A 57,671-nucleotide genomic window follows, 5' to 3' on the forward strand; every position below is an offset into this window, starting at 1 on the left:
ACCGACCACGGAGAAGTCACATGATCAAGCTCGATGACATTCGCCGGCACGCGGCCAACGGAGCGACGCGGGACGCGCTGGTCGACGGACAGGTGCGGCTGACGTGGAGCCAGTTCGCGGACAGCGTGGAACGGGCCGTCGCCGGCCTGGCCGAGCAGCTGCCGGTCCAGGGACCGGCCCGCGCGGTGTTCCTCGCCGGCAACACCTGGCAGCTCGCCGTCGCCATGAGCGCCTGCGCGACCCTCGGGGTGTCCTGCACCGGCGTCGACCGCGCCCTCGGCCCGCAGGCCCTCGGCCAGGTCCTCGACCAGCTCGAGCCCTTCGCCGTCTTCACCGCCTCCGACCGCCGGGCGGCCCTGGAGGAGGCCCGGCCCACGGCTGCCGGGACCACCCTGCGCGTCCTGCTCGACGGACCGGCCACCGCCCCGTACGTCGCCTTCGACCGCCTGACCTCCGCCGAGCCGCTGCGCGAGCTGCCGGCCCCGCTGCCGTACGAGTCCTTCACGGTCGCCGCCGACGGCACCGGCGGGGTGCGCATCGCCGTGCGCCGGACCCCGTCCGAGGGCCGCCACCTGGTGGACCTCGTCGACGAGTTCGGCCTGGCCCGCACCGACGTGCACCTGGCCTCCGCCCCGCCCGCCCAGCACGTCTCCCTCGCGCTGACCCGCACCATGCTGGGCATCGGGGCCACGGTCGTGCTCGCGGACGGCGCCGACGCCCCGGCCCTGACCGCGCTGCTGGCCGCCGAGCGCGTCACCACCGGCGTGGTCACGCCCACCACCCTGCAGGCGCTGCTCGAGCAGCCCGCCGCGGCCGGCCCGCTGCGCTTCCTGCTCGCCCCCGGCGCGCACCTGGGCCGCTGGGCCGTCGACGAGGCCTGGGAGCGCCTGGGCCCCGTCCTGCACACCGCGCTCGGCAGCCCCGAGACCGGCCTGACCGCCGTCCTCGGCCCCGAGGAACTGCTCGTCTCGCCGCCGCGCTCGGGCCACGCCACCCTGGGCACCACCGTCGCCGTCCTCGGCGAGGACGGCCGCCCGCTGCCGCGGGGCGAGGCCGGCCGCATCGCGGTCGCCGGCCACCAGGTGATGGACGGTTACCTGCACGGCGAGGCCGAGTTCACCACCCTCGACCTGGGTGCGGGGGAGCAGCGCTTCCTGGTCACCGGCGAGCGCGGGCTCATCGACGAGACCGGCCGGACGCGGCTCACCGGACGCACCACCCCGGTGCCCGTGGAGGTGCGCGACTCGGCGGTGGACACCGAGCTGTTCCGCCTGGAGTCGGACCTGCTCAACCTGCCCTGCCTGCGCGACACCGCCGTCATGCGGGTCGGCGGCGGGGTGCTGGGGGACGCTCTGGTCGTGCCGTTCATCGCGGTCGCCGTCGGTCGCGAGGCCACCGGCTACGAGGCGCTCAGCGCCGCGTGCGCCCGCCGGGTGCCCTCGTTGCCCGCCCACGTCATCGCCGTGGACACCATCCCGTACAGCCCGACGGGCCGCATCCGCACCGCGGACCTGCTCGACGCGGTGCTCCCCATCATCAGCCTGAACCTGCAGCTCGAGCAGTCGATGCACCAGGAGATGTCCGCATGAACCTGCCCACCCTCGACGACGACCGGATCGACGGCGACATGCCCGCCGAGGAGTTCGAACCGGCCTTCTTCGCGCTCGAACTCGAGCTGTTGAGCCTGCCCTGCGTCAAGGACATCGCCCTGCTGCGCACCCGGCTCCCCGAGGTCGGCGAGACGCTCGTGGTCGCCTTCGTGCCGCTCGCCGCCGACCAGGAGATAGGCGGCCGGCGCGCGGCGCTGGCCGCCTGTGAGCGGCGGCTGCCGTGGGTGCTCTCGCACGCCGTGGCGGTCGACGCCATCCCGCGCACCGCCGACGGGCACCCGCGCACCGGCCTGCTGATCGACCGTCTGCTCCCGCAGATCGCCCGTGACCTGCTGTCCCCGATGGAGATGTCCGACTGACGTCCGACCCTTCGCACCAGCGTGTGGCCGTGCCCCCTCGGGGGGCACGGCCACAAGCGGTTTTCGGCCCTGTCGGCGCGACATTTATACGTGCACCGTGGTATGTTTCTATCTCCGGGGCCGACCTGGCCCCGCAGAAGGGAGCCTTCGCCGTGCAGTTCCAGCAGCTGCGCACGTTTCGCGAGGTGGCCGCGGAGATGAGCTTCACCCGCGCCGCGCGGAACCTCCACTACTCGCAGCCCAGCGTCACCGCGCACATCAAGAACCTCGAAGAGTTCATCGGAGCCCCGCTGTTCCATCGCACCGGTGGCCGGATCGCGCTCACCGAGGCGGGGGCGCGGCTGCTGCCCCACGCCGAGCAGATCATCCTGATCGCCGAGGCGGCCTGCCGGGAGGCGGCGGCCGCCCGACCGGCCCGGCCGGCCGCCTGAAGAGAATTCGAAAAAACCGCCCGACGGTGAATCGCGACGTGGTCGTGCCCACCGTCGGGCCGATGTTTTTCGGGACCCCCGGAATTCATCAATCCACCAGTAAATCGACTTCCCGGAAGTGTGTTCCTGCGACAGTCAACTGCGCTGATGACAGGGGCGGTTGGCGTAGATGCGCAATTCTCCGTGCGCGCACCAGCAAAGCCGTAGCCAAGGCCCCGCATAGTCTCGGATTCATCGAACTGTGCGCCCTAACCGGTTCGCCTGCTTTAACCCCCGGAGAGGATCATCAAATGGGTCAGGTCCCGATAACGGATCAGTCGGCCGCGGAGGCCCCGAACGACCTTATGACGGGTGACACGTACCTGGAGAGCCTGCGCGACGGCCGCCAGGTCTACCTGGACGGCGAACTCGTCAAGGACGTGACCACGCACCCGGCCTTCGCCAATGCCGCGAAGTCGACCGCGCACCTCTACGACGCGCTCCACCACCCGGACACCAAGGACCTGATGACGACGGTCGACCGGTACACGGGTGCCCGCGTCCACCGCTTCTTCACGCCCGCGCACTCGCCCGAGGAGCTCCTCAAGGCCCGCGACGCCATCGAGCACTGGGCGCGGCTGAGCTACGGCTTCATGAACCGCACGCCCGACTACAAGGCGTCGTTCATGGCCGGCCTCGCGGTCACCCACGACTTCTACGAGCCGTTCGGCGACAACGCCCGCGCCTGGTACGAGAAGTACGCGCGCCAGGGCCTGTCCATCAGCCACGCGATCGTCAACCCGCCGGTCGACCGCAACAAGCCGGCCCACGCCATCCGCGACGTCTACCTCAAGGTGGTCGAGGAGCGCGGTGACGGCATCGTCGTCGAGGGCGCCAAGCTCATGGCGACCGCCTCGGCCCTGACCAACGTCGCCTTCGTCGGCCAGATCCACCTGGCCAACCTGGAGGCCGGCAAGGCCGACGACATGGCGCTGGCCTTCCTCGCCCCGCTGAACACCCCGGGCATGAAGGTCGTCTGCCGCCCGTCCTACGAGCGCAAGGCCACCAGCCCGTTCGACAACCCGCTCTCCAGCCGGTTCGACGAGAACGACGCGGTCCTGGTCTTCGACAAGGCGTTCATCCCGTGGGAGAACGTCCTGATCTACCGGGACACCGAGAAGATCCACCAGTACTTCCCGCGCTCGGGCCTGCTCAGCCGCGGCTTCTTCCAGGGCGCCATCCGCATGGCCGTCAAGCTGGAGTTCATGGCGGGCATCCTCGACCGCGGCACGCGCCTGAACGGCACGGACCAGTTCCGCGGCGTCCAGGCCGGCCTCGGCGAGCTGCTGGCCTGGCGCCACATGACCTGGGCCACCACCACCGCCATGGCGATGGACCCCGAGTCGGGCCCGGCCGGCACCGTCCTGCCGCGCATGGACTACTCGGCCGGCTACCGGGCGCTGGCGCCCATCAGCTGGGAGCGCACCCACCGCTTCTTCGAGGAGCACCTGGCGGGTGCCCTGCTGATGACCCCCTCCAGCAACAAGGACCTGCAGAACCCGGAGCTGCGTCCGCTGCTGGACCGCTACTACCGCGGTTCCGGCGCCTCGGCCGAGGAGCGCGCCAAGCTCTTCAAGCTGGCCTGGGACGCGCTGGGCACCGAGTTCGGCGCCCGCCACGAGCTCTACGAGCTCAACTACGCCGGCGGCCCGGACCAGGTGCGCCTGGACACCCTGAACTGGTCCCGCGGCGCCGGGCTGCTCGACAGCTACGGCGACCTCGTCCAGCAGGCCATGGACGACTACGACCTCGACGGGTGGCGCCGCGGCCGCTGGGCCGACGAGAGCTGACCCGAGTTCCGCGTCCGGACGGGTGCCCGCGGCCAACCGGGCCCCGCGCACCCGTCCGCGCCCAGCAGAGAGGCTGGTCATGAAGAACGACCTGCGTGACGTGATGCGTACCTTCGCCACCGGGGTCTGCGTCGTCAGCACCTACACCGAGCAGGGCGGCGAGCGGCGTCACAACGCCATCACCGTCAACTCGCTCACCTCCGTCTCCCTGGACCCGCCCCTGGTGTCCCTGAGCTTCCGTCAGGACTCGGAGTTCTTCGCCGAGCTGATGAAGTCCCGCGTGGTCGGCATCTCCATCCTCGGCGCCGAGGGCGAGGGCACCGCCCGCGCCTTCGCCCGCCGCCGGCCCGAGCGCGACCAGAGCCTGGACGAGCTGCCCAGCGAGCCGGGCGAGGCCACCGGGACGCTGCTGTTCGAGGCCGCCGCCTGGATGGAGTGCCGCTACCGCGACCACATCGTGGCCGGCGACCACGTGATGGTGATCGGCGAAGTCGTCGGGCTGGGAGCCCGTGAGTCCCAGACCCCCCTGATCTTCCTCCAGGGCGGGTTCCACAGATTCGAACTGGAACAGGTGTGACGTGCGAGCCAAGAAGTTCCTGACCTGGCGCGGCATCCTGGCCGCGGCCCTGGCCATCGCGGGCATCACGGTCCTGCTCTGGCCGAACATCCCGGCCGAGGCCACGACCGTGGACCGGGCCGCCGCCTCGTCGGGCCCGGTGGCGATCTGCCTGGTCACCGCCAACGCCCCCGACCGCGAGCGCCCGGTCAAGGTCGCCCCCTGGGCGGCCCAGATCCTGCTGAAGCAGACCCGCTCGTACGAGGGCCCCTGCGCCTCCTACGGCGCGCCCAGCGCGCTGGGCGACGGCGCCGTCCGTACGTACGCCCAGATCGCCGACGGCAAGCCGCAGACGGTCGGCATCACCTTCCCCAAGACCACGTTCAGCAACCTGCCCACCGCCATGACCGACGGCAACCACTGCTTCGACATGGACGGCAACGGCACGGTCGACCCGCACACCGAGTGCGTCGGCGGCCACGAGCGCCCGCTGGAGCTCCCGGCCCAGCTGACCTCGCTGCCGAACATGCCCCTGAAGTGGGCGCTGGTGAACTTCAACCCGATGGGCCACGGCCCGCACGGGATCTACGACACCCCGCACTTCGACTTCCACTTCTACACGCAGTCGAAGGCCGAACGCGACGCGATCCGTACCGGCCCGTGCGGCCTGGCGATCAACTGCGAGGACTTCGCCACGGCCACCAAGCCGCTCGCGCCCCAGCACATGCCGAAGGACTACAAGGACAACGGCGTGGCCGAGGCGGCCATGGGCAACCACCTGGTCGACATGACCTCGCCGGAGTGGGGCACCGACAAGTTCACCCAGACCTTCATCTACGGCTCCTACGACGCCAAGATCAGCTTCCTCGAGCCGATGATCACCAAGGCCTGGATGGAAGGCATCGCGGCCGGCACCAACCCCAACCGCTGCTGGCCCATCAAGCAGCCGCAGCAGTGGCAGGTCGCCGGCTGGTACCCGCAGGAGTACTGCATCAAGTACCGGCCCAACCGCGGCGACTACACCGTCTCGATGCAGAACTTCACGAACAGCGCCGGCTGAACCGACTTGATTGGTGACTGACACATGTCCCGAGGATTCTCGATCGGCGTCGTCGGAGGAGGCGCGGCTGCAGTCTGCCTGATCGACGCGTTGTCCCGGACACACAGCGAACCAGGCAGCCTCACGGTCTTCGAGCCTTCGCCGCACCTGTGGCGCGGCCGCGCCTACCAGGTCGACACCGAGACGCTCAAGGTCAACGCCACCCCGGACGACATGTCCGTCCGGGCCGGCGACCTCCAGCACTTCGAGCGGTGGCTGGAGACCCGGGACAAGGTCATCGGTGTCCCGGTCGGCATCGACCGCTGGTCCGGCAGCCGGTTCGCCCCGCGCACCGTCTACGGCGAGTACCTGGAGCAGACCGCGTACGCCGCCCTGGGCGAGCTGCGCCGGCAGGGCTGGCGGGTGGACCTCGTGGGCGAAGGGGTCACCTCCGCCAGCCGCGCCGCCAACCGGGTGCTGCTGCGCACCGGCAACGGCCGGGCCCGCGCCTTCGACTACGCGGTCCTGTGCGTCGGCGGCGACAGCCCCAAGGACGTCTACGGCCTGACCGGCACCCCCGGCTTCGTCGCCGACCCGTACCCCATCGTCAGCAAGCTCGCCGACGTCGGCGAGCAGGACCACGTCGCGGTCATCGGCAGCGGCCTGACGGCCATCGACATCATCCTGTCGCTGGCCGCCCAGGGCCACCAGGGCCGCATCACGCTCCTGTCCCGGCGCGGGGTGCTGCCCGGCGTACGCCAGAAGCACGTCCCCTTCGAACTGCGCCACTTCACCCCGCACCGGATGGAGGCCCTCGCGGTCGGCCGGACCGAGGTGACGCTGGAGGACATCGCCGCCATCATGCGGGCCGAGTTCCGCGACGCCGGCGCCGACCTCGACGCGGTCGTCTCGGAGATCATCCGGGTCGACCTGGAGGACCCGGTGGAGCGGCTGCGCCGGCAGATCGAGGAGGTCGACTCGCCGCACATGGGCCTGCGGATCCTGCAGCGCGCCGTGCCCGAGACCGGCCCCGACGTCTGGCCGATGCTGCGCGAACAGGACAAGGTCCAGCTGCTGCGCGCGCACTACCGCACGATCATGAGCCTGTGCTGCCCGATGCCGCCGGGCAGCGCGGGCGTCCTGCTCGAACTCGTCGAGGCCGGCCGGCTCGACATCGCCGCCGGCCTGCAGAACATCACGCCCCACCCCGAGGCCGGTTTCGACATCGTCACCGCCGAGGGCACCGACTTCACGGCCGACCGGGTCGTCAGCGCCGTCAACGCGTCCGAAGGACGCATCCCCACCAGCGCCGCCCCCCTGGTCACGTCCCTGATGCGCAGCCGCGTCGCCAGCCGCCACCCCCACGGCGGTCTGCACATCGCCCGCCCCACCAGCCAGCTGACGACGAACGGACGGCCCGACCCGCGCCTGTACGGGCTCGGCAACATCGCCGCCGGCTCGCTCTTCTTCACCTTCGGCATCCCGTCCCTGGTCGACCGCAGCCAGGACATCGTCAGCACGATCCTCCAGCACGCCGAGACCGTCCGGGCCGCGAACACCGAGGACGTCCTGCTCACCGTCTAGCCGCCCCGCCCAGATTGAGGACTGCCCGCGCATGACCATCACCGAGACCGAGACCGCCACCGCTCCCGACACCACGGCCGGGGCCGACCGCCCCGCGTACCTCGCCGACACGCACACCGGTCTGCCCATTCCCGGCGAGCCGGTGTTCGCCACCCACGAGGAGACCCGCAGGCACCGCAAGCAGCGCCTGGCCGCGGCCCTGCGCCTGTTCGGCAAGTACGGCTTCGGAGAGGGCATATCCGGCCACATCTCCGTCCGCGACCCCGAGTACCCCGACCGGTTCTGGGTCAACCCGTTCGGCGTCTCCTTCAACCTCGTCAAGGTCGCCGACCTGATCTGCGTCAACGCGCAGGGCGAGGTCGTCGAGGGCAGGCACCGCGTCAACCCGAGCGCCTTCGTCATCCACTCGGCCATCCACGAGCTGAGCCCGGGAGCCACCGCGGCCGCCCACGGCCACACCGCCCACTCCCGCGCGCTCGGCTCGCTCGGCCGGCTGCTGGAGCCCATCGACCAGGAGTCCGCCGCCTTCTACGGACGCCAGGTCCTCTACGGCGAGTACGAGGGCCCCTCGGTCTCCGCCGAACTGGGCCGCGACATCGCCGAGAAGCTCGGCGACAACCGCGCCATCCTGCTCCAGCACCACGGCCTGATCACCGTCGGCGGCTCCCTCGACGAGGCCGTGCACTGGTTCTTCACCTACGACAGCTGCGCCCAGGTGCAGCTGCTCGCGCAGGCGGCCGGCACGCCCAAGACGTTCACGCACGAGCAGGCCGTCGCCGCGGGGGACGGCTTCGGCAACGAGCAGCTGGGCTGGTTCAGCTTCCAGCTGCTCTGGGACGAGATCACGCGCGAACAGCCCGACCTCCTCGACGAGGAGTAGTCCGGCCCCGTACCACCCACCCCCGAGTTCCACCGAGATGAAGAAGGAAACCATGAAGATCCTGCTCTTCGGCGCCAGCGGCAACATCGGCAGCGCCATCGCGGACGAGCTGCTCTCCCGCGGCCACCAGGTCACCGGCGTGACCCGCTCCGGCCGTATCGAGGGCTCCGCCGACCGCGAGGGCCTCACCGTCGTCGCGGGCGACGCCACCGACGCCGACACCGTGGCCGAGCTCTCCGGCCAGGGCTACGACCTGATCGCCTCCGCCGTCGGCCCCCGGGTCGGCACCGAGGACGACCGCAAGATCATCGTCGGCGCGGCCAAGGCGCTCATCGAGGGCCTCGGCCGCAGCGGCGCCCGCCGCCTGGTCGTCCTCGGCGGCGCCGGCAGCCTGGAGACCGCCCCCGGCGTGCGCGTCATCGACAGCCCGCACTTCCCGGAGATGTGGCGCAACAACGCCCTCGCGCAGATCGAGGCCCTCGGCCTCTACCGCGCCACCGAGAACCTGGACTGGACGTTCATCTCCCCGGCCAAGCTCATCGAGCCCGGCGAGCGCACCGGCACCTACCGCAAGGGCGGCGAGCAGCTCGTCGTCGACGCCGAGGGCACCAGCCGCATCAGCTACGCGGACTACGCCGTCGCCTTCGCCGACGAGCTGGAACAGGGCAACGCCATCAAGTCCCGCATCAACGTCGCCTACTGACCGCGATCCCCCCGGAGGGACTCGACCCCATGTCTTCACCCGAGACCACACGGAGCGGAGGCGGGCGCGCCCGCCTCGTCATCATCCTCGGCGCCCTCACGGCCCTGGGCCCCCTGGCCAACGACGCCTACCTGCCCGGCATGCCGCAGATCGCCGAGGACCTCACCGCGAGCGCGTCGGCGACCCAGCTGACCCTGACCGCCTGCCTGCTCGGCCTCGGCATCGGCCAGATGATCGCCGGACCGCTCAGCGACGCCCTCGGCCGGCGCCGCCCGCTCATCGCCGGCCTGGTGCTGTTCGCCGTCACCGCCGCCCTGTGCGCGGTCGCGCCGAACATCTGGACGCTCGTCATCCTGCGCGCCCTCCAGGGCCTGGGCGGCGCCACCGGCATCGTCATCGCGTCCGCGGTCGTGCGCGACCGGCACTCCGGTGCCGCCGCCGCCCGCTTCTTCGCGATGCTGATGCTCATCACCGGACTCGCGCCCGTTCTCGCCCCGGTCCTGGGCGGCCAGCTGCTCCTGGTCACCTCGTGGAGCGGCATCTTCGTCGCCCTCGCGGTGGTCGGCGCGCTCATGCTGCTCGGCGTCGCCGTCGGCCTGCCCGAGACGCACCCCGCCGAGAAGCGCATCAGCGGCGGCCTGAAGGCCACCGGGCCGGTGTTCCGCCGGCTGCTGACCGACCGCGTCTTCGTCGGCTACCTGCTCGCCTGCGGCCTGGGCTTCGCCGCGATGTTCGCGTACATCTCCGGCTCCACCTTCGTGCTGCAGTCGCTGCACGGGATGTCGCCGCAGATGTTCAGCCTGGTCTTCGCGGTCAACGCGCTCGGCCTGGTGATCGCCGCGCAGGTCAGCGGCCGCATCGTGCACCGGACCGGACCGCGCACCCTGCTGGCCACCGGCCTGGTGATCTCCGCCGTCGGCGGCCTCGGCCTGCTGGCCGTCACGCTCACCGACGCCGGCCTGGCGCCGCTGCTGGTGGCCCTGTTCCTGGTGGTCTCCAGCGTCGGCCTGATCATGCCCAACTCGTTCGCCCTGGCCCTGCAGGACCACGGTGACGTCGCGGGTTCGGCGGCCGCGCTGCTGGGCCTGGCCCAGCACCTCATCGGCGCCGCCGTGGTGCCGCTGGTCGGCCTCGCCGGCGAGGACACCGCCGTACCGATGGGCATCGTCATCGCCGTCCTCGGCGTCGGCGGCCTGCTCTCGTACGCGGTGCTGACCCGCTCGCACCAGGCGGCCGCACCGGACGCCCAGGACGCCCCGGCCCCGGCCGCCGCCCCGGAGGCCGCGGCACCGGTCCGCGGCTGACAGCACACCACCGCCGCCGGCCCGGGTGCGTACGCGTATCCCGTACGCACCCGGGCCGGCCACCCGGACGACAGGCACCCCGCACCCCTGCCCCTTTTCCGACCGAAACCGATTGAGGCACAGCCACCATGACACTCGCCCAGCACGTCACGGCAGCCGACTCCTGGCGGTTCCGGCCCGCGGCCCAGCAGCCTGCCTGGCCCGACCCGCACCGGCTGCGCGCCGCCGTGGACGACCTGTCCTCCTACCCGCCCCTGGTCTTCGCCGGAGAGTGCGACCGGCTGCGCGACCGGCTCGCCGCCGTCGCCCGCGGCGAGGCGTTCGTCCTCCAGGGCGGCGACTGCGCCGAGACCTTCGACGCCGTCACCGCCGGCCAGGTCCGCGACAAGGTCCGCACCCTGCTGCAGATGGCCGCCGTCCTCACGTACGCGAGCTCCGTGCCCGTGGTGAAGATCGGCCGGATCGCCGGCCAGTACTCCAAGCCCCGCTCCAAGCCCACCGAGACCCGCGCCGGCGTCGAACTGCCCGTCTACCGCGGCGACGCGGTCAACGGCCTCGCCTTCACCCCCGAGGCCCGCACCCCGGACCCCGAGCGGCTCAAGCGGATGTACCACGCCTCCGCCACCACCCTGAACCTCATCCGGGCCTTCACCACCGGCGGTTACGCCGACCTGCGCCAGGTCCACGAGTGGAACCGCGACTTCGTCGCCGGCTCTCCCGTCGGCGAGCGCTACGAGCGCCTGGCCCGCGACATCGACGACGCGCTGACCTTCCTGGAGGCCTGCGGCGCCGACCCGTCCGCCTTCCACTCCTCCGAGATCTTCGCCAGCCACGAGGCGCTGCTGCTCGACTACGAGGCCGCCCTGACCCGCAACGACGCGCGCACCGGACAGCCGTACGACGTCTCCGCGCACATGATCTGGATCGGTGAGCGCACCCGCCAGCTGGACGGCGCCCACGTCGAGTTCGCCTCCCAGGTGCGCAACCCCATCGGCGTCAAGCTCGGCCCGACCACCACCGCCGACGACGCGCTCGCCCTCATCGACAAGATCGACCCGCAGCGCGAGCCCGGCCGGCTCACCTTCATCACCCGCATGGGCGCCGGTGCCATCCGCGACATCCTGCCGGAGCTGGTGGCCAAGGTCACCGCCGAGGGCGCGCAGCCCGCGTGGATCTGCGACCCGATGCACGGCAACACCTTCGAGGCCCCCAGCGGCCACAAGACGCGCAGCTTCGACGACGTGCTCGACGAGGTCCGCGGCTTCTTCGAGGTCCACCACGCGCTGGGCACCCACCCCGGCGGCATCCACATCGAACTGACGGGCGACGACGTCACCGAGTGCGTCGGCGGCGGCGCCCCCGTCACCCTGACCGACCTGGAACAGCGCTACGAGTCGGCCTGCGACCCGCGGCTGAACCGCAAGCAGTCCCTCGACCTCGCCTTCCAGGTCGCCGAGCTCTACCGGGAACGCGAGCGCACGCTCGCGCCGGCCCGCGCCACGGCCGGCCGCGCGCCCGCCGCCGCCGTCCCCGCGGCGGCCTGACGCCCGGCCCCCGGGCCGCCGCCGCGGCCGGGGGGCCGCCCCCGGTCCCGGCCCGGGCCGCCCGCCCACCGACCGACGTACGCCAAGGAGAAGACCATGACGGTGCGCGCCCTGCGCGGTGCCATCCAGCTGGAGCGCGACGAGCGGCTCCACCTGCTCGACGGGGTCCGGACGCTGTTCCAGGAGATGCTGGACGCCAACGGGCTCGGCCACGACGACCTGGTCAGCGTGATCTTCACGGCCACGCCGGACCTGGTCAGCGAGTTCCCGGCGCTCGCCGCCCGCGAACTGGGCGTGGCCGACGTCCCCCTGATGTGCGCCCAGGAACTGGACATCGCCGGCTCCCTGCCGCGCGTCGTACGGATCCTCGCGCACGCCGAGACCGACCGGCCCAAGCCCGAGATCAAGCACGTCTACCTGGGGGGTGCGGCCGCCCTGCGCCGCGACCTCGCCCCGGGCGGGACCGCGACATGATCCGCTCCGCCGCGGTCGTCGGAACGGGCCTGATCGGCACGTCCGTCGCGCTGGCCCTCGGCCGGCGCGGCGTCGCCGTCCACCTGCTCGACGAGAACGAGTCCGCGGCCCGCACCGCCGCCGCGCTCGGCGCCGGCGTCGTCGGCGCCCCCGACCACCCCGTGGACCTGGCGGTCCTGGCGGTGCCGCCCGCCCACGTCGGTGCGGTCCTCGCCGCCCAGCAGGCCCGCGGGCTTGCCCGCGCGTACACCGACGTCGCCAGCGTCAAGACCGAACCGGAGCTGTCCGTCGCCGCCACCGGCGCCGACGCCAGCACCTTCATCGGCGGCCACCCGATGGCCGGGCGCGAGCGCTCCGGCCCGCTGGCCGCCTGCGCCACCCTCTTCGAGGGCCGCTCCTGGGTGCTCACGCCGACCGCCGCCACCACCCGCGAGACCCTCAACATGGCACTGATGCTGGTGGCGCTGTGCGGGGCGGTCCCGGTGGTGATGGACAGCGGCACCCACGACCGGGCCGTCGCCCGGGTCTCGCACACCCCGCACGTGGTCTCCTCGCTGCTGGCCGCGCGCCTCCAGGACGTCCCCGAGGACGCCTCCCGGCTGGCCGGGCAGGGGCTGCGCGACATGACCCGGATCGCCGGGGGAGACCCCCGGCTGTGGAGCGACATCCTGGAGTCCAACGCCACCGCCGTCGCCGACGTCCTCACCGAACTCGCCGAGGACCTCGAGGTCACGGTCGCCGCGCTGCGCGGCCTGGCCACCGGTGACGCCGACGAACGCGCCCTGGGCACCACGCTCCTGGCCGACCTCCTCGACCGCGGGGTCACCGGCCGCGACCGGATCCCCGGCAAGCACGGCCACCCGGCGCCGGCCTGCACGCCGGTCCGGGTCCTGATCGGGGACCAGCCCGGGGAGCTGGCCCGCCTGCTGGCGAGCGCCGCCGATCTGGGCGTCAACATCGAGGACATGGCCATCGACCACTCGCCGGGCGAGGAGAGCGGCCTGGTCGAGCTGATGGTCTCGCGCGCCAGTGCCCACTCCATGGCCGGCCGGCTGCGCGAGGCGGGCTGGCGGGTCCAGCGCCTCCACGACCCGGCCGGCCCCGCGGCCCCCTCCGAACCCCCGGCCCCGGTCCCGGTCTGAGACCGGTCCGTCCCCGGTCCGTCGCCGGGCGGGGCGGGACGGGGCCGGCAGATGCGGCCGCCGGGGCCCGGGCCGGTCCGGGCCGGTCCGGGCCCCGGCGGCCGCATCACCGTGACCGGCCCCCGGACGGCTCCCGCCGGCCCGGGGCGCCGGTCCGTCACCGGTCCCGTCCGGCACGGGCCGGGGACGGGGAGGGGACGGGGAGGGGCTGGGCCGGCGGTTGCGGCCGCCGGGGCGTGGGTCGGTCCGGGCCGGCCCGCGTCCCGGCGGCCACATCCGCCGGACCCGGAATCCCCGCCTCCGGAAGGCCCCGCCCGGGGGACCCCGCACGGCCCACCCACCGCACGCAGGACACGGAACGGACAGGACAGAGGCCCCCCTTGACCACTTTGCGACGGCTCACCGCCCGTGCACCGCACGGCCCCGCGAGGACCGCCCGCGGCCACCGCACCCACCCGGCGGTCCGGTGAACACCGCGACGGCGACCCTCGACGCCCCCGCCCCCGCCTCCGCACCCACGGCCCCGGCCCGGATCCCGGTCGGCGGGCAGCGCCCGTACGACGTGTTCCTCGGCACCGGGCTGCTGGGCGGCGCCGGACGGCTGCTCGGCCCCGGTCCGCTGCGGGTGGCCGTCGTGTACGGCCGCGCCGTACGGACGGCAGCGCGCCGCGTGGCGGCCGGGCTCGTCGACGAAGGCCGGATCGTGGTGTCCCTGGAGGTCCCCGACGGTGAGCCCGCCAAGGACCCGGCGGTCCTGCTGAACCTGTGGCGGGCCTTCGCCGACGCCGAACTGACCGGCGGCGACGCGGTCGTGGCGGTCGGCGGCGGGGCGACGACCGACCTCGCCGGGTTCGCCGCAGCCGGCTGGCAGGGCGGCGTACGGCTGGTGCTCGTGCCGACGACCCTGCTGGGCATGGCGGTCGCGGCCGACGCCCGGCCGGCCGCCGTCAACCTGCCCCCGGGCAAGAACCTCCTCGGTGCCCACCACCCGCCGGCCGGCGTCCTGTGCGACCTGGACCTGCTGGACACCCTGCCGCCCGCCGGCCACGCCGCCGGGCTCGCCGCGATCCTCAGGACCGCCTTCGTCGCCGACCCGCCGCTGCTGGACGAGGCCGCCTCCCGCACCGACACCCGCCTCCTCCTCGACCGGGCCCTGCGGGCCGCCGCCCGCCTCACGGCGGGTCCGGCGGACCGGCGCGCGCACCTCGACTACGGGCTCACCTTCGGCCACGCGCTGGAGCGGGCCACGGGCCACCGGGTCCCGCACGGGCACGCCCTCGCCGTCGGGATGGTCTACGCCGCCGAACTCGCCCGCCTCGCGGGGCGGCTGACCGGCGCCGAGGCCGACCGCCACCGCGAGCTGCTCGCCGCCGCCGGCCTGCCCACCGCCTGCGACGCCGGCTGGCTGCCCCTGCGCACCGCCATGAACCTCGACGCCCACACCCGCGGTACCCGGCCGCGTCTGGTCGTCCTCGACGCCATCGGCCGCCCCGCCCTGCTGACCGGCCCGCCCGAGGACCTGCTCACGGCCGCCTGGCGAAAGGTCCACCGATGACCCACCCCACCCCTCTCCCGCCGCGGGTGCGCCCATGAGCGCACTCGCCACCGCCCCTACCGCCGACGACGCCGTCGGCGAGCTCTGCCGCGCCGTCTTCGCCGGGCTGCCCCGGCGGGACCAGCGGGCCACCGCCGAGAGTTACGTGCGGGCGCTGCTCGCCGTGCCCGGGCGCAAGAGCCTGCGGCACATCGCGCGCTGTGCCGGCCACGGTGACGACGGGCAGCGGCTCCAGCACCTGATCAGCTCCGCGCCCTGGGACTGGCGGCCCGTGCGCGCCGCGCTCGCCGAGTCCGTGGCCGAGCTGGCCCGGCCCGTCGCCTCCGCCGTCCGGCCCGCCACCGTCGTGCGGCGCGGCCGCCAGTGCGTCGGCGTCGACCACTACGTCGACTACCGCAGCGGCCGCTCCGTCCGCGCCCAGCGCTGCGTCGGCCGCTGGCTCGTCACCGACCGCGGTGACATCCCCGTCGACTGGCGGCTCGTCCTCTCACCGGCCTGGCTCGACGACCCCGTCCACCGCACCCGCTCCGCCGTCCCCGAACGCGTTGCGCCCGCCGACACCGCCCGCACCGCCCTGGACTGCGTCCTCGACGGCGAGCCGGACGGCCTCGCCCACCCCGTCGTCCTCGACGCCCGGCAGGCCGACGTCCCCACCGTCGTCGCCGAGTTCGGCGCGCGCGGGATCCCGTACCTGCTGCGCGTCGGCGGGTCCGAGCCGCTCTCCGTCGCCGGGGACACCGCCCCCGTCCCGGCCCGCCGCCTCGGCGCGCTGTCCGCCGCCGGGCTGCCGCCCCGCCGGCCCGGCACCGCCGCGCTGACGCTGGCCGGCCGGGACGGCGGCCGCCGTGACATCGTCCGGGTGGCCTGCCGGCCCGCCGACGGCCCGCCGGCCGGCCGTCCGCACGTCCTGCTCGCCGAGCGGGTCGACCGCGCCGACCGCGCCGACCCGAGCGAACGGTCCGAACGGTCCGACCGCATCGGCCCGGCGCCCTCCGCCACCGCCTTCTGGCTCACCGACCTCACCGACCACACCACCTTCGACCTGCTGAGCCTGCTGCGTGCGGCCCGGCGCGGCGGCCCGCAGCCCGACACCGGGCTGTACGCGTACACCGGCCGCTCCTTCCCCGCCTGGCACCGCCACATCACCCTCGCCTCCGTCGCCCACGCGGCCGCCGTCCTGCTGCCCGTCCGTTCCACCTGGCAGCCCCGGCCGCTCGCCGCCGCCTCCTGACACCGAACCGAACACGAAGGGCTCCGCCATGACAGCCGCCGCCCCAGCCGACCTGCTCTGGAGCGACCTCGACCGCCGCGCGGTCGACGTCGCCCGCGGCCTGACCGTCGACGCCGTCGAGGCCGCCGGACACGGCCACCCGGGCACCGCGATGAGCCTGGCCCCGGCCGCCTACCTGCTGTTCCAGAACCTGGTCCGGCACGACCCGGCCGACCCCGACTGGCCCGGCCGCGACCGCTTCGTGCTGTCCTGCGGCCATGCCAGCCTCACCCTCTACACCCAGCTCTACCTGTCCGGCTACGGGCTCGGCCTCGACGACCTCAAGGCCCTGCGCACCGAGGGCAGCCTGACCCCCGCCCACCCCGAGTACGGGCACACCCCCGGCGTCGAGACCACCACCGGCCCGCTCGGCCAGGGCGTCGCCAACGCCGTCGGCATGGCCATGGCGGCCCGCCGCGAGCGCGGGCTCTTCGACCCCGACGCCGCCCCGGGCACCTCGCCCTTCGACCACACCGTCTGGGTCGTCGCCTCCGAGGGCGACCTCGAGGAGGGCGTCGCCCACGAGGCCAGCTCGCTGGCCGGCCACCAGAAGCTCGGCAACCTCGTCGTCCTCTACGACGACAACCGCATCTCCATCGAGGACGACCGCACCATCGCCCACTCCGAGGACACCCTGGCCCGCTACCGGGCCTACGGCTGGCACGTCCAGCACGTCGACTGGACCGCGGGGGAGGCCGGAAGCTACTCCGAGGACGTCGACGCGCTGTACCGCGCCCTGGCCGAGGCCCGCGCCACCACCGACCGCCCCTCGCTCGTCAGCCTCCGCACGATCATCGGCTGGCCCGCGCCCCGCAAGCAGGGCACCGGCGCCGTCCACGGCTCCGCCCTGGGCGCCGAGGAGGCCGCCGCCGCCAAGCGGGCCATGGGACTCGACGCCGACCTCGCCTTCCAGGTCCCCGGCGACGTCCTCGCCCACGCCCGCCGGGTCGCCGACCGGGGCCGCGCCGCGCACGAGGCCTGGCAGAAGACGTACGCCGACTGGCGCGCCCTGAACCCCGAGCGCGCGGCCCTCTTCGACCGGCTCGCCGAGCGCCGGCTGCCCGAGGGCTGGCAGGACCGGCTGCCCGTGTTCGACGCCCCCGGCCAGATGGCCACCCGCAAGGCCTCCGGCGAGGTGCTGAACGCGCTCGCCGCCGTCCTGCCCGAGCTGTGGGGCGGCTCCGCCGACCTGGCCGAGTCCAACCTCACCACCATGAAGGGCGAACCCTCCTTCGTCCCCGAGGAGTTCGCCACCGGCGCCTTCCCCGGCCACCGCTACGGCCGCACCCTGCACTTCGGCATCCGCGAGCACGCCATGGGCGCCGTCCTCAACGGCATCGCCCTGCACGGCGGCACCCGCCCGTACGGCGGCACCTTCCTGGTCTTCTCCGACTACATGCGGCCCGCCGTCCGCCTCGCCGCCATGATGCGGCTGCCCGTCACCTACGTGTGGACCCACGACTCCATCGGCCTCGGCGAGGACGGCCCCACCCACCAGCCCGTCGAGCACCTGTGGTCGCTGCGCGGCATCCCCGGCCTGGACGTCGTGCGGCCCGCCGACGCCAACGAGACCGTGGTCGCCTGGCGCACCATCCTGGAGCACCACGACCGCCCCGCCGGCCTGTGCCTGTCCCGGCAGAACCTGCCCGTCCTGGAGCGCACCGCCGGCAGCGGCCTGGCCCCGGCGGACGGCGCCGCCCGCGGCGGCTACGTCCTCGCCGAGGCCGACGGCGGCCGGCCCGAGATCGTCCTCATGGCCACCGGCAGCGAGGTCGCCGTCGCCCTCGACGCCCGCCGCATCCTCCAGGACGAGGGCCTGCCCACGCGGGTCGTGTCGATGCCCTGCCTGGAGTGGTTCCACGCCCAGGACCAGGACTACCGCGAGCAGGTGCTGCCGCCCGAGGTCACCGCCCGGGTCTCCGTCGAGGCGGGCTCCGTCCTCGGCTGGTACGCCCTGCTCGGGCAGGCCGGCGTGCCCGTCGGGATCGACTCGTTCGGCGCCAGCGCCCCCTACCAGGCGCTGTACGAGGCCCACGGCCTGACGGCGCCCAAGGTCGCCGCGGCCGCCCGCGCCAGCCACGCCCGCTCCCGCCGTACGTCCGCCGCCCGATGAGCGCCGCCTCCGGCGCGACGACCGCCGCCCCGGGCGCGACGACCGCCGCCCCGCGCGCGACGGCCGCCGGCCCGGTGCTCCACGCGCGGGTCCCGGGGTCCAAGAGCATCACCAACCGGGCGCTGCTGCTCGCCGCGGCGGCGCCCGGCCGCAGCCGCCTGTCCGCCCCGCTCGTCAGCGACGACACCCTCGCCTTCCGGGCCGCGCTCACGGCCCTGGGCGGTGAGGTCACCGACGACGGCGGTGACGGGGGAGCCGAGGCCTGGACGGTCACCGGTACCGGCGCCGGCCCCGCCCGCCCCGCCGACGTGTGGTGCGCCGACGCGGGCACCGCCGCCCGGTTCCTGCCGCCGTTCGCCGCCACCGGCCACGCCCCCGTCCGCTTCGACGGCTCGGACCAGCTGCGGGCCCGCCCGCTGGGGCCGCTGCTGGCCGCCCTCACGGGCCTGGGGGCCGACGTACGCGGTGCGGGCCTGCCGTTCACGGTCGCCGGCCGGGGCCTGGCCGGCGGCCGCATCCGGCTCGACTCGGGGCTGAGCAGCCAGTACCTCAGCGGGCTGCTGATGGCCGCCCCGCTGATGGCCGGCCCCCTCACGGTGGACGTGCCGCGGCTGGTCAGCCGCCCCTACCTGGACATGACCCTGGCCCTGATGCGCCGCTTCGGGGCCGACGTCGAGGAACGGGGCAGCGCCGTCGCCGTGCGCCCCGGCGGCTACACCGCGACCGACCTGGCCGTCGAACCGGACGCCTCCACCGCCAGTTACGTCTTCGCGGCGGCCGCCGTGACCGGCCGTACCGTCCGCGTCGCGGGCCTGGGCACGGGCAGCCTCCAGGGCGACACCGCCTTCGTGGAGGTCCTGCGGCGGGCCGGCGCCGAGGTGACCGTGACCCCCGAGTGGACCCAGGTCACCGGTACCGGAGCGCTCCGCGGCGGGTTCAGCGTCGACATGGGGGACATCTCCGACACCTTCATGACCTTCGCGGCGATCGCCCCGCTCGCCGACGCGCCGGTCACCATCACCGGCATCGGCCACGCCCGGCTCAAGGAGTCCGACCGCATCGCGGCGGTCGCCGAGAACCTGGCCCTGCTCGGCATCCGCACCGAGGCGGGCCCGGACCGCATCACCGTGCACCCGGGCACCCCGGTCGCGGGCGCGGTCCTCGGCTGCCGCCGCGACCACCGCATCGCGATGTCCTTCTCGGTGCTGGGGCTGCGCGTTCCCGGCATCGTCCTCGACGACCCGGCCTGCGTCGGCAAGACCTTCCCGGGCTTCCACGAGGAGCTCGGCCGGCTCTTCGCCCCGGGTACGGCGCTGCCGGCGGGCCGGCCGTGACCGCGCCGGCCGCTCACCCGGCCGGCGCCGACGGCGGCGGTACCGGCGCCCCGTACGGGGAGGCGCCGGTCCCGCTGGCCGTCATCGTGGGCCGCGTGCTGCGGCGGGCGTGCACCGCGGCCCGCCCGGCCCGCGGCCGCGCCCGGTCCCGCGCCGGAGCCGGGACCGGGACCGGGGACCGGGCGCGCGGCGTCAGCGCAGCCAGTCCGCCGCGGTCTTGAGCAGCCGGTCGTTGGCGTCCGGCGCGCCGATGGACACGCGCACGCCCTCCTCGCCGTACGGGCGGACCATCAGCCGGGCGGCCTCGCAGGCGTCGGTGAAGTCCGCGGTCCGTGCGCCCAGCCGCAGCCACACGAAGTTGGCCAGGCTCTCCGGCACCGTGTAACCCGCCTCCCGCAGCCCCTGCGTCACCCGCGCCCGCTCGGCCACCAGGTCCGCGACCCGCTCGGCCAGTTCGTCCCCGGCGCGCAGCGAGGCGACCGCCGCCGCCTGCGCCGGCCCGCTCACCCCGAACGGGACGGCGCAGGCGCGCAGCGCCGCGGCCACCCGGGGGTGCGCCACCGCGAAGCCGACGCGCAGGGTGGCCAGCCCGTACGCCTTGGAGAAGGTGCGCAGCACCGCCACGTTGGGCCGGTCGCGGTACAGCTCGACGCCGTCGGGCACCTCCGGGTCGTCGACGAACTCCCGGTACGCCTCGTCGAGGACGACCAGCACCTCGCGCGGCACCCGGTCCAGGAACCGCTCCAGCTCGGCGCGCCGTACCGCGGTGCCGGTGGGGTTGTTGGGGTTGCAGATGAAGATCAGCCGGGTCCGGTCGGTGACTGCGGCGGCCAGCGCGTCCAGATCGTGCCGCTCCTCGCGCAGCGGCACCTGCACCGAGGTGGCCCCGGCGGCCCAGGTGATCAGCGGGTACGCCTCGAACGACCGCCAGGCGAAGAGGACTTCGTCGCCCGGGCCCGCGGCGGCGGCCACCAGGTGCTGGGTGATGCCCACGGACCCGGTGCCCAGCACCAGGTGCTCGGCGGGCACGCCGAGGAAGGCGGCCAGCTCGGCGGTGAGCTCGCGGGCGGCCGGGTCCGGGTAGCGGTTGAGCCGGCCCAGCTCCTCCTCGATCGCGCGGATCACCGACGGCAGCGGCGGATAGGGGTTCTCGTTCGAGGAGAGCTTGTCGACGAGTGCGTCGGGGGCGGGACGGCCCGGGACGTAGCGGGGGAGCGTGGAGACGTCGGCGCGCAGCCGCGGGAAGGCCGGATCGGACATGGCAGCGGTGCATCCCATCGTGAGGTCGGTGGAGTCGGTGGATTCGGGCGGGAGAGGCGCTCCTCGGCGGTGCGGAGCGCGCACGCGAAACGCCGTCCGGCCGCGCCGACGGGGGAGACGGCACGGCCGGACGGGGCCCCGGTCGGACCGGGGCGTCCCAGGGGGTGAGCGGGGGTGGTCAGCCCTGGGAAGCGGGCGGGTTGAAGGGCGAGGGCGCGCCGTAGTCCCAGCGCAGCCGGGTCGCCCCGTCGATCTGGACCACCTGCTCGATGTCGAACTCGCACATCCGCAGGGCGCCGGGCACGTGGGCGCGGTGCTGCTCGTCCCAGTCGATCCGGGCCTTGCCCGAGAGCTGGAGCGTGCCGCCGGTCTCCCAGTCCAGGAAGAGCAGTCCGCAGCCGGCGTCCAGCTGCAGGTTGCCCAGGGTCATGTAGAAGGAGTTGCCGAAGTAGTCGGGCCACACGAGCTTGCGCGGCCCGGCCACGGTGACGAAGCCGGGATCACCGCCGCGGTGCGAGGAGTCGGCCCCGTAGCCCTCGGCGTGGCTGGCGATGAAGAAGGTGTCCGCGCCGCGGATCCACTTCTCCTGCTCGGCCGTGAGCTCGGTGCCGGCCCGTGACGGACCGGGCGGGTCCGCGGGCCCGTCGGGGGCCGGCACCCGTACCTGGAGGTACTTGGGGCAGTTGCCCAGGACCTGCTCGGTGCGCACGCGCAGCGTCTCGCCGTCCCGCCGGGCCACGCCGTTGATCCGGATCCGGCTGGTCGTGTGCGGCTCGAGGGCGAGCAGCCCGATGTCGGCGGTCGACTCGAACGCGTCCGCGAGCGGATCGCCGGGCACCGGCAGCGCGTTCAGGACGATCGTGCGGGTGTCGGGCGTCGTCGCGAAGCCCGTCTCGCCGGTGACCAGCGAGGACCAGACGGCCCCCGCGGTGTCCCGGCCGCCGAGGAAGAGCATGCGCTGGCGGTGCAGGTACTGGTCGAAGCCCGGCAGGATCTCGTCCTCGAACATCGGTGAGCCCCAGCCGGGCCCGCGGCCCTCGCGGGCCCGCCGCTGCACGGCCTGCTCCCCCTCGTGGTAGGGCGTCTTGATCACGGTGACCTCCGGTCAGCCACGGGCGCCGATCAGCAGGGCGGTGTCCACCACACGGTTGGAGAAGCCCCACTCGTTGTCGTACCAGCCGACGACCTTGACCTGGCGGCCGTCGCCGATGACCTTGGTCAGGCCCGAGTCGAAGATGCAGGACGCCGGGTCGGTGACGATGTCGCTGGAGACGATCGGCTCGTCGGTGTAGGTGAGGATCCCCGACAGGGCGCCCTCGGCGGCCTTGGCGAAGATCTCGTTGACCTCCTCGGCGGTGGTCTGCCGGCCGACCCGTACGGTCAGGTCGGTCGCCGAACCCGTCGGGATCGGCACGCGCAGCGCGTAGCCGTCGAGCTTGCCGTTCAGCTGGGGCAGCACCAGGCCGATGGCCTTGGCGGCGCCGGTGGTGGTCGGCACGGTGTTCGTGGCCGCCGAGCGGGCGCGGCGCAGGTCGGCGTGCGGGCCGTCCTGGAGGTTCTGGTCCTGGGTGTAGGCGTGGACCGTGGTCATCAGGCCGTGCTCGATGCCGAGGGCGTCGTCGAGGACCTTCGCCAGCGGGGCCAGGCAGTTGGTGGTGCACGAGGCGTTGGAGACGATGTCGTGCGCCTGCGGGTCGTAGAGGTGGTCGTTGATGCCGAAGGCGATCGTCAGGTCCTCGTTCTTCGAGGGCGCGCTGATGATGACCTTGCGGGCGCCGGCGTCGAGGTGGGCGCGGGCCTTGTGCGCGTCGGTGAAGACACCCGTGGACTCGATGACGACATCGACCCCGAGCTCGCCCCAGGGCAGGTTCGCGGGGTCACGCTCGGCGGTCACCTTGATGGTGCGGCCGTCGACGACGAGCGCGCCCTCGGCGGCCCGCACCTCGTGGCCGAGGCGGCCGAGCGTGCTGTCGTACTTGAGCAGGTGCGCGAGCGTGGCGGCGTCGGTCAGGTCGTTGATCGCGACCACCTCCAGCCCGGCGTCCCGCTGGAGGGCGGCGCGGAAGAAGCTGCGGCCGATACGGCCGAATCCGTTGATGCCGACCTTGATCGTCACGTGATACCCCTCTTCGAAATTACATCCGCCACCGTACGGAAAATCGCCGGTGCGGGCCGATCCGGGGCTTCGACGGTACCTCGGGATCCACCCCCGCGGTTGCCGAAATGCGCCTGATGATCAGCGGTTTGCGCAGGAAACCCGAGATGGGCGGCGGTGGATTGAAACCTCTGATGAGGCTCGGATACGTGCACGAGGGTATGTTTTTATGGCATCGCCTGCCCGGTTGCACGGCAGGGCACGCCACGGCACGACGCTTCGCGGAGCGAGGAGGACGATGGACATGCCGGACGCGCGCACCGCCGTTCCCGGAGCGGGACCGCGGGAATCCCGGCCCGGTCACGAGCCCGCCCATGTCCTGCGCGGCCACGACGACTGCGTCCGCGGCTCCGCCGTACGCAAGCAGTTCGGCGACGTACAGATCGTCGTCGCGGCCGGCGGCCCCCACGAGGCCATCCGCCCCGCCCGCGCCATCCGCCCCGGCCCCGGCGCCTACCTGCACCTCTTCCGGCCGCTCAGCGGCGGGATCGGCGTCCACCAGGACGGCCGCGAGGGCCACGCGGTCGCCCCGCAGATCGTCTGCTGCGACAGCACCCGCCCCTACCAGCTGTTCCTGCCGCGCCCCTTCCGCCTGGTCGAGGTCCTGCTGCCGCACCGTCAGATCGGCATGCCGCCGGCCGACACCGCCAAGCTCACCGCCACCGCCTGGTGCGGCCGTATGGGCGCCGGCGCCCTGCTCTCCCAGCTGCTGGCCGGCCTCGACGAGCACGGCACCGAGATCCACTCCGCCCTCGACCGCGTCGGCGGCACCATCGCGGGCCTCGCCGCCGCCGTCCTCGCCGACCGGCTGCGCAACCTCGCGGCCGAGGACGAGGTGGCCCGGCACGACCTCATGCTCCACATCCAGGCCTACATCCGCGAGCGCCTCTCCGACCCCGCGCTCACCCCGCACGCGGTCGCCGAGCGCCACCACATCTCCCTGCGCTACCTGCAACGGATCTTCCAGGAGAACGGGACCAGTCCCGCCCGCTGGATCCGCGAGGAGCGCCTGGCGCGCTGCCGGTCCGAGCTGCTCGACGCACGGCTCGACCACCTGCCCGTCGGTGTGATCGGCGAACGGGCCGGCCTCCACCAGGCCTCCCACTTCAGCCGGCTCTTCCGCGACCGGTACGGCGTGACGCCCCGCGGCTACCGCACCATGCGCGAGCCCGCCGCGGCCAACTGACGAGCACTGACATCCGAGGAGGATGACGGATTTGACCGGCACCAGCTTCGAATTCCCCGGCGAGTACTACGAGATCATGCGGAAGGACTTCCGCAGCGTCGACGCCGAGACCGAATTCCTCAGCTCCCTGCTCCCCGACGGCGGCACCGCCCTCGACCTGGGCTGCGGCACCGGCACCAACCTGCGCGCGCTGGCCGCGCGCGGCTACCGCGGCACCGGCGTCGACCAGAGCGCCGCCTTCGTCGACTACGCCCGCGCCGCCGGCGGCGCGGGGCTCACCTACGTCCACGGCCGCGCCGAGACGTACCGCACCGACGAGCGCTACGACCTCGTCTACAGCCTGTTCATGACGCTCAACTACCTGCCGCGCGCCGAACTGGGCGCCACCCTGCGCGGCATCCGCGAGCTCCTGCGCCCCGGCGGTCACGTCGTCCTCGAGTTCGGCCACCTGCTGAACTTCGTCGACACCTTCCAGCCGCACACCGTCGCCCACCACCGCGGCCCCGACGGCGTCCTGATCACCCGCCTCGCCCGGCAGGCCGTCAACGCGCACGCCGCGAACTGGCGCAACGAGGAGACCCTCCTGGTCCGCGCCGCCGACGGCACCGTCTCGATGTACGACAACTTCTTCGACCAGGCGGTCCTCACCGGCCCCGAGATGCGCGACCTGCTGGCCGCCGCGGGCCTGACCGTCACCGCCGAGTACGGCGGCTTCCGCAAGGAGCCCGCCCCCTTCCACGGCCGCGGCCCGCTCGTCATCGTCGCCACCGCGGGGGCACCCACCGCCCAGCAAGAGGAGAACCACGCGTGACCACCACCGGCATATCGCTGCTCGACGGCGGGCCCGCCCCCGACCCCGGCGTCCCCGACCTCGGAGCCGCCCTCGTCCGCGCCGCCGGCACCGACCACGGCGTGACGTACATCCAGCCCGACGGCACGGAGGTGCGCCAGAGCTACGCCGGCCTGCTCTCCGACGCCTCCCGGATCCTGGCCGGGCTGCGCGCCGCCGGCGTCCGCCCCGGCGAGAAGGTCGTCCTCCAGGCCGGCTACGACCCCGAGCTCGTCGCCGCCTTCTGGGCCTGCGTGCTGGGCGGCTACCTGCCGCTGCCCGTCAGCGCCGACCCGGAGACCGGCCCCGCCCTGCTGGAGCGCGTCTGGACCGGCTACGGCCGCCCCCGCGTCCTGACCGGCGCCGGCCAGGAGATCGCGGCCGCCGTCACCGCCGACACCGGCTGGGCCGCCGCCCACCTCGGCGACATCGCCGCCCTGCGCGACGCCCACGAGCCCGCCGCCGGCCACCACCGGCCCGCCGCCGGCGACCCGGTGGTCCTGCTGCTCACCTCGGGCAGCACCGGCGTGCCCAAGGCGGTCACCCTCACCCACCGCAACGTGCTCGTGCGCAGCGCGGCCACCGCCCGCGTCAACCGGCTCGACCAGGACACGCGCACCTTCAACTGGATGCCGCTGGACCACGTCGGCGGCCTGATCATGTTCCACGCGCGCGACGTCTTCCTCGCCTGTGAGCAGGTCCACGCCAAGATCGGCTGGGTCCTCCAGGACCCGCTGCGCTGGCTCGACGCCGTCTCCGCGCACCGGGCCGACACCACGTGGGCGCCGAACTTCGCGTACGTCCTGGTCAACGACCGCGCCGACCAGCTGGCCGGGCGCGGCCTGGACCTCCACCGGCTGCGCTACATCATGAACGGCGGCGAGGCCGTCCGCTCCGGAGTCGTGCGCCGCTTCCTGGAGATCCTCGCCCCCTACGGCCTGCCCGAGACCGCCATGTTCCCCGGCTGGGGCATGTCCGAGACCACCGCGGGCGTCGCCGACTGCCAGTTCACCGAGGCCGCCGCCGGCGACGACCGCTACGTGCCGGTCGGCCGCCCGCAGCCCGGGACGAAGGTCCGGGTCGTCGACGAGCACGGCGCGCTGGTCCCCTGGGGCACCACCGGCCGGCTCCAGGTCCACGGCGCCACCGTGACCTGCGGCTACTACGACAACCCGGCGCAGAACCAGCAGTCGTTCACCGAGGACGGCTGGTTCAAGACCGGCGACCTCGCCTACGTCGAGGACGGCATCCTGACCGTCACCGGCCGCACCGACGACGTCATCCAGCTCGGCGACGTCGTCTACCACGGCCACGAGATCGAGGCGGCCGTCGAGGAACTCCCCTTCGTCGAGCCCTCGTACACCGTGGCCTCCCTCGTGGCCCCCGCGCCGGGCGCCGCCGAGGAACTCGCGGTCTTCTTCCACCCCCGGGCCGGCCACGTCACCGAGGCCGAGACCGGCGAGATCCGCGCCCGCGTGGCCGCCCGCCTCGGCGTCGACGTCACGCACGTCCTGCCCGTCGAACGCTCCGAGGTCCCCAAGACCGGCATCGGCAAACTCCGCCGCGCCCAGCTCCGCAAGAGCTTCGAGGACCGCCGGGCGACCGCCGCCAACGTGGCCTAGCGCCATGTCCGGACGGGTGGCCGCGGGGACCCCGCGGCCACCCGTCCGGCACGCCCGTTTCCCCCCACGCACACGCACACCACCGTGCGGCCGCCACCCCCCATCCAGGAGAGCCCACCCATGACCCAGCAGGAGAGAGCAGTCCGGACGCGCCGCGCACTGCTCGACGCGGCCGCCGAAGCCATCGACCGGCACGGCTACGCCGCCGCGTCGCTCGCCGCCGTGAGCACGGCCGCCGGGGTGACCAAAGGGGCCCTGACCTACCACTTCACCTCCAAGGCCGACCTCGCCGACGCCGTACGGACCGAGTCCCGGCGCCGCACGGGCCGGGTCCTGGCGCCCGTCCTGCGCTCCGGCGGCGAGCCGTTGCAGACGGCCATCGACGCCACCCAGGCCGTCGCCGGACTGCTGGGCCACGACCCGGTGATCCGCGCCGGCGCCCGGCTCGCCCGCGACGCCACCCGCACGGGCCTGGGCACCGGCCGCACCGTGCACTGGCACGCCTCCTGGATCGTGCCCGTCCACGACCTGCTCAGCGCCGCCCGCTTCGGCGGCCGGCTGCACCCGCGCGCCGACCCCGGCGAGGTCTGCGGCCAGCTCGGCTCCGCCCTGCTCGGTCTGGACGCGCTCACGCCCGGACCGGGCCGCGGCGCCACGGGGGACTGCGGTCCGCTCCGGCACCACCTGACGAGCCTGTGGCAACTGCTGCTGCCGGGCCTGGTACCGGGTCCGTGGGCCGCCGAGTTCATCCCGGAGGGCTCGTCCGGGGCCTGCCCGGCGGGCTGCGCCACCGAGCCGCAGGCCACCTTCCCCACCCCCGCCCTGAGCGACGTATGGGCCTGACCTCCCGCACCCCGACCGAGGCGGATCCCCGGCACCCGGCCGCCGGGGATCCGCGGCCGCTCACCGGCGAGCCGCTCTGCCTGGACCTGCTCAACACCCGCTGGCACGACCGCCACGGCCACCACGACCTGCTCGCCGGCACCGACGGCCTGGCCCGGTGGCTCGCCGGCTCCCGCGCCGCCCACCGGTACCGGGACGGCGACCTGCGCGCCGACGCGGCCACCCTCGCCGTCGCCCGGCAGGCCCGGTCGGCCCTGGCCGTCGTGGCCGGCCGGCGGCCGCCCGATCCGCCGGACCCGGCGGCCCTCGACGCGTTCAACCGGCTCCTCGAACCCGGCCGGATCCGCCGCCTGCTCACCCCGGCCGGCCCCGTCGAGCGCACGGACGTCGCCGACCCGGCCCGCCTGCTGGGCTGGCTCGCCGCCGCCGACTACCTGACGCTGCTCGCCGGCGACCCCGGCCGTATCCGCACCTGCGCCAATCCCTCCTGCGGGCTGTACTTCCTCGACACCAGCCGCAACGGCAGCCGCCGCTGGTGCGCCGGCGCGGGCACCGGCTGCGGAAACCGGGCGAAAGCCGCCCGCCACTACGCGCGGCGCACCCGTTCCGCCCCTCTTCCGCACCCTTCCGCGTGAATTCATTGTGAGCCCCCCGACCCACCCCGTGTCAGCATTCCGATGAGGTCCCGGGTAAACGGGGAACACCCGCCCGTACACGCGAATCCGGCCGTTTTCCCGTTGGTCCGTATTTCTCCTCCACGCCGGTCCGCCCGTAATCATCCCGTGATCCGGCGCCCATGGCCGCCCTCCCCCCTCCGGGCGAAAAGTGAAAAGACCCAGAGGACGACCGAGGAGGCATCATTATGCGCGGCGTGCGACACGCCAGATGGCTGACCGCTGCGGCGGTCACCGCACTGCTGGCCACGGCGTGCGGCCCGGGCCCGGACGGCGGTGCCGGCGCGGCCGGCAAGAACGGCGGGACGTTCCGGTTCGGCGTCACCGAACCCAAGGCGATCGACCCCGCCCTGGCCTCCGAGACCACCGGCCTGATCGTCTCCGAGGTCGTCTTCACCGGGCTGTACCGCACGGCCCCCGACGGCAAGCTCGAGCCCCGCCTGGCCGAGTCCGCGACCGCGAACGACACGTGCACCGAGTGGACGTTCAAGGTCAAGACCGGCACCACCTTCACCAACGGCGAGCCCGTGGACGCCGAGGCGTTCATCCGCGGCTGGAACCGGGCCACGAGCAAGCCGATGGCCTCCGACATCGCCTACCACCTGGCCGGCATCAAGGGCTTCGACGAGATCCAGGACGGCAAGGCGGACAAGCTCGCCGGCCTGTCCACCACCGGCCCCGACCACCTCAAGGTCGAGCTCTCCTCCGGCGACTGCGAATTCGACAAGAAGACCGGCCACACCGTCTTCTCCCCGATGCCCAAGGCCGCCGGCGGACCCGAGAACAAGGAGTTCGCCGACCAGCCGATCGGCAACGGCCCCTTCAAGCTCGACGGCAAGTGGGACCACAACAAGAAGATCAGCCTGGTCCGCAACGACAGCTACGGGCTCAAGCCCGCCAAGCTGGCCCGCGTCGAGATCTCCCTGGTCAACTACTTCAGCATGTTCGACCTGGAGTACCAGGGCTTCCAGACCGGCGAGTTCGACTACGCCCACGTCCCCACCACGCAGCTGACGGCCGCCGAGGCCCGCTACAAGCCGCAGGGCAAGTGGCTGCACAAGGACGTCAACGGCCAGAACTACCTGCTGCCGATCACCGACCAGGGCCCGCTGAAGACGAAGGAGGCCCGGCAGGCGGTCTCGTACGCCATCGACCGCGCCAAGATCGCCAAGAGCCTCTACCAGGGCTACCAGAAGCCGGCGTCCTCCATCGTCCCGCCGGCGCTGCCCAACTCGTACCAGGAGGGCCTGTGCACCTCCTGCCTCGCCCCCGACCCGGCCAAGGCCCGTGAGCTCGCCAAGGCCGGCGGACTGACCCCGGGGACCCGGCTCACCCTCGCCTTCAACACCGGCGTGGGCCACGAGGACTGGATCCAGGCCGTCGGCAAGCAGCTGGAGGACGTCCTCGGCATCGTCGTCGAGGTCAAGGGCCTGCCCTTCCCCGAGCTGCTGGAGAAGGAGCACGCCCCCGACGCCACCGGACTCTTCCGCTACTCGTGGGGCGCCGACTACCCGACGCCGGACAACTACCTCTTCCCGATGCTGCACTCCTCCTCCATCGCCAAGGAGGACAACGGCACCGTCGGCGGCGACAACACCGGCCGCTACAGCAACCCGGAGTTCGACAAGGTGATCGAGCAGGCCCGCGCCACCAAGGACGAGGCCGCCCGCATCGCCCTCTACAAGCAGGCCGAGAAGATCGCCATGGACGACATGGCGCTGATCCCGACCTTCAACCGGTCCGAGTACCGCCTTGTCGCCACCGACAAGTTCGACGGGCTGGACGACATCGGGTTCGGCGAGACGCCGATCCTCGAGGAGATCTCCCTCAAGCGGAAGTGAGCCCGGCATGGGTCGGTACATCGCCCGTCGCCTCGGGCAAATGGTCTTCGTCCTGCTCGGCGCGACCATGATCCTGTTCACCTGTCTGTTCATGCTGCCGGGCGATCCGATCGGCTCGCTCGCCGGCAGCGACAACGCGCACGACCCGGCCGTCGTGGAGGTCCTCAAGGAGCGCTACGGGCTCGACAAGCCGCTGCACGAGCAGTACGTCCGCTACGTCGGCAGCCTGGTCACCGGAGACCTCGGCGAGGACTACGTCCAGCGCCGCGAGGTCAGCGACATCCTGGCGCCCAAGCTGGTCAACACCGGGAAGCTGGCCCTGGTGGCCATCGTCATCGACATCGGACTGGGCCTGGCGGTCGGCCTGATCGCCGCCCTCTTCCGCTACAGCGTCTGGGACGTGCTCACCACCTTCGCCACCACCCTGGCCATCGGGTTCCCGACCTTCGTGACGGGCTTCCTGCTCCAGAAGGTCTTCGTGGTGGAACTGGGCTGGTTCCCCCTGCTCAGCCGGGGCGACCTGCAGTCCATGGTGCTGCCGGCGATCTCGCTGGCCATCGTCGACGCCGCCCTGGTGGCCCGGCTGATGCGCGGGACCATGCTCGAAGTGCTGCGTGCCGACTACGTCAAGACCGCGATCGCCAAGGGCCTGCCCCGCCGGCGCGTGCTGTCCCACCACATCCTGCGCAACTCGGTGATCCCGGTCGTCACCTACCTGGGCATCTCCTTCGGCCTGCTGATGGGCGGCGCCCTGATCACCGAGTCCATCTTCAACTGGGACGGGGTCGGCCTGGCCCTGGTCACCGCCGTGCAGATGCAGAACAACCCGGTCGTGCTGGGCGTGGTGACCTACGGAGTGGCGATCTTCGTCCTGCTGAACCTGGTCGTCGACCTGCTGTACGGGATCCTCGACCCCCGCATCCGCTACCAGTGACCACCGCGTTCTCGTCCCTGAGGAAACTGCCATGACCGACCTCATCACCCACCGCCCGGCGGCGGACGAGGACGCGGCGGCCGCCCCGCGCGGCGGCGCCCCGGCCGGCGCCCCCGCGGGCGCGGCCGCCGCGGCCGCCGCGCCGGGCGCCTTCCCCGAGCCCGGCGAACGTGCCGCCTACTGGTCGGACGTACGCCAGCGGTTCCTGCAGAACAAACTGGCCGTCGCCGGACTCGTCATCGTCGGCCTGCTGGTGCTGGCCGCCGCGTTCGGCCCGCTGCTCTCCCCGTACGACCCCTACGCCCAGGACCTCGACAACGCGCTGGCCGCACCGTCCGGCGCCCACTGGCTGGGCACCGACACCCTCGGCCGGGACCTGTTCGCACGGCTCCTGGCCGGTACCCGGCTCGCCATGCTCGTCGGCTTCGCCTCGATCGCCCTGACCTGCCTCATCGGCGTCACCCTGGGGGCCCTGGCCGGCTACGCCGGCCGCTGGGTCGACACCCTGGTCATGCGGACGGCCGACATCTTCTTCGCGTTCCCGCTGCTCATCGGCGCGATCGCCATCATCCTCGTCGTCGGCCAGGGCATCACCCCGGTGATCGTCTCGCTGGCCGTCTTCTCCTGGGCCACCGTGGCCCGGCTGCTGCGCAGCTCGATCCTCTCCGTCCGCGAGGCGGAGTTCGTCCAGGCCGCGCGCGCCCTGGGGGCCCGCTCCCCGCGGATCGTCCTCAAGCACATCCTGCCCAACTCGATGACCGCCGTGCTCGTCTACGCCGCCTTCAACGTCGGTACGGCCGTCGTCGGCGTCGCCTCGCTGTCCTTCCTCGGCATCGGCGTCGCCCCCGGCGTCCCCGAGTGGGGCAGCATGCTCGCCACCGGACGCGGCTTCATCGGGGTCAAGGACTACCTGTGGCTCTCGCCCGGCTTCGCCATCGTCCTGACGGTCCTCGGATTCGTCTTCGTCGGCGACGGGCTGCGCGACGCCCTCGACCCCAAGCTGCGCTGAGGGAGACGTACATGACCATCACCGACCACCGGCCCGGCGCCGCACCCGGCGCCGCCCCCGCCCCCGGCGCGGCCGCCGGGCCCGGCAGCGTGACCCCCGTCCTGGAGGTGCGCGACCTGCACGTGGAGTTCGCGACCCGGGACGGGGTCGCCAAGGCCGTCAACGGCGTGAGCTACAGCGTCGACCCGGGCGAGACCCTCGCCGTGCTCGGCGAGTCCGGCTCGGGCAAGTCCGTGACGGCCCAGGCGATCATGGGCATCCTCGACAGCCCGCCCGGCCGGATCAGCCGGGGCGAGATCCTCTTCCAGGGCCGGGACATCCTCACGATGACCGCCGAGGAGCGGCGCAGGCTGCGCGGCGCCAAGATGGCCATGGTCTTCCAGGACGCGCTGTCCGCCCTGAACCCGGTGGTCTCGGTCGGCACCCAGCTGGGCGAGATGTTCCGCGTCCACGAGGGACTCTCCCGCAAGGCCGCCCGCGCGAAGGCCGTGGAACTGATGGACCGGGTGAAGATCCCGGCGGCGAAGCAGCGGGTCGGGGACTATCCGCACCAGTTCTCCGGCGGTATGCGCCAGCGCATCATGATCGCGATGGCGCTGGCCCTGGAGCCGGACCTGATCATCGCCGACGAGCCCACCACGGCCCTCGACGTGACCGTCCAGGCCCAGGTCATGGACCTGCTGGCCGAACTCCAGCGGGAGCTCAACATGGGCCTCGTGCTCATCACGCACGACCTGGGCGTGGTGGCGGACGTCGCGGACAAGATCGCGGTCATGTACGCGGGCCGGATCGTCGAGACGGCTCCCGTGCACGACATCTACCGGCGGCCGGCCCATCCGTACACCCGCGGCCTGCTGGACTCGATCCCGCGCCTGGACCAGAAGGGCCAGGAGCTCTACGCGATCAGCGGTCTGCCGCCCAACCTGCTGGCCATCCCGAGCGGCTGCGCCTTCAACCCGCGCTGCGTCCGGGCGCAGGACGTCTGCCGCACGGAGATCCCGGCCCTGCACCCGGTCACGGACCGGGAAGGCCGGGCGGTACCGGGCCGGGGCAGCGCGTGCCACTTCTGGAAGGAGACGATCGATGGCTGAGGCGACCACGCGTGAGCCGATCCTCGAGGTCCGCAACCTGGTCAAGCACTTCCCCCTGACCCGGGGGATCCTGTTCAAGAAGCAGGTGGGTGCGGTCAAGGCGGTCGACGGGATCTCCTTCGACCTCTACCAGGGCGAGACCCTGGGCATCGTCGGTGAGTCCGGCTGTGGCAAGTCCACCGTCGCCAAGCTGCTGATGAACCTGGAGCGGGCGAGCTCGGGCGAGGTCTTCTACAAGGGCCAGGACATCACCAAGCTGTCCGGGTCCGCGCTGAAGGCCGTGCGCCGCAACATCCAGATGGTCTTCCAGGACCCGTACACCTCGCTCAACCCGCGGATGACGGTCGGCGACATCATCGCCGAGCCCTACGAGATCCACCCCGAGGTGGCTCCCAAGGGCGACCGCCGGCGCAAGGTCCAGGAGCTCCTGGACGTGGTCGGTCTGAACCCGGAGTACATCAACCGCTACCCGCACCAGTTCTCCGGCGGCCAGCGCCAGCGCATCGGCATCGCCCGCGGTCTCGCGCTGAACCCGGAGATCATCATCTGCGACGAGCCGGTCTCGGCGCTGGACGTCTCGGTGCAGGCGCAGGTCATCAACTTGATGGAGAAGCTCCAGGACGAGTTCGACCTGTCCTACCTCTTCATCGCGCACGACCTGTCGATCGTGCGGCACATCTCGGACCGCGTGGGCGTGATGTACCTGGGCAAGATGGCGGAGATCGGCACCGACGCGCAGATCTACGACCACCCCACCCACCCGTACACCCAGGCCCTGCTCTCCGCCGTCCCGGTCCCGGACCCGCAGGTGCGGGAGTCGCGCGAGCGGATCATCCTCACCGGTGACGTGCCCTCGCCGGCCAACCCGCCCTCGGGCTGCCGTTTCCGCACCCGCTGCTGGAAGGCCGAGGACAAGTGCGCCACCGAGGAGCCGCTGCTGGCGGTCCCCGAGCGCTTCAAGGGCAAGGACACCCTCGCCGCGCACGAGTCCGCCTGCCACTTCGCGGACGAGCGGCCCGGCTCCGCCTCAGGGCGTGGCCGTGGTCTGGGAGGTCAGCTGCATGAGGCCGGCCCGGTAGGCGAAGGAGACGAGCTGGGCACGGTCCTTGAGACCGAGCTTGTGCCGTAGCCGGTAGATGTGGGTGCGCACGGTCGCCAGCCCGATCGTCAGCTCCTCGGCCACGTCCTCGGTCGACAGACCGTTGGCGATGAGCACGAGGATCTGGCGCTCGCGCGGCGTGAGCGCCTCCGCGGCCGGCTGGAGCAGCTCCTCGGGCTGACTGTCCTGACGGCAGAACCAGTGCACCAGCCGTTCGGCGATGCGCGGGGCCAGCATCACCTGGCCCCGCGCAGCCGCGTGCACGGCCGCGACCAGCTCGCCCCGGCTGACGTCCTTGACGAGCAGCCCGCAGGCACCGGCGTGCAGCACCTCGGTGATGGTCTCGTCGCTGTCGTCCATGGCGAAGACGATGACGCGCGGCGGCGGCTCCAGGATCTCGTCCTTGAGCCGCCGCATCATGTCCAGGCCGGAAAGGCCGCTGAGCCGGACTCCGGTGATGACGACGTCCGGCCGACGGGTCCGGATCATCATCATCGCGTGAATTCCGCTGTCCGTGACATCCAGCACACGGATGTCCTCCTCGTCCGCGAGGAGAGCCTTTATGCCGTCGCGAACCAATGGCATTTCATCGCAGATCAGAACGTCGACGGTCATTCTCTTCCCCCGTGAACGTGATTTCGGGCGGCGATTTCGGCCGCACCGGAGCGCATTACGCTCCGACCTTTCGAGGCTGCCTTTGGCCCTGCCCGTCGTCAACGTGTCATCAGACCTGCTGATGGCGGAAAAAGGCCGGGGCGGGGGCCTTTCGGCCACCGCCCCGGCAGGGTCGGTCCGGGGGTGCGGCTCAGGCGCCCGCGGGCGCCGCCGAGACCGCCCCGGACTCCTCGGACTTCTCGTCTCCACCGGGCTCCTCGTGCACCGCGCGGAGGTTGCGGGCGGAGCGTACGACGAACAGCAGCGCCGGTGTCAGGAACATCCACACCGCGCCCACCACCAGGACGGCGGTCGGCGAGCTCAGCCCGCCGGCCGGGCCCACCAGCGCCTGCCCCACCGGCAGCAGGCCGATGCTGCCCAGCCACTCGTACGAACTGACCCGGCTCATCGACTCCATCGGCACGTTCTGCTGCATGGCCGTCAGCGAGAACACGTTGAACATCGACAGCCCGATGTTGCTGATCAGCGCCGCCACCGCGATCACCCACACGGGTGCGACGAGCGCGAGCGCCAGGAGCTGGAGCCCGTACAGGCCGAGCGGGATGAACGAGGCCCGCATGATGTACCGCGGCCGCATCCGCAGGGCGATCACTCCGCCCAGGACCGCACCGAGCCCGGTGGCCGCGCTGATGATCGCCCACGGGGTGGCGCCGCCCAGCTGGTCCCGTGCCACGGCCGGCCCGAAGACCTGCCAGGCCGGCAGCACCAGCAGGTGGAAGCTGGCCGCCCAGGCGACCATGGTCCACAGCCAGGTCCGGGAACGGAACTCGTCCCAGCCGAGCTTGAGGTCCTGGAGCACCGACGTGGACGACGCGCCCTCGCCGTCCCCGGCCCGGCCGGCGTCACCCGCGGGCGCGAGCCGGATCAGGTACAGCGCGATGGCGCTGATGAGGAAGGTCAGGCTGTCGAAGATCAGCGCGGCGCCCGGGGAGAACAGCGCCAGCAGCAGACCGCCGATGGCCGGCCCGACCATGTACGCGGTGTTCTCGCTGAGCCCGACCAGGCCGTTGGCCCGCTGGAGTTCGGCGGGCTTGACCACCTCGGGCATCAGCCCGGTGGCGGCGGGGTGGAAGAACGCCGACGCGGTGCCGGCGACCAGCTGGAGCGCCACCATCGAGGCGAGCGTGGCGTTCCCGGAGATCAGCAGCACGCCCTGGACGGCCTGCGCGAGGAACGAGGTGGTGTCGCACAGCAGCATGAGCCGGCGCCGTGACATCCGGTCCGCGATCACCCCGCCGAGCAGCAGCAGGACCACCGTGGGCACCACCCGGGCCGCCAGGACCAGGCCCAGGGCCGACGCCGAGTCGGTCAGCTCCAGCACGGCGAACGCCAGGGCCAGCGGCACGATCGCGTCGCCGATGACCGAGGAGGTCTGGCCGATGTAGAGCAGCCGGAACTCCCGGTTGCGCATCAACCGGCCCAGGTCGGCGCGGGTCCGCTCGCGCTTCCCCGGGCTCGTGTCCGTGGGGGTCATGGCGTCCTTTCGGGTCCGTGTCCGGCTCCGGCTCCGGGTCCGGCGAGCATCCGCTCCAGCTCGGCCGGATCGGCGGCCTCGGCCAGCGCCTCGATCACGGCCACGGCCAGGCGCTCGACGGTCGGCGCGTCGAGCAGGGCCCGCACCTGGAGCGGTACGCCGAAGGCGCGGCGCAGCCGTGCCATGAGGCGCACGGCGAGGAGGGAGTCGCCACCGCCGTCGAAGAAGTTCTCGTGGATCCCCACGGCCTCCCGGCCCAGCACCTCGCCGAACAGATCGGCGAGCTCGGCCTCGATGTCGTCGCGCGGGGCGACGTACTCGGTCGAGGTCAGCAGGTGCTGAGGGGCGGGGAGTTGGGTGGGGTCGAGTTTTCCGTTGGGGGTGAGGGGGAGGGCGGTGAGGGGGGTGAGGGTGGCGGGGATCATGTGGGTGGGGAGGTGGGTGGTGAGGTGGTGGTGGAGGCTGGTGAGGTCGGTGGTGGTGGGGGTGAGGTAGGCGGCGAGTTGGGGGTGGGCGGGGTCGCGGGTGTCGAGGACGACGGTGGCGGTGTCGACGTCGGGGTGGGTGAGGAGGGTGCGTTCGATCTCGCCGAGTTCGATGCGGAAGCCGCGGAGTTTGATCTGGTGGTCGCTGCGGCCGTGGTAGTGGAGGTGGCCGTCTTCGGTGCGGTGGGCGAGGTCGCCGGAGCGGTAGAGGCGGGCGCCGGGGGTGGTGGGGTGGGGGATGAAGCGGGTGGCGGTCAGGTCGGGGCGGCCGAGGTAGCCGTGGGCGACACCGGGACCACCGACACAGATCTCCCCGACGGCGCCCACGGGTACGGGCGCGAGGGTCTCCTGGTCCAGGAGCTGGATCTCCAGGTCCGGGAGCGGGACCCCGATGGGGCTGGAGGCCGACTCCAGATCGGTTTCCGTCACGGGGTGGTGGGTGGTGTGGACGGTGGTCTCGGTGATCCCGTACATGTTCACCAGCTGCGGTGACTCCAGGCCGTAGGCATCGGTCCAGGGACGGAGCATCGCGGTCTGGAGGGCTTCCCCGCCGAAGACGACGGCCCGCAGGTCCGTCGTGGGCCAGTCGCTGTTCCGGGCCGCCTGGATGAGGTGGGTGAACGCCGTCGGCGTCTGGGAGAGCAGGGTGATGCCCTCGTCACGGATCAGCTGCCACATGGCCTGCGGGTCGCGGGTGGTGGCGTAGGGGACGACGTGGACGCGGCCGCCGTACAGCAGGGCGCCGTAGATCTCCCAGACGGAGAAGTCGAAGGCGGCCGAGTGGAACATCGACCACACGTCGTCCTCGGTGAAGGAGAACAGCGGGTCGCTGGTGGTGAACAGGCGGTGCACGCTGTGGTGCGAGACCGCGACCCCCTTGGGGCGGCCGGTGGAGCCGGAGGTGTAGATGACGTACGCCACCGCCTGCCCCGGTACCTCCACCGGGGTCAGCGGTGTGGTGTCGGCGGTCGCCCGCCGCACCTCGTCCAGGGCCAGGAACGCGCCCCCGTCGCCGGTGAAGGTCTCGCGTACGCGGTCCTCACCGACGACGAGGACGGTGGCGGCGTCGGTGACCGTGTAGCGCAGGCGGTCGGCCGGGTACGCGGGGTCCAGCGGGACATAGCCCGCCCCGGTCTTCAGGACCGCCACCATCGCCGCGATCAGGTCCACGCCCCGGTCCAGGCACAGCCCGACGAGGGTGCCCGGTCCCGCCCCGGCCGCGGCCAGGGCTCTCGCCCAGCGGCCCGAGGCCGCGTCCAGCTCGGCGTACGAAAGGCTCCGTACCCCGTCCGAGACCGCGACCCGGTCCGGCCACCGTCCCACCACACCCGCCAACACCGACGTCAGCACAGCGATCTCCCTTGCTCACTCGGCCGCGGTGGCGACCCAGACGTATTCCTCGGACTCGGGCGTCCACGGGGCGCCGTCGTAGTCCCCGTACTCGTGCTCGATCCGGAAACCCGCCCCCGCCAGCAGCGCGCGGATCTGGTCCGGGAAGCGGTAGTAGTTCGTGCGGATGTCGTGCCGCCGCTCGCGGACCACGCCCTGCTCGTCGAGGATCTCGCTCACCCGGCGCCGGGTGATGGTCTGCTCGTCGTGGTCGAACACGCTGTAGTCCCACATCGCGATGCGCTCGTTCGTGCGGGGGTGCCGGATCTCGTTGACGAACAGCTGGCGGTGGTCGTAGTTCTTGAAGTCCGCCTCCAGGAACACCGGTACGCCGGCCACGAACCGGGCCCCCGGCGCCATGTGACGCCGTACGGCGGCCAGGCACTGGACCCAGTCCTCGTCGGTGCTCAGGTGGAACATCGTCTGGCCGCCCGCCAGGACCAGCCCGAAGGTCTCGCCGACCTCGAAGTCCCGCAGGTCCGCCTCCACGAAGGCGGCGGCGGACGGCGCCACCCCGGCCGCCGCCAGATTGGCCCGGCCCTTCTCCAGCATCGACGGCGAGCGGTCGACGCCGACCGCCCGTCCGACGTGCTCCAGGCACGGCAGCAGCACCCGGCCGGTACCGCAGCCCAGCTCCAGCATCGGGCCGCCGTACTTCGCCGCCGACTCCAGCAGGAAGTCCAGGTCGAGACTGTTGAGGTCCGACCACAGGATGTCGTAGAGCTCCGCCTCGAAGCGGTAGTCGTCCTCCTCGGCGCTCACCGGGGCGAAGCGGGAGGAGTGCTCCTGCCCTTCGGGGATGGCGGTCTGGCTCACGGGCTCTCCTGGGTCTGGTGGGTGGGGTGGGCCGGGCGGCCGTCGGGGCCGACAGTGCCGTTGGGGCCCTCGCCGTGCTGCCGGACGGCCCGGGCGACGGCGTGCACCGTCTCGCCGCCGAGCAGGGCGAAGTGGTCGCCCGGCACCGGTACGGCCGTCAGCGGCGCGCCCGTGGCCAGGGGCTCCCACAGCTCGGGCCGGACATCGGACTCGGCGGCGTGGAAGAGCACGGTCGGACCGTCGTGACCGGCCGGCCGGTGGCGCTGCATCGCGTCGGTGGCGTGGGTGAAGACGGTGAAGCGGTCGTCGAGTTCGGCGGGGGACAGGCCCAGGTCGTGGCCGAGGGCGCGCAGCCGGTCATCGGCCTCGGCCAGCGCCCGCGCCCGGGGCAGCCGCCAGACGTCCGCGTCGACCGGGACCCGGTCGGCCTGGGCGCCGCTCGATCCGAGCAGGTCCAGGAAGAACATCTCCAGGGTCTCGGCGGGGGACCAGGGGCCCGTGCCGTCGGGCCACGGCGCCGCGTCGATCAGGACGACCGGCAGCGCGGGGATCCCGGTGAGCGCCGCCCGCCGGGCCATCTCGTGGGCGAGGAGCCCGCCGAAGGACCAGCCCGCCAGCAGGGCGGGGCGGGCCGCGCCCCGGGCGGCCAGCAGCCCCAGGTAGTGGTCGGCCAGTGCGGCGACCGAGGTCGGGCCGCGGAGCGCGGCGTCGGCGGCGATGCCCCACACCGGGCGGTCCCCGCCCGCCAGCCGGGCCAGTTCGGCGTAGCAGAAGACCCCGCCGCCGATCGGGTGGACCAGGACGACGGGCGCCGCGTCCGGCCGGGTCCCGGCGCGCAGCTCGACGATCCCGCCGTCGGCCGCCGCCCCGCCGGCCGGCCCGCCCGCCGGCCCGCCGTCCGCCGCGGCCCGCTCGGCGCGGTCCCGGACCAGCCGCTCCAGCAGGGCCCGCTTGGCGGGGGACAGGGACGGGGCGCGCTCCCGCGCCGGGTCGTGTCCGTGAGTCTGCTGCGCCATGCTGCCTCGTCTCCCTCTCCCTGGCCTTCTCCCTTTCCCCGGCCGCCCGTCAGCCGACGACCAGCCGCCGCTCGTACAGGCGGGTGTAGAAGGGCAGCTGGTCCTCGTAGAAGCCGCGCAGCAGGTCGTTGTTGTCGACGGTGTCGGCGTACGTCCGCTCCCGGCGTTCGAAGCCCGAGCTCTCCCCGGCGTCCACGTGCCAGCGCTCGGTGAGCTTGAAGTCCTCCGGCATGCCCGGCGACCAGGTCAGCGAGCCGGCCGCGTACGGCAGTCCGGTGCGCGCGCAGTACGCGCGGACCGTGTCCTCGGGCCGGTCCAGCAGCGCGTCGGAGTCCACGACCACCGGCGGCTCGCCGCCCTGCGCCCGCTCGACCGCCTCGTACAGCTCGTGGAGGCGGGAGAAACCGATGTCCTCGGCGCTCAGTTCCGGATTCAGCGCGAAATGCGAGGCGATGACGTCGGCCGGGTTCCGGATGATGAACGTGTGGCGGACGTCCCGCAGGAAGTCGGTATCGGCGAGGACACCGGGGTAGCGGAAATCGGTGGTGTCCTTGAAGAAGACGGTCGCGCGCTCGCCGAGCCGCCGTATTTCGGCGATCAGTTCGGATTCGGAGTGGACGACGGTGTCGCCGACCTCCGCGTCGCCGAAATCCGCCAGCCGGGAGAACGGCTCGTGCAGCGACACCACGTCACCGCGGCCCATCATCATCCGCAGGAAGGCCGTCGAGCGCGATCGCGGTGCGCTCCAGAGTGCGATGACGCCGTGCATGTGGGATCCCTCCGGGGTGCGGCGGCCTGGGTGTGCCGAGGAGGCACATTAGCCACCCGGAGAACCGTTCTGAATACCCATTCGCGCCCAGAAATGGCCGGTTCGCGGCAAGTAATCACCACGATTACAGCGATCGAAACGAATTGCCTCAGGAAGGGAACACGGGTACGGAAGACGAGCCCGGGAAGGGTGCCTAATCTTTCGTCAGTTATTCGACCTGGGCAGTCTGGTGGGAACGGAGTCCGCGATGAGTGAGTTGGTCAAGAGACTGGCCCGGCTGCCCGAGGGCCGCAGGGCGGAGTTCCTCGCCCAGCTCCGCGCGGGAGCGGCCGGCGGCCCGCGGTCCGCCCCGGACGCCGGCGCCGCCGCATCCGCTCCCGGAGCCGGGCCGACGGCCGCCGCCGACGACGGCCGCGCCCGCGAGGCCGGACCCGGGCCGGTGCTCGCGCCCCGCCCCGGCACCGCGCCCGCCCCGCTGTCGTTCGCCCAGGAGACCCTCTGGTTCCTCGACCGGCTCGCGCCCGGGCGCTCCACGTACAACACCGGTACCGCCCACCGGCTGCGCGGCGCCCTCGACGTACCCGCCCTGCGCCGCGCCCTGCGCGCCCTGGTGGGCCGGCACGAGGTGCTGCGCACCGCCCTCGTCGAGGGCCCCGACGGCACCGTGCAGCAGGTCGCCGCCGTCGACGCGCCGGACCTCGCCGAGGCCCTCGCGCTGCCCGTGACCGACCTCGCGGACCCGGCCGCCGACGGCGGCGGCGACCCGGAACGGGCCGCCCGCGAGCACGCCCAGGAACTCACCCGGCGGCCCTTCGACCTCACCCGCGCCCCGCTGTGGCGCGCCGCGCTGCTGCGCGTCGGCAAGGACGACCACCTGCTCGTCCTCGTCGTCCACCACATCGTCTTCGACGGGTGGTCCGCGGGCGTGCTCGCCGAGGACCTCTCCGCCCTCTACGCCGCCGAGAGCCGCGCGCCGCTGGCCGCCACCGCCCCCGGCGCCCGGCCGCTGCCCGGACTGCCCGCCCTGCCCGTCCAGTACGGCGACTACGCCGTGTGGCAGCGGGCCCGGCTCACCGGCCGCACCTACGACGACCTCGCCGCGTACTGGCGCCGCACCCTGACCGGCGCCCCCACCCTCGAACTGCCCGCCGACCGGCCCCGCCCCGCCGAGGTCACCTACCGCGGCTCCTACCGGCGCCACGCCGTCGCCCCGGCCGTCGCCGAGGCCGCGGCCCGGCTCGCCCGCGCCGAGGGCGTCACCCCGTACACCGTCCACCTCGCCGCGTTCCTGCTCCTGCTGCGCCGCACCACCGGCCAGGACGACATCGTCATCGGCACGCCCACCGCCGGGCGCGACGAGATCGACGTGGAGCGGCTCGTCGGCTTCTTCGTCAACATGGTGGCGCTGCGCACGGACGTCTCCGGCGACCCCGACTTCCGCGCGTTCGTCCGCCGCGTCGGCAAGAGCAGCCAGGACGCCTTCGCCCACGGCGAGCTGCCCTTCGAGAAGGTCGTCCAGGAAGTCGCCCCGCCCCGCGACCCCTCCCGCTCCCCGCTCTTCCAGACCGTCTTCGCCTTCCACAACACCGCGGGCGCGGGCCTGACCCTGCCCGGCCTGGACGTCACCCACGAGTCCCCCGACCCCGGCACCTCCCGCTTCGACCTCAGCTGGAACGTCACCGCGGGCGCCGACGGCATCGTCGTCGAGGCGGAGTTCAACACCGACCTGTACGACGCGGAGACCATCGACGCCCTGCTGCGCCAGTACGAGCGGGTGCTGACCGTCGCCACCGGCGACCCCACCCTGCCGCTGACCCGGGTACCGCTGCTCGCCCCCGCCGAACGCCGCGAGATGATCGCCCGCTGGAACGGGCCGCACCTCGACGTCCCCCGCCTCTCCGTCCCCGCGGCCTTCGAGGCCAGGGTCGCCGAGGCCCCCGACGCCACCGCGCTCGTCGTCGGCGCGGACACGTACACCTACGACGCCCTGAACCGGCGGGCCAACCGCCTCGCGCACGTGCTGCGCGAGCACGGCGCCGGACCCGGTACCCGGGTCGTCCTCTCCGTCGAACGCACCGCCGACCTGGTCGCCGGGATCCTCGCCGTCCTCAAGACCGGCGCCGCCTACGTGCCCGTCGACCCCGGCTACCCCGCCGCCCGGATGGCCGCGATCACCGAGGACGCCGCGCCCGCCGTCATCCTCGCCCACGCCGGCCCCGCCGCCCGGCTGCCGCGGCCCGAGGGCGCCGCGCTGCTCGTCCTCGACGAGCTCGACGCCGCGCGGGCGGCCGCCCCCGACACCGACCCGGGCGTCCCCGTGGCCCCCGAGGACGTCGCGTACGTCCTCTACACCTCCGGCACCACCGGCCGGCCCAAGGGCGTCCTCATCGAACACCACAGCGTGCTCGGCTTCGTGACGGCCATCGCGGACCTGTTCGGCCTCACCCCCGAGGACCGGGTGCTCGGCTACGCCTCCGCCAACTTCGACGTCTCCGTCGGCGAGATCTTCAACGCCCTGCTGACCGGCGCCCGCCTGCACCTGGTGCGGGACGCCGAACGGCTCGACGTCGAGCGCCTGCAGGAGGTCCTCCAGGACGGCGCGATCACCGTCGCCGACCTGCCGCCCGCCGTGATGGCCCTGCTGGAGCCCGAGCGGCTGCCCGCGCTGCGCGTGGCGTTCGTCGGCGGCGAGGCCTTCTCCGGGGAGCTCGTCAACCGCTGGAACCAGGGCCGCCGCTTCTTCAACGGCTACGGCCCCACCGAGTGCACCGTCACCATGATCGTGCACGAGTGCCCCGGCCACTGGGACGCCTCCCCGCCCATCGGACTGCCCATCGCCGGCCATGTCGCCCACGTCCTGGACGAGCACCTCGAACCCCTGCCGTACGGGGTCGTCGGCGAGCTCGTCATCGGCGGCGAGGGCCTGACCCGCGGCTACCTGGGCGCCCCCGGGCTCACCGCCGAGAAGATCCTCGCCGACCCGTTCGGCACCACCCCCGACGGCCGCCTCTACCGCACCGGCGACCTGGTCCGGCGGCGCCGCGACGGCAGCCTGGACTTCGTCGGGCGCGCCGACCAGCAGGTCAAGATCCGCGGCCTGCGCATCGAGCTCGGTGACGTCGAGGCCGCCGTCGCCGGCTGCCCGGGCATCGCCCAGGCGGTCGTGGTCCCCTGGACCGACCCGCACGGCGAACGCCACCTGGTGGCCTACACGGTGGCGGAGACGACGGCCGACGGGCCCGGCCCGCAGGAGATCCGCGCCCACACCGCCGCCCAGCTGCCCCCGTACATGGTCCCGGCGTTCTTCGTGAGCCTGGCCGCCCTGCCGCTGACCCCCAGCGGCAAGACCGACCACCGTGCGCTGCCCGCCCCCGAGCCCTCCGCCGCCCCGGCGGCCGGGCCCGCCCAGGAGCCCGCCACCGAGACCGAGCGCCGCATCGCCGAGGAGATCCTCGCCCCCGTGCTGCGCCGCGAGCGCGTCGGCGTCCACGAGGACTTCTTCGCCCTCGGCGGCAACAGCCTCCAGGCCGCCCAGCTCATGTCCCGCATCACCGCCGAGTTCCGCGTCCGGGTCGCCCTCGCGGACTTCTTCCGCTCACCCACCGTCGCCCACCTGGCCGCCGTCGTGGACCGGCTGACCGCCGAGGCGGCCGGTTCCGACCTGCTCGCCCTCATCGAAGGCATGTCGGACGAAGAGGCCCAGCGGCTGCTGGAGTCCGGCGACCGGCTCTGAGCCCAGCGAGGAGAGAAACCCACCATGGAATTCGGCTTCACGCCCGAGCAGGACGCCTTCCGCACCCGGGTACGGGAGGAACTCGGCCGCGGCGACATCCGCCACGAGCTGGACCTGCTGGCCCGCGCCACGGAGCGCGCGGCCCTCGGCGACCCCGCGGCCCCCGCGGGCCCCGCGGACTTCACCGACCTCGCCGACCTGGCCGGCACCCGCGACGGACGCGACCGCGAGCCCGACGTGCGCCCGCTCTACCGCGCCATCGGCCGCCAGGGCCTGCTCGCCGTCAACTGGCCCCGCGCCTACGGCGGCCAGGACGCGGGCCTCACCGAGGCGGCCATCGTCGCCGAGGAACTGGCACGCGCCGGCGTCCCCGACACCCTGCACGTCAACACGATCCAGATCGTCGGCCTCTTCCTCCAGCTCGCCGGCAGCGACACCGTCAAACGGCGCTACCTGCCGGGCCTGGCGGCCGGGGAGCTGTTCGCCAGCGTCCTGTACACCGAGCCCGGCGCCGGCTCCGACCTCGCGGGCCTGAGCACCACCGCCACCGCGGAGCCCGACGGCACCGGCTACCGGCTCGACGGCGTCAAGGCGTACAACCTCAAGAGCGACATCACCGACGTCGCGCTGTGCGCCGCCCGCACCGGCGAGCCCGGCGGCCGCTACCGCGGCATCACCCTGTTCATGGTCGACCTGCACGCCGAGGGCGTGCACCGGGAGAGCGTCCCCGGCATCGCCGACGAGCAGTTCCACCGGATCGTCCTGGACGGCGTACGGGTGCCCGCGGACGACGTCGTCGGGGAGGTCGGCGAGGGCTGGGCGCTGCTCACCGGCGCCCTCGCCATCGAACGCACCGGCCTGGACTACTCCCTCAAGGCCGAACGCTGGTACGCCGCCGCCCTCGCCGACGGCGTCGCCGACGAGGAGCTCGAACGGGCCGGCCGGTTCGGCGCCGCCGTCGAGGCCTCCCGCCTCCAGGCCTGGCAGGTGATCCGCCAGCTCGCCCAGGGGCTGCAGACCGCCGACGAGACCACGGCGGCCGTCGCCAAGTACGTCACGAGCGAGCTGGCGGCGGACATCGCCCGCTGGTCGGTGCTGCTGCCGCGCCCCGAGGGGCCGCTGGAGCGGGAGACGGGCGCGGCGGTCACCGCGGCCGCGGCGGACGCGGCCGTCCGCGCCCACGCCCGTGACGCCGCCTACCGCGAGGCGCCCGGCCTCACCTTCTCCGCCGGCACCTCCGAGGTCATGCTGCAGATCGTCGCGGCCGCCGGCCCCGAACCGGGCGGCCCCGCCTGGGAGTCGGCCGAGGACCCGCTCTCCCGGCAGGTCCGCCAGACACTGCGCACGATCCTGACCGAGGCCACCCGGGACCGCGACCGCGACCTGGACCCGGCGGCGGCCGTGCACGGCCCGGCCGCCGAGGAGGGACCGCTCTGTCCGGGCTGGAGCGGCCTGGTCAGCGTCGGCGCCCCCGCCTTCGAGGTGTCGGCCGACGCCGACGGGCTCGACCTCGGCCTGATGAGCTCCCTGGTCGTCTGCGAGGAACTCGGCCGCGCCGGGCTCTCCGGCCCGTACAAGGCCGGCGCCCTCGCCGCCGACGCGCTGCGCGTGCTGCGCCCGGACGCCCCCGAGCTGCACCGCCTCGCCACCGGCGAACTGACCGTCCGCACCGATGACTTCGGCGCCCGGCCGCCCGGCCCGGCGCGCGGCGCCAGCCATGTGCTGCGCACCACGCCGGCGCTCACGCTCACCCCGGCGGACACGGACGCCGGACCCGGTGGCGCCACCGGCCTGGCCCTGGGCTGGCCGGACACCGTCCAGTGGGAGGGCATCGTCGCCCGCGCCCGGATCCGGCAGGCCGCCCACCTCCTCGGCATCGCCGAGGGCGCGCACGCCGCCGCGTACACCTACACCACCGGCCGCAGCCAGTTCGGCACGCCCCTGCACGACTTCCAGGCCGTCTCCTTCGCCCTCGCGAGGGCCGCGGCGGCCCTGGAGACCGTCCGGGCGGCCGTCTACCGCGCCGGGTTCCTCGCCGACAGCGGCCGCAGCGCCGTCCGCGCCGCCGCCGACGCGCTGGCGCTGGCCGCCGAGGCCGCCCTGGACACCACCGCCACCGCCGTGCACGTGTGCGGCGTACGCGGCCTGACCGCCGACCTCACCGTGCAGCGCCACTACCGGCTCGCGCGCACGGAGGCGGTACGGCTGTGCACCCCGGCGCGGCTGTTCCGCGAGACGGCCCGGCTGCGCCTGTCGGCCCGTACCGACCTCGACCTCCTCACCCGAACGTCCCGGACCACCCGGACCGCCCTGACCCAAGGAGCACGGCGATGACCGCACCGAACGCACAGAGTTATGTCGTGGTGGCCAACCACGAGGAGCAGTACTCGATCTGGCCCGCCGGCCGGGACCTGCCGCCCGGCTGGACCGACCAGGGCGTGTCCGGATCCGAGGAGAGGTGCCTGGAGCACATCGCCGCCGTGTGGACGGACATCCGGCCCCTGAGCGCCCGTACGGTCCGATGAACGCCGGGCACTGGTTCCCGGGCCCCGCCCTGCCCGGCGCGCGGGTCCGCGTGTTCGCGTTCCCGCACGCCGGCGGCTCGGCCGCGGCGTACGCCGGCTGGCGGCGGGGGATGGGCGACGGCGTCGAGCTGCGGCCCGTGCAGTACCCGGGCCGGGCCGGGCGCTACCGGGAGCCGGTGCCCGCGACCGTTCAGGAACTGGCGGCACCGATCGCGGCGACCATCGCGGTCGGCTTCGCCGATCTGCCGATCGTGCTGTTCGGCCACAGCATGGGCGCCCTGGTGGCGTTCGAGGTCGCCGCGCACCTGCAGTGCGAACACGGGGTGCGGGTGGCCCGGCTGATCGTGTCCGGCGCCCCGGCGCCCCACCTGCCCTCCCGCCTGACCACGCGCTCGGACGCCCCGGAGGCGGACCTGGTGGCGGGCCTGCGGGCGCTGGGCGGCAGCCAGGACGCGGTGCTGGACGACCCCGACCTCCTCCAGGTCGTCCTCCCGATCTTCCGCGCGGACCTCGCGCTGGGCGAGGCCTACCGGCCTCACACCGGCCCCCCGATCGGCATCCCCGTCACGGCCCTCTCGGCGGCGTCCGACGCCCTGGCCCCGCCGTCGGCGGTCGACGCCTGGCACACCAGCACGACGTCCGCCTTCACCCACACCTCCCTCCCGGGCGGCCACTTCACCCTCTACGACACCCCGTCCCCGGTCCTCCCGGTGGTGACGGCCCTGGCGACCGAGGCCGTGGCCGCCTCCGGCGGCGAGGACGAGGCCGCTGGCGTCTCCGTGGCCGCCGGTGCCGCCGTGGCCGCCGGTGCCGCCGGGCAGGCCCGGCACGCCGGGGTGGCCGTGCCGGTCGAGCGGTCTCGCGCCGACGCGTCCGTGCGGGCCGTACCGGCCGCCGCTGCAGCCGTACCGGCCGAACGCCTCCCGTCGGCCGAGTCGGTGGACCGGCCCGGTCGCCCGGGTCACGTCGACGCGGGCGCCGCGGGCGGGCCCGCCTCCGTGCTGGCGCGGTTCGAGGGGTGGGCGCGCACCGTGCCCGGCGCCGAGGCCGTCGTCGACGGCGAGGTGTCCCTGTCGTACGGCGAACTGGACGCCCGCGCCGAGGACCTGGCCCGCACCCTCCGGGCCGCCCTGGCCGGCGGCGGGCCGTCGGACGAGCCCGTCGTCGCCGTCCGCCTGCCGCGCGGCCACCGGCTGGTCACCGCGCTGCTCGCCGTCCTCAAGGCCGGCGCCGCCTACCTCCCCCTCGACCCCGGGCTGCCCCGCACCCGTACCGAGGACCTCATCGTCTCCTCCGGCGCCCGCCTGCTCCTGACGGACACCACCGAGGCACCCGGCCCGATCGACGCCCCCGCCACCGTCGACCTCGCGTCGCTCCCGGCCGAGGGCGCCGGCGGCGTCCCGGGTGCGGGGACGGGCCCGCGGACGTCCGGCCCGGCGCACGCCGCGCCGCCCGCGGGGCGCCGGCTCGCGTACGTCATCCACACCTCCGGCTCCACCGGCCGCCCCAAGCCCGTCGCCGTCGAGCACCGCTCCCTCGCCCACCACACGCAGGCCGTCCACGCCCTCTTCGGCCTCACCGACCGCGACCGGGTCCTGCAGTTCACCAACCCCGGCTTCGACGTCTACGCCGAGGAGCTCTTCCCCACCCTCGCCGCCGGTGCCTGCGTCGTCGTCCTGCGCGACAGCGCCCTCGCACCCGCCGCCCTCGAGGACTTCCTGCGCACCCACCGCGTCACCCTCGCCAACCTCCCCACCCCCTACTGGACCCAGTGGACCGCGGACCTCGACCAGGACCCGCGGCCCCTGCCGCCCTCGCTGCGCCTCCTCGTCGTCGGTAGCGACACCACCCACACCCGCACCCTCGCCGCCTGGCGCGTCCACAGCGACGTCCCCGTCGCCAACGCCTACGGCCTGACCGAGACCACCATCACCGCCACCGCCGCCCGCTACGAGGCGACCACGCCCCTGCCCGGCACCAGCACCCTCTCCATCGGCGGCCCCCTGGCCGGCACCACCCTGCACATCGTCGACGCCGACCTGCGCCCGTGCCCGCCCGGTGAGGCCGGCGAGCTGTACATCGGCGGCGAGTCCGTCGCCCGCGGCTACCTCGGCCGCCCCGGGGCCACCGCCCAGCGCTTCGTCCCCGACCCCTTCGCCCCCGCCGGCCGCCCCGGCAGCCGCCTCTACCGCACGGGCGACCTCGCCCTGCGCCTGCCTGACGGCACCCTCGAGTTCCTCGGCCGCGTCGACCACCAGGTCAAGATCCGCGGCCACCGCGTCGAGCCCGCCGAGGTGGAGGCCGTCCTGGCCCAGGACCCCGGCGTGGCCACCTGCGCCGTCCTCCCGGTGGGCGAAGGCACCGCCCTGCGCCTGGTGGCGTACCTCGTGGGCGGGACCGGCGACACCACCGCCGCCGTCGACCTCGGCCGGCTGCGCGCCCACGCCGAGGCCGCCCTCCCCGCGTACGCCGTCCCGGCCCACTACGTCGTCCTGGACGCCCTCCCCGTCACCTCCCAGGGCAAGCTGGACCGCCGCGCCCTCCCCGTCCCCGGGGCCACGACGGCAGGAGGAGCCGGCGAGCCCCCGCAGGGCGACGACGAGCGGCGCATCGCGCACGCCTGGCACGAGGTCCTCGCTCCCGCCCACCCCGTCGGGCGCGACGACGACTTCTTCGACCTCGGCGGCAACAGCCTCCACATGGTCCGCGTCCTCGGCCGCCTCCGCCAGGACTTCCACGTCCCCCTGACCGCTCGCGAGTTCACCGCCGCCCGCACCCCGCGCCGGCTCGCCGCCGCCCTCCGCGCGGCCCGCGCCACCCCCGCCGCCGACCGCGCGGCGGCCCTGCTGCCCCCGGTGCCCGCGCACAGCACGCAGACCCAGGCCGCCCCCGGCGAGCAGCGGCTGTGGTTCCTCGGCCAGCTCCGCTCCCACGCCGCCGTCGCCTACAACGTGCCCACCGCCCTCCGGCTGCGCGGCCCGCTCGACCCCGGCCTGCTGCGCGCCGCGCTGGAGACGGTCACCGCCCGCCACCCGCGCCTGCGCGCCTCCTTCCACTACCGCGACGACCAGATCGTCGTCGACACCGCCGACCGCGTCACCGTCGACCTCCCCGTCTTCGACGTCACCGCCGCCCTCGACCCGGCCACCGCCGCCCTCCGGCTGGCCGAGGCCCTCGCCGCCGAGCGCTTCACCCTCGACGAGGCCCCGCTGCTGCGTGCGAACCTCTACCGGATCGGCCCCGACGACCACCTCCTGGCCGTCGTCCTGCACCACCTCGTCTCGGACGGCGTCAGCGTCGACATCCTCGAGGCCGACCTGGCCACCGCCTACGCCGCACACGCGGCCGGCACCGGCACCGGCGCCGCCTTCCCGCCCGCCCCCGCCCGCGGCTACCGCGAGTACGCCCAGTGGCAGCGCGAACTCCCCGACGCCCCGGCCGCCAAGGAGTCCCTGGACCGGGTCCTGGAACGGCTGCGCGGCGCCCCCGTCGTCCTCGCCCTGCCCACCGACCACGAACGGCCCCGGCTGCCGAGCCACCGCGGCCGCCGCCTCACCCGGCCCACCCCGGCCGGCCTGCTGGCCCGCGTCACCGCGCTGGCCGCCGCCCACCGCACCACGCCGTACGCCGTGGCCCTCGCGGCCCTGGGCGTCGTCCTCCACGGCCGCACCGGCCAGGACGACCTGCTGATCGGCTCGCCCACCGCGGGCCGCCCGCACCCCGACCTCGACCGTGCCATCGGCTTCTTCGTCAACACCGTCGTCGTACGGCTGCGCTTCGCCGGCGACCCGGCCTTCGCCGACCTGCTGCGCGGCGCCCACGAGGAGGCGCTGGCCGCCATCGACGACGAGTACGTGCCGATCGACCGCCTGGTGACCGAACTCGTCCCCGACCGCGACCCGTCCCGCACCCCCCTGGTCCAGGCGGTCCTCGCCTACCAGGGCCCGGTCCGCGCCGCACTGCGCCTGGCGGAGGGCCTGTCCGCCGAGGCCGTACCGCTGGACAACGGCACCGCCAAGTTCGACCTCACCCTCGACGTCGAGGAGGTCGCGGGCGAGCTCGTCACGACCCTGGAGTACAGCACCGATCTGTTCGAGGAACGCACGGTGACCGACGTGCTGGACCGCTGGGTCGACGTGGTGTCGGCCGCGGTCGACCGACCGGACACGCCCGTGTCCGCCCTGCTTGGAAAGGACGAGGTGCAGCAGCCATGACTGGTTCGGGTTCGGGCCTGACGTCGGTGTTGGCGGGTGTGGTGGGACGGTGGCCGGACCGGGTCGCGGTCTCGGACGGGGTACGGAGCCTTTCGTACGCCGAGCTGGACGCGGCCTCGGGCCGCTGGGCGAGAGCCCTGGCCGCGGCCGGCGCGGGACCGGGCACCCTCGTCGGGCTGTGCCTGGACCGGGGCGTGGACCTGATCGCGGCGATGGTGGCGGTCCTGAAGACCGGGGCCGGCTACGTCCCCCTGGACCCCGCGTACCCGGCCGACCGCCTGCGCTACACGGTCACCGACGCCGCCACCGTCCTCGTCGTCGGTGAGGACCGCGTACGCGAGACCTTCACCGGCGACGGGGGCGCGTTCCTGGCCCTGGACGAGGTACGGCGGGCGACCGCCGACACCACACCGCTGACCCCGGTGGAGGTACCGGGGCAGGCGGTGGCGTACGTCATCTACACCTCCGGCTCCACCGGCCGCCCCAAGGGTGTCGCGGTCTCGCACCACAGCGTGCACCGCCTGTTCACCACCAGCGACCCGCTGTTCTCCTTCACCGAGGACGACGTGTGGTCGATGTTCCACTCGGCCGCCTTCGACTTCTCCGTCTGGGAGATCTACGGCGCCCTGCTGTACGGCGGCCGCGTCCACGTCGTCCCCTACGCCACCACCCGCGACCCGCAGGCCATGTGGCAGCTGATCCGTGACGAGGGCATCACCCTGCTCTCCCAGACCCCGACCGCGTTCACCCACCTCATCCAGGCCGCCCGCCAGGCCGGCTTCCCCAGCACGGACCTGCGCGCGATCGTCTTCGGCGGCGAGGCCCTCCAGACCGCCACCCTGCGCCCCTGGACCGATGCCTACGGCCTGGAGTCACCGCAGCTGGTGAACATGTACGGGATCACCGAGACCACCGTGCACGTCACCCACCACCCGCTCACCCCCGCCGACCTGGAGTCGGCCTCCAGTCCGATCGGGGTCCCGCTCCCGGACCTGGAGATCCACCTTCTCGACCAGCAGACCCTCGTCCCGGTCGAGGCCGGTGTCACCGGGGAGATCTGTGTCGGTGGTCCCGGTGTCGCCCACGGCTACCTCGGCCGCCCCGACCTGACCGCCACCCGCTTCATCCCCCACCCCACCACCCCCGGCGCCCGCCTCTACCGCTCCGGCGACCTCGCCCACCGCACCGAAGACGGCCACCTCCACTACCACGGCCGCAGCGACCACCAGATCAAACTCCGCGGCTTCCGCATCGAACTCGGCGAGATCGAACGCACCCTCCTCACCCACCCCGACGTCGACACCGCCACCGTCATCCTCGACACCCGCGACCCCGCCCACCCCCAACTCGCCGCCTACCTCACCCCCACCACCACCGACCTCACCAGCCTCCACCACCACCTCACCACCCACCTCCCCACCCACATGATCCCTGCCACCCTCACCCCCCTCACCGCCCTCCCCCTCACCCCCAACGGAAAACTCGACCCCACCCAACTCCCCGCCCCCCGGCCGCGTCAGCAGCGCGACGCACCGGTGGCGGCCGCGGCCGCCACCCCGCTGACCCCCGCCGAGGAGGCGCTGCGCGCGGTGTGGGTGAAGGTGCTGGGGCAGGAGGACGTCGGGGCCGCGGACAACTTCTTCTCCCTGGGCGGGGACTCGATCACCGCCATCCGCCTGGTCTCCCAGGCCCGTGCGGCCGGGATCGACTTCGGTGTCGAGGACCTCTTCCTCAACCCCACCCTCGGCGAACTCGCCGCCGCCGTGTCCGTGTCCGTGTCCGAGACCGCGCCCGTCGCGGAGCCGGCGGAGGCGACCCCCGCCCCTCTCGCCCCCCTGCCCGCGGGCCTCCCGGCCGACGTCGAGGACGCGTACCCGCTGGCCGCCCTCCAGCTGGGCATGCTCTACCACGTGGAGCTCAGCGGCGACCCGAGCCTGTACCACGACCTCACCAGCGTGCGCGTGCACGCCGCCTGGTCGGCCGCGTCCCTGCGGCACGCCCTGGACGTCCTCACCGCCCGGCACGAGATCCTGCGGACCTCCTTCGAGCTGGCCGAGTACGACGAGCCGCTCCAGCTCGTCCACCGCGCCGGGAGCGTCCGGATCCCCGTGGAGGTGGAGGACCTCACCACCTACGGCACGCAGGAGCAGGACAAGGCGCTCGCCGACTGGTGGGAGCGCGAGTCCGCGACCGCCTTCGACCTGACGCGGGCGCCGCTGGTGCGCGTGCACGTCGGGCTGCGCGGCACCGACGACTTCCAGCTGTCCGTCTCCGTGCACCACATCCTGCTCGACGGCTGGAGCTTCGCCCGCCTGATGACCGAGCTGCTCGACGTGTACGAGGACCACCTCGCCGGCGGCAGCGGGCGCGAGCTGCCGGCGCTGCCCGCCGTGCGCTACCGCGACTTCGTCGCCGCCGAACGGGCCGTGGCCGCCTCGGCCGAGGCCCGCGCGTACTGGGCCCGGCTGCTGGACGGCGTACGCCCGCTCACCCTGCCCCCGGCGACGGCCGCGGAGCCGGAGGACGAGGCCGGCCCCTCGACGCTCCGCGTCCTGCCCGCCCCGCTCGCCGAGGGCGTGCGCCGCGCCGCCGACCGGCTCGGCGTCCCCGTCAAGAGCGTCTACCTCGCCGCCCACCTGTGGGCGCTGGGCCGCCTGACGGGCGAGTCCGACGTGGTCAGCGGCCTGTGCGGGAACGGCCGGGCCGAGGCCGAGGGGTCCGAGCTGGTGCTCGGCGTGTTCCTCAACGTCGTACCGGTGCGGATGACGGTCGGCGGCGGCGGGACGGACTGGGCCGCGCTGGTCCGGGCCGCCTTCGACGCCGAGCGCGCGCACCTGACGTACCGCGGCTACCCGCTCTCCCGGATAGCCAAGGACCTCGGCTTCGAGCCCTTCCCCGTGATGTTCAACTACACCGACTTCCACACCGTCGACGCGGTCGCGACCGTCGGCTCACTGCGCGCCGACGACTGGAGCTACGCCGACCGCACCAACTTCCCCGTGCTGGTGGAGGTCAACAAACTGGCCGCGGGCCTCGGCACGGAGCTGAGCATCACCGTCGACCCGCAGGAGACGCGGGCGGCCGTCGGCCCCCGCCTGGCCGGCCTCCTGCACGAGGCCCTCACCCACCTCACCCACCACCTCGCCCCGGCGATCTAGGAGTACGCACATGGAATACCGTCCGTTCGGCCGGCTCGGCTGGCAGGTCGGCGAAGTCGGCTACGGAATGTGGGGCATCGCCGGGGGAGAGGGCGGCTGGACCGGGGCCGACGACGCCACCGGGGCGGAATCGCTGCGGGAGAGCGTCGAGCGCGGCGTCAATTTCTTCGACACCGCCTGGATCTACGGGCGCGGCCACAGCGAGGAAATGCTCGGCAAGCTGCTCACCGAATACCGCGACAGGCGGCTGTACGTCGCCACGAAGATCCCGCCGAAGGACCGTGCCTGGCCCTCCACGCGGGAATCGCGGCTGGCGGACGTGTTCCCCGAGGACCACATCCTCGAATACACGTACAAGAGCCTGGAGAACCTCGGTACCGATTCCGTCGACCTGCTCCAGTTCCACGTCTGGGAGGACGCCTGGGCCGACGACGAGCGCTGGCAGGAGCCGGTGCGCCGGCTCAAGGACGAGGGGGTGGTCGGCGGCGTCGGCATCAGCGTCAACCGCTGGGAGCCGTGGAACGTCCTGAAAGCCCTGGACACCGGGCTGATCGACGCCGTCCAGGTCATCTACAACATCTTCGACCAGGCCCCCGAGGACGAGCTGTTCGCCGCCTGCCGCGAGCGCGGCGTCGCCGTGATCGCCCGGGTGCCCTTCGACGAGGGCACCCTCACCGGCACCCTCACCCACGACACGGTGTGGCCCGAGGACGACTGGCGCGGCAGCTACTTCGTCCCGGAGAACCTGCACGCCAGCGTGGACCGGGCCGAGGCCCTCAAGGACGTCCTGCCGCCGGGGACGACGCTGCCCGAGGTCGCCCTGCGCTTCATCCTCCAGCACCCGGACGTCGCCACGGTCATCCCCGGCATGCGCAGCGTGCGCCACGTCCACGCCAACACCGCGGTCAGCGGCGCGGCCCCGCTGCCCGCGGACCTGATGGCCACCCTGCGCACCCACCGCTGGGACCGCACGCCGACCGCCTGGTCCCAGTGACGCCCGCCCGCCGGGCGTCCTGACGAGGAAGGGCCCGGAGCCGAAGGCTCCGGGCCCTTCACCGTGCCGCCCCGCTGTCAGGCGGTGAGGCGGCGGCCCGGTTCGATCTGCCAGTGGTGGCCGCCGTGCGTGAAGCGGGTCTGGCGTACGGTGCCCGGGGCGTCCGCGAGGTCCAGCATGCGGCGTACGGTCACGTTGCCCTTGTACAGCTCGACCTCGACCGTGCCGTCCAGACCGCGCGTGAGGACGTCGGCTCCGGCCGCCGCGGCGCGGCCCGACGGGCAGTGGAAGCCGCCCTCGTAGATCGCGGTGCCCAGGTTCGCCGACAGGCTGCGCATCAGCGCGGCGCCGTACTTGTCGAGCCCCGCCTGGTACAGCGCCTCCATGCACACGCCCAGCACCTCCAGGCCCGGCGCCTCGTACACGCCACGGCACTTGGTGCCGTTGACCCGGTTCTCGACGACCGCCTTCAGCGAGACGCCGTGCCGGCCGCCGGCCTCGTTGGCCCGCTGCACCGCCTCCAGCGGCGTCACCGGCGCGCCGTCGACCTCGACCGGACGGCCGTCCACGAACCGCACCGTGAGGATCTCCGGATCGCTCTGCGCGTCCTGCGGGCAGGCGGTCAGGATCGGCGACACCACCATCGGCGGGGTCTCCAGGGACTCCAGCTCGTCGCTCTCGTGCGAGAAACCGGCGAGCGAGCCGTCCACGGAGTACGTCGCCCAGTTCGTCAGCGACTCCGGATAGTCCCGCTCGATCAGGTACTCGGACATGCTCGTGCGGTTCGGGAAGCGGCGCAGCAGCTCCGGCTGCGTCCACGGCGTGAACACCTCCAGATCGGGTGCGAGCCGCGCGGTGTACCGGAAGAAGCGCATCTGGTCGTTGCCGCCGCCGACACAGCCGTGCGCCAGCACCTGGCAGCCGTCCGTGCGCAGCGCCTCGGCCAGCCCGCCCACGAGCACCGCACGCGAGGCGCCGGTGGTGTTCCAGTACCCGCCCTCGTACATCGCCCGGTAGCGCACCAGGTCCAGGCCCATCTCGGCCATCTCGGCCCGCAGGTCGACCGTCTGCGCCTTCAGACCGCGCCGCTCCAGCTCCGCGGCCAGCTCGGCGGCGGGCAGCGGCACGGTCTGGCCGAGGTCGGCGACGTACGCGACGACGTCCACGCCGTTCTCGGCGAGCCATGCGGCGACAGCGGTGGAGGAAAGTCCTCCCGAGGCCAGCAGCCCGACGCGCCGCCCTCTCAGTCCGTCAAGGTCCATGTGTCGACAACCCCCAGATACGGAGCGGGTGAATACCGGCGCGGAAATTCATTCCGCGCAACTGGTCATCCCGCGACGCTAAACCTGCCGGACCCCCGCGACAACCGCCGAATTCGGTACGGCCGTAATATCTGCGATTACTTCCCAAGTAATCCGGAAGACCTGTCGAATAATCCGCCGCATGCCGTACGGTTCCGAGGACCGATTCTGTGCGCATTGACCTCGCCCACCCCATGAAGAGGTCACGCCGGCAGACCGCTGAAAACGCGGGGCTCTGAGGGGGAGGCCACATTGTCCAATGTTCCGGAGCAACTGCGGGGGAATTTCCCTGGGATCTCCGTCGACTACCCGAAGGACCGTACGGTCCTCCAGCTCTTCGAGGACCGCGCGGCGGCCCGCCCGGACGCCGCCGCCGTCACCCACGGGGCGACCACCCTCACGTACGGACAGCTCGACCGGCGCGCCAACACCCTGGCCGCCCGGCTCCTCGAACTGGGCACCGAGCGGGGCGAGTTCGTCCCGCTGGCCGTCCAGGGCGGGCTCGAACTGCCCCTGACGATGATCGCCGCCATGAAGATCGGCGCCCCGTTCGTACCGATCGACGACGCCGGTCCCGCCGACCGGGTCCGCGCCATGCTCGACACCCTGGACGCGCGCCTGGTCGTCCGCAGTGCCGAGGCCCCCGACCTGCCCGGCTACCGCGTGCTGCGCGTCGACCCGACGGCGCTCCCGGAAACCGCGCAGGCACCCGACCGCGCCCCGGCCGGTCTCGCCGACCCCGTCTACGGCTTCTACACCTCGGGCTCCACCGGCCTGCCCAAGTGCACGGTCAACATCCACGGCGGGCTGCTCAACCGCTTCCAGTACATGAGCGCGGCCCTCAGCGACCGC

The 57,671-nt window shown here is 73.6% G+C and carries 44 protein-coding genes (1 of these 44 only partly in view); 34 read left to right on the forward strand and 10 right to left on the reverse strand.

Annotated features, from left to right (window positions below; all coding sequences use genetic code 11):
* Positions 1 to 20: 20 nt before the first annotated feature.
* The 17 genes from ACZ6KO_RS31735 (at position 21) to aroA (ending at position 19,727) form a co-directional block, all read left to right on the forward strand.
* Positions 21 to 1,589, forward strand: coding sequence for an AMP-binding protein (locus ACZ6KO_RS31735; protein WP_469307437.1), 1,569 nt, complete (start codon positions 21 to 23; stop codon positions 1,587 to 1,589).
* Positions 1,586 to 1,969 carry a hypothetical protein gene (locus ACZ6KO_RS31740; RefSeq protein WP_469307438.1) on the forward strand — a complete coding sequence of 128 codons (384 nt, stop codon included), beginning with the start codon at positions 1,586 to 1,588 and terminating at the stop codon, positions 1,967 to 1,969. The genes ACZ6KO_RS31735 and ACZ6KO_RS31740 overlap by 4 nt, the downstream gene beginning before the upstream one ends.
* A 152-nt stretch (positions 1,970 to 2,121) precedes the next feature.
* Entirely contained in the window at positions 2,122 to 2,400 is a 279-nt protein-coding gene (locus ACZ6KO_RS31745; protein ID WP_401456871.1) for a LysR family transcriptional regulator, read from the forward strand.
* 290 nt (positions 2,401 to 2,690) lie between these two features.
* Positions 2,691 to 4,229 (forward strand): 4-hydroxyphenylacetate 3-hydroxylase family protein, encoded by a 1,539-nt coding sequence (locus tag ACZ6KO_RS31750; protein ID WP_469307439.1) that lies wholly within the window; start codon positions 2,691 to 2,693, stop codon positions 4,227 to 4,229.
* Between the two features lie 79 nt (positions 4,230 to 4,308).
* Complete coding sequence (locus tag ACZ6KO_RS31755; protein ID WP_469307440.1) at positions 4,309 to 4,806, forward strand: flavin reductase family protein; 498 nt, start codon at positions 4,309 to 4,311, stop codon at positions 4,804 to 4,806.
* Position 4,807: 1 nt separating this feature from the next.
* Entirely contained in the window at positions 4,808 to 5,845 is a 1,038-nt protein-coding gene (locus ACZ6KO_RS31760) for a hypothetical protein (RefSeq protein WP_469307441.1), read from the forward strand.
* 24 nt (positions 5,846 to 5,869) lie between these two features.
* Positions 5,870 to 7,408 (forward strand): FAD/NAD(P)-binding protein, encoded by a 1,539-nt coding sequence (locus tag ACZ6KO_RS31765; RefSeq protein ID WP_469307442.1) that lies wholly within the window; start codon positions 5,870 to 5,872, stop codon positions 7,406 to 7,408.
* A 31-nt stretch (positions 7,409 to 7,439) separates the two neighbouring features.
* Positions 7,440 to 8,288 (forward strand): class II aldolase/adducin family protein, encoded by an 849-nt coding sequence (locus ACZ6KO_RS31770; protein WP_469307443.1) that lies wholly within the window; start codon positions 7,440 to 7,442, stop codon positions 8,286 to 8,288.
* Between the two features lie 52 nt (positions 8,289 to 8,340).
* A complete protein-coding gene (locus ACZ6KO_RS31775; protein ID WP_469307444.1) occupies positions 8,341 to 8,991 on the forward strand; it encodes an NAD(P)-dependent oxidoreductase in 651 nt (216 codons plus the stop codon).
* Positions 8,992 to 9,020: 29 nt separating this feature from the next.
* Positions 9,021 to 10,295 carry a multidrug effflux MFS transporter gene (locus ACZ6KO_RS31780; protein ID WP_469307445.1) on the forward strand — a complete coding sequence of 425 codons (1,275 nt, stop codon included), beginning with the start codon at positions 9,021 to 9,023 and terminating at the stop codon, positions 10,293 to 10,295.
* Positions 10,296 to 10,423: 128 nt separating this feature from the next.
* Entirely contained in the window at positions 10,424 to 11,839 is a 1,416-nt protein-coding gene (locus ACZ6KO_RS31785) for a class II 3-deoxy-7-phosphoheptulonate synthase (protein ID WP_469307446.1), read from the forward strand.
* Between the two features lie 96 nt (positions 11,840 to 11,935).
* Entirely contained in the window at positions 11,936 to 12,313 is a 378-nt protein-coding gene (aroH, locus tag ACZ6KO_RS31790; RefSeq protein WP_469307447.1) for a chorismate mutase, read from the forward strand.
* Positions 12,313 to 13,455 carry a prephenate dehydrogenase gene (locus ACZ6KO_RS31795; RefSeq protein ID WP_469307480.1) on the forward strand — a complete coding sequence of 381 codons (1,143 nt, stop codon included), beginning with the start codon at positions 12,313 to 12,315 and terminating at the stop codon, positions 13,453 to 13,455. The genes aroH and ACZ6KO_RS31795 overlap by 1 nt, the downstream gene beginning before the upstream one ends.
* Before the next feature lie 466 nt (positions 13,456 to 13,921).
* Complete coding sequence (locus ACZ6KO_RS31800; RefSeq protein WP_469307448.1) at positions 13,922 to 15,010, forward strand: 3-dehydroquinate synthase family protein; 1,089 nt, start codon at positions 13,922 to 13,924, stop codon at positions 15,008 to 15,010.
* A gap of 34 nt (positions 15,011 to 15,044) precedes the next feature.
* Complete coding sequence (locus ACZ6KO_RS31805; protein WP_469307449.1) at positions 15,045 to 16,241, forward strand: IS701 family transposase; 1,197 nt, start codon at positions 15,045 to 15,047, stop codon at positions 16,239 to 16,241.
* 28 nt (positions 16,242 to 16,269) lie between these two features.
* Complete coding sequence (gene tkt, locus ACZ6KO_RS31810; RefSeq protein WP_469307450.1) at positions 16,270 to 18,393, forward strand: transketolase; 2,124 nt, start codon at positions 16,270 to 16,272, stop codon at positions 18,391 to 18,393.
* Positions 18,390 to 19,727 carry a 3-phosphoshikimate 1-carboxyvinyltransferase gene (gene aroA / locus ACZ6KO_RS31815; protein ID WP_469307451.1) on the forward strand — a complete coding sequence of 446 codons (1,338 nt, stop codon included), beginning with the start codon at positions 18,390 to 18,392 and terminating at the stop codon, positions 19,725 to 19,727. The genes tkt and aroA overlap by 4 nt, the downstream gene beginning before the upstream one ends.
* Positions 19,728 to 19,919: 192 nt before the next feature.
* On the opposite strand, the gene hisC is transcribed toward aroA, so the two are convergent.
* The 3 genes from hisC to gap all read right to left on the reverse strand — a co-directional run bounded on the left by hisC (position 19,920) and on the right by gap (position 23,103).
* Positions 19,920 to 20,987 (reverse strand): histidinol-phosphate transaminase, encoded by a 1,068-nt coding sequence (gene hisC, locus ACZ6KO_RS31820; RefSeq protein WP_469307452.1) that lies wholly within the window; start codon positions 20,985 to 20,987, stop codon positions 19,920 to 19,922.
* Between the two features lie 178 nt (positions 20,988 to 21,165).
* Positions 21,166 to 22,080: a pyridoxamine 5'-phosphate oxidase family protein gene (locus tag ACZ6KO_RS31825; protein WP_469307453.1), complete on the reverse strand. Its 915-nt coding sequence runs from the start codon at positions 22,078 to 22,080 to the stop codon at positions 21,166 to 21,168.
* A 12-nt stretch (positions 22,081 to 22,092) separates the two neighbouring features.
* Positions 22,093 to 23,103: a type I glyceraldehyde-3-phosphate dehydrogenase gene (gene gap, locus ACZ6KO_RS31830; RefSeq protein ID WP_469307454.1), complete on the reverse strand. Its 1,011-nt coding sequence runs from the start codon at positions 23,101 to 23,103 to the stop codon at positions 22,093 to 22,095.
* Between the two features lie 277 nt (positions 23,104 to 23,380).
* Between gap and ACZ6KO_RS31835 the strand changes: the two genes are divergently transcribed.
* The 10 genes from ACZ6KO_RS31835 (at position 23,381) to ACZ6KO_RS31880 (ending at position 34,300) form a co-directional block, all read left to right on the forward strand.
* A complete protein-coding gene (locus tag ACZ6KO_RS31835; protein WP_469307455.1) occupies positions 23,381 to 24,328 on the forward strand; it encodes a helix-turn-helix domain-containing protein in 948 nt (315 codons plus the stop codon).
* Between the two features lie 22 nt (positions 24,329 to 24,350).
* Positions 24,351 to 25,139, forward strand: a complete 789-nt coding sequence (locus ACZ6KO_RS31840; RefSeq protein ID WP_469307456.1) for a class I SAM-dependent methyltransferase — start codon at positions 24,351 to 24,353, stop codon at positions 25,137 to 25,139.
* Positions 25,136 to 26,779, forward strand: a complete 1,644-nt coding sequence (locus ACZ6KO_RS31845; RefSeq protein WP_469307457.1) for an AMP-binding protein — start codon at positions 25,136 to 25,138, stop codon at positions 26,777 to 26,779. The genes ACZ6KO_RS31840 and ACZ6KO_RS31845 overlap by 4 nt, the downstream gene beginning before the upstream one ends.
* A 120-nt stretch (positions 26,780 to 26,899) precedes the next feature.
* A complete protein-coding gene (locus tag ACZ6KO_RS31850) occupies positions 26,900 to 27,622 on the forward strand; it encodes a ScbR family autoregulator-binding transcription factor (protein ID WP_469307458.1) in 723 nt (240 codons plus the stop codon).
* Positions 27,613 to 28,257 (forward strand): CGNR zinc finger domain-containing protein, encoded by a 645-nt coding sequence (locus tag ACZ6KO_RS31855; protein WP_469307459.1) that lies wholly within the window; start codon positions 27,613 to 27,615, stop codon positions 28,255 to 28,257. Before ACZ6KO_RS31850 ends, ACZ6KO_RS31855 begins: the two co-directional genes overlap by 10 nt.
* A 227-nt stretch (positions 28,258 to 28,484) precedes the next feature.
* Positions 28,485 to 30,137, forward strand: a complete 1,653-nt coding sequence (locus ACZ6KO_RS31860; RefSeq protein WP_469307460.1) for a peptide ABC transporter substrate-binding protein — start codon at positions 28,485 to 28,487, stop codon at positions 30,135 to 30,137.
* Between the two features lie 7 nt (positions 30,138 to 30,144).
* The gene (locus tag ACZ6KO_RS31865) at positions 30,145 to 31,071 is read left to right on the forward strand and encodes an ABC transporter permease (protein ID WP_469307461.1); all 927 of its coding nucleotides are present in this window, start codon (positions 30,145 to 30,147) and stop codon (positions 31,069 to 31,071) included.
* A gap of 31 nt (positions 31,072 to 31,102) precedes the next feature.
* The gene (locus ACZ6KO_RS31870; protein ID WP_469307462.1) at positions 31,103 to 32,080 is read left to right on the forward strand and encodes an ABC transporter permease; all 978 of its coding nucleotides are present in this window, start codon (positions 31,103 to 31,105) and stop codon (positions 32,078 to 32,080) included.
* A gap of 11 nt (positions 32,081 to 32,091) precedes the next feature.
* Positions 32,092 to 33,171, forward strand: coding sequence for an ABC transporter ATP-binding protein (locus ACZ6KO_RS31875; protein WP_469307463.1), 1,080 nt, complete (start codon positions 32,092 to 32,094; stop codon positions 33,169 to 33,171).
* Positions 33,164 to 34,300, forward strand: a complete 1,137-nt coding sequence (locus tag ACZ6KO_RS31880) for an ABC transporter ATP-binding protein (RefSeq protein WP_469307464.1) — start codon at positions 33,164 to 33,166, stop codon at positions 34,298 to 34,300. The genes ACZ6KO_RS31875 and ACZ6KO_RS31880 overlap by 8 nt, the downstream gene beginning before the upstream one ends.
* Here the strand turns inward: ACZ6KO_RS31880 and ACZ6KO_RS31885 are convergent.
* The 6 genes from ACZ6KO_RS31885 to ACZ6KO_RS31910 form a co-directional block, all read right to left on the reverse strand.
* Positions 34,199 to 34,885 (reverse strand): response regulator, encoded by a 687-nt coding sequence (locus ACZ6KO_RS31885; protein ID WP_469307465.1) that lies wholly within the window; start codon positions 34,883 to 34,885, stop codon positions 34,199 to 34,201. The genes ACZ6KO_RS31880 and ACZ6KO_RS31885 overlap by 102 nt on opposite strands.
* 190 nt (positions 34,886 to 35,075) lie before the next feature.
* Entirely contained in the window at positions 35,076 to 36,419 is a 1,344-nt protein-coding gene (locus tag ACZ6KO_RS31890) for an MFS transporter (protein WP_469307466.1), read from the reverse strand.
* Positions 36,416 to 38,254: a non-ribosomal peptide synthetase gene (locus ACZ6KO_RS31895; RefSeq protein ID WP_469307467.1), complete on the reverse strand. Its 1,839-nt coding sequence runs from the start codon at positions 38,252 to 38,254 to the stop codon at positions 36,416 to 36,418. Before ACZ6KO_RS31895 ends, ACZ6KO_RS31890 begins: the two co-directional genes overlap by 4 nt.
* Before the next feature lie 15 nt (positions 38,255 to 38,269).
* Positions 38,270 to 39,109 (reverse strand): class I SAM-dependent methyltransferase, encoded by an 840-nt coding sequence (locus ACZ6KO_RS31900; RefSeq protein ID WP_469307468.1) that lies wholly within the window; start codon positions 39,107 to 39,109, stop codon positions 38,270 to 38,272.
* Entirely contained in the window at positions 39,106 to 40,125 is a 1,020-nt protein-coding gene (locus ACZ6KO_RS31905) for a thioesterase domain-containing protein (RefSeq protein WP_469307469.1), read from the reverse strand. Before ACZ6KO_RS31905 ends, ACZ6KO_RS31900 begins: the two co-directional genes overlap by 4 nt.
* Positions 40,126 to 40,174: 49 nt before the next feature.
* Positions 40,175 to 40,894: a sulfotransferase-like domain-containing protein gene (locus ACZ6KO_RS31910; RefSeq protein WP_469307470.1), complete on the reverse strand. Its 720-nt coding sequence runs from the start codon at positions 40,892 to 40,894 to the stop codon at positions 40,175 to 40,177.
* Between the two features lie 247 nt (positions 40,895 to 41,141).
* Here ACZ6KO_RS31910 and ACZ6KO_RS31915 point away from each other — a divergent pair, with 247 nt between their 5' ends.
* Genes ACZ6KO_RS31915 through ACZ6KO_RS31940 form a run of 6 tightly spaced genes read left to right on the forward strand, consistent with a single transcriptional unit; the run spans position 41,142 to position 55,518 of the window.
* Positions 41,142 to 44,627 (forward strand): non-ribosomal peptide synthetase, encoded by a 3,486-nt coding sequence (locus ACZ6KO_RS31915; protein WP_469307471.1) that lies wholly within the window; start codon positions 41,142 to 41,144, stop codon positions 44,625 to 44,627.
* 24 nt (positions 44,628 to 44,651) lie between these two features.
* Positions 44,652 to 46,961, forward strand: coding sequence for an acyl-CoA dehydrogenase family protein (locus tag ACZ6KO_RS31920; protein ID WP_469307472.1), 2,310 nt, complete (start codon positions 44,652 to 44,654; stop codon positions 46,959 to 46,961).
* Entirely contained in the window at positions 46,958 to 47,152 is a 195-nt protein-coding gene (locus ACZ6KO_RS31925) for an MbtH family protein (RefSeq protein WP_469307473.1), read from the forward strand. Before ACZ6KO_RS31920 ends, ACZ6KO_RS31925 begins: the two co-directional genes overlap by 4 nt.
* Positions 47,149 to 51,366 (forward strand): thioesterase II family protein, encoded by a 4,218-nt coding sequence (locus tag ACZ6KO_RS31930; RefSeq protein WP_469307474.1) that lies wholly within the window; start codon positions 47,149 to 47,151, stop codon positions 51,364 to 51,366. Before ACZ6KO_RS31925 ends, ACZ6KO_RS31930 begins: the two co-directional genes overlap by 4 nt.
* Positions 51,363 to 54,524, forward strand: coding sequence for an amino acid adenylation domain-containing protein (locus ACZ6KO_RS31935; RefSeq protein WP_469307475.1), 3,162 nt, complete (start codon positions 51,363 to 51,365; stop codon positions 54,522 to 54,524). Before ACZ6KO_RS31930 ends, ACZ6KO_RS31935 begins: the two co-directional genes overlap by 4 nt.
* Before the next feature lie 10 nt (positions 54,525 to 54,534).
* Positions 54,535 to 55,518 carry an aldo/keto reductase gene (locus ACZ6KO_RS31940; RefSeq protein WP_469307476.1) on the forward strand — a complete coding sequence of 328 codons (984 nt, stop codon included), beginning with the start codon at positions 54,535 to 54,537 and terminating at the stop codon, positions 55,516 to 55,518.
* A gap of 77 nt (positions 55,519 to 55,595) precedes the next feature.
* On the opposite strand, the gene ACZ6KO_RS31945 is transcribed toward ACZ6KO_RS31940, so the two are convergent.
* Entirely contained in the window at positions 55,596 to 56,780 is a 1,185-nt protein-coding gene (locus tag ACZ6KO_RS31945) for an argininosuccinate synthase domain-containing protein (protein ID WP_401457383.1), read from the reverse strand.
* A gap of 291 nt (positions 56,781 to 57,071) precedes the next feature.
* Between ACZ6KO_RS31945 and ACZ6KO_RS31950 the strand changes: the two genes are divergently transcribed.
* Positions 57,072 to 57,671 carry the beginning of an amino acid adenylation domain-containing protein gene (locus ACZ6KO_RS31950; RefSeq protein WP_469307477.1) on the forward strand. The gene runs 2,706 nt beyond the window's last position, so only the first 600 of its 3,306 coding nucleotides appear in the window; it begins with the start codon at positions 57,072 to 57,074; its stop codon lies off the right edge, out of view.

It is taken from the genome of Streptomyces sp. NPDC042102 (genome assembly GCF_055582305.1).

Bases quoted from the DNA above. Each gene is read 5' to 3' on its own strand.
- ACZ6KO_RS31925 (WP_469307473.1), top strand. From the start codon at position 46,958: ATGACCGCACCGAACGCACAGAGTTATGTCGTGGTGGCCAACCACGAG.
- ACZ6KO_RS31755 (WP_469307440.1), top strand. From the start codon at position 4,309: ATGAAGAACGACCTGCGTGACGTGATGCGTACCTTCGCCACCGGGGTC.
- ACZ6KO_RS31865 (WP_469307461.1), top strand. From the start codon at position 30,145: ATGGGTCGGTACATCGCCCGTCGCCTCGGGCAAATGGTCTTCGTCCTG.
- ACZ6KO_RS31940 (WP_469307476.1), top strand. From the start codon at position 54,535: ATGGAATACCGTCCGTTCGGCCGGCTCGGCTGGCAGGTCGGCGAAGTC.
- ACZ6KO_RS31850 (WP_469307458.1), top strand. From the start codon at position 26,900: ATGACCCAGCAGGAGAGAGCAGTCCGGACGCGCCGCGCACTGCTCGAC.
- ACZ6KO_RS31920 (WP_469307472.1), top strand. From the start codon at position 44,652: ATGGAATTCGGCTTCACGCCCGAGCAGGACGCCTTCCGCACCCGGGTA.
- ACZ6KO_RS31740 (WP_469307438.1), top strand. From the start codon at position 1,586: ATGAACCTGCCCACCCTCGACGACGACCGGATCGACGGCGACATGCCC.
- aroH (WP_469307447.1), top strand. From the start codon at position 11,936: ATGACGGTGCGCGCCCTGCGCGGTGCCATCCAGCTGGAGCGCGACGAG.
- ACZ6KO_RS31880 (WP_469307464.1), top strand. From the start codon at position 33,164: ATGGCTGAGGCGACCACGCGTGAGCCGATCCTCGAGGTCCGCAACCTG.
- ACZ6KO_RS31905 (WP_469307469.1), bottom strand. From the start codon at position 40,125: ATGGCGCAGCAGACTCACGGACACGACCCGGCGCGGGAGCGCGCCCCG.
- ACZ6KO_RS31860 (WP_469307460.1), top strand. From the start codon at position 28,485: ATGCGCGGCGTGCGACACGCCAGATGGCTGACCGCTGCGGCGGTCACC.
- ACZ6KO_RS31945 (WP_401457383.1), bottom strand. From the start codon at position 56,780: ATGGACCTTGACGGACTGAGAGGGCGGCGCGTCGGGCTGCTGGCCTCG.
- ACZ6KO_RS31780 (WP_469307445.1), top strand. From the start codon at position 9,021: ATGTCTTCACCCGAGACCACACGGAGCGGAGGCGGGCGCGCCCGCCTC.
- ACZ6KO_RS31915 (WP_469307471.1), top strand. From the start codon at position 41,142: ATGAGTGAGTTGGTCAAGAGACTGGCCCGGCTGCCCGAGGGCCGCAGG.
- ACZ6KO_RS31835 (WP_469307455.1), top strand. From the start codon at position 23,381: ATGGACATGCCGGACGCGCGCACCGCCGTTCCCGGAGCGGGACCGCGG.
- ACZ6KO_RS31890 (WP_469307466.1), bottom strand. From the start codon at position 36,419: ATGACCCCCACGGACACGAGCCCGGGGAAGCGCGAGCGGACCCGCGCC.
- ACZ6KO_RS31910 (WP_469307470.1), bottom strand. From the start codon at position 40,894: ATGCACGGCGTCATCGCACTCTGGAGCGCACCGCGATCGCGCTCGACG.
- ACZ6KO_RS31855 (WP_469307459.1), top strand. From the start codon at position 27,613: ATGGGCCTGACCTCCCGCACCCCGACCGAGGCGGATCCCCGGCACCCG.
- ACZ6KO_RS31935 (WP_469307475.1), top strand. From the start codon at position 51,363: ATGACTGGTTCGGGTTCGGGCCTGACGTCGGTGTTGGCGGGTGTGGTG.
- ACZ6KO_RS31765 (WP_469307442.1), top strand. From the start codon at position 5,870: ATGTCCCGAGGATTCTCGATCGGCGTCGTCGGAGGAGGCGCGGCTGCA.
- ACZ6KO_RS31775 (WP_469307444.1), top strand. From the start codon at position 8,341: ATGAAGATCCTGCTCTTCGGCGCCAGCGGCAACATCGGCAGCGCCATC.
- ACZ6KO_RS31840 (WP_469307456.1), top strand. From the start codon at position 24,351: ATGACGGATTTGACCGGCACCAGCTTCGAATTCCCCGGCGAGTACTAC.
- ACZ6KO_RS31870 (WP_469307462.1), top strand. From the start codon at position 31,103: ATGACCGACCTCATCACCCACCGCCCGGCGGCGGACGAGGACGCGGCG.
- tkt (WP_469307450.1), top strand. From the start codon at position 16,270: ATGACAGCCGCCGCCCCAGCCGACCTGCTCTGGAGCGACCTCGACCGC.
- hisC (WP_469307452.1), bottom strand. From the start codon at position 20,987: ATGTCCGATCCGGCCTTCCCGCGGCTGCGCGCCGACGTCTCCACGCTC.
- ACZ6KO_RS31750 (WP_469307439.1), top strand. From the start codon at position 2,691: ATGGGTCAGGTCCCGATAACGGATCAGTCGGCCGCGGAGGCCCCGAAC.
- ACZ6KO_RS31875 (WP_469307463.1), top strand. From the start codon at position 32,092: ATGACCATCACCGACCACCGGCCCGGCGCCGCACCCGGCGCCGCCCCC.
- ACZ6KO_RS31785 (WP_469307446.1), top strand. From the start codon at position 10,424: ATGACACTCGCCCAGCACGTCACGGCAGCCGACTCCTGGCGGTTCCGG.
- ACZ6KO_RS31805 (WP_469307449.1), top strand. From the start codon at position 15,045: ATGAGCGCACTCGCCACCGCCCCTACCGCCGACGACGCCGTCGGCGAG.
- ACZ6KO_RS31770 (WP_469307443.1), top strand. From the start codon at position 7,440: ATGACCATCACCGAGACCGAGACCGCCACCGCTCCCGACACCACGGCC.
- aroA (WP_469307451.1), top strand. From the start codon at position 18,390: ATGAGCGCCGCCTCCGGCGCGACGACCGCCGCCCCGGGCGCGACGACC.
- ACZ6KO_RS31735 (WP_469307437.1), top strand. From the start codon at position 21: ATGATCAAGCTCGATGACATTCGCCGGCACGCGGCCAACGGAGCGACG.
- ACZ6KO_RS31930 (WP_469307474.1), top strand. From the start codon at position 47,149: ATGAACGCCGGGCACTGGTTCCCGGGCCCCGCCCTGCCCGGCGCGCGG.
- ACZ6KO_RS31885 (WP_469307465.1), bottom strand. From the start codon at position 34,885: ATGACCGTCGACGTTCTGATCTGCGATGAAATGCCATTGGTTCGCGAC.